The organism is Pseudomonas fluorescens (assembly GCF_902497895.1).
GTDB classification, from domain to species: Bacteria; Pseudomonadota; Gammaproteobacteria; order Pseudomonadales; family Pseudomonadaceae; genus Aquipseudomonas; species Aquipseudomonas fluorescens_BP.
This window is the reverse complement of record NZ_CABVHQ010000016.1, coordinates 1-53170: the sequence shown is the minus strand read 5'-3', so window position 1 is coordinate 53170 and position 53170 is coordinate 1. Positions and strand designations below refer to the sequence as shown.

The following is a 53170-nucleotide window of genomic DNA, read 5'->3' as shown; positions in this document are numbered from 1 at the left end:
AACATGTCCTGATCTTCACACTCGAGCAGCCGGGTGTAGCATTCGCGGTCTTTGGCATTCAGGTGCGGATAGACCTCTTTCACGAATGGCACCAGCAAGACGTCCAGCTCAAGCATGCCGCGGCGGCTGTGCCAGTAGAGGCGATTCAGTTCAACATCTTCGACCATGGAGCGCTCCTCAAATAGAGCGCAAGTATACAGCCCGAGGCGGCGACGAACACTCGGCTTTGGTCGGCCATCCGCTATCCTTTGGAAACTACCCATTTCAAGGGCACGCCCTTATGATGTCCTCCAGACTTTTTAACCTGCGATGACCCATGGCTGATTCTGCTTTTTTCTGCACCTTGTCTCACGAGGGCGTTCTCGCCGTTCGTGGCCCGGACGCCAGTAAGTTCCTTCAGGGGCAACTGACCTGCAACCTCAATTACCTGAGCGATACCCAGGCCAGCCTCGGTGCGCGCTGTACTCAGAAAGGTCGCATGCAATCGAGCTTTCGCATCCTGCCGCAAGGTGATGGCTACCTGTTGGCGATGGCCACCGAACTGCTGGAGCCGCAACTGGCGGACCTGAAAAAGTACGCGGTATTCTCCAAATCGAAACTGACGGACGAAAGCGCCGCCTGGGTTCGCTTCGGCCTCAGCCAGGCGGATGCCGCGCTGGCCGCGCTGGGTCTTGATCTGCCGCCAAAAACCGATGCGGTAGTACGCGCCAATGGCCTGATCGCGATTCGCGTGTCCCCTGACAGAGCCGAACTCTGGGCGGCAGCGGATCAGGCCAAAACCCTGCGCGATCAATTGTCCGCGGTATTGGTCGAGGGCGATCTGAATCAGTGGTTGCTAGGGCAGGTTCGCGCTGGCATTGGCCAGGTCATGCCAACTACCCGCGAACTGTTCATTCCGCAAATGCTCAATCTGCAAGCCGTCGGCGGCGTGAGCTTCAAGAAAGGCTGCTACACCGGCCAGGAAATCGTCGCGCGCATGCAGTATCTGGGCAAACTCAAGCGTCGCCTGTATCGACTGCAACTGGACGCCAGCGAACTGCCTGAACCCGGCGCGCAGTTGTTTTCCCCGACCCACAGCAGTTCCATCGGCGAAGTGGTGATTGCCGCCAAAGCCGGGCCAGGCATTGAATTGCTGGCCGTGCTGCAGGCCGAAGCGGCTGAAGGTGGCATCATCCATCTGGGCGCGCTCGAAGGCCCTGCCCTGCAACTGCTCGACTTGCCGTACCAACTGGACCGTGATCGCGAGATCCAGCGTTAATTGCGGGGCCTTTTGTAGCACCCTGGAGAACAGAAATGCAAAAAGCCGGGTATTGATCCCGATAACAAAGTGATGTGCAGCAATCTGGAACAGGCGCGGTCGATGTTTTATTGATCACGATTGCGATACGGGCCAATTGTGGCGAGGGGGCTTAAGTCGCAACGCTATCCGTAGCAGCTGGCGGAGCCTGCGTTCGGCCGCGAAGCGGTCGTAAAATCAGGCACTGCGGTGTTCCAGACAAACCGTGCAAGCAGGATTCACGACTGCTTCGCAGCCGAACGCAGCCTTCGGCAGCTGCTACGGGAGACAACGCTGAACCTGAAACTCCTTAGTGGCGAGGGGGCTTAAGTCGCAACGCTATCCGTAGCAGCTGGCGGAGCCTGCATTCGGCCGCGAAGCGGTCGTAAAATCAGGCACTGCGGTGTTCCAGACAAACCGTGCAAGCAGGATTCACGACTGCTTCGCAGCCGAACGCAGCCTTCGGCAGCTGCTACGGGAGACAACGCTGAACTTCCTTGACTGACTGGCATTGGGGCCAGCTCCCTCGCCACAGGCTTTGTGTTCCACTCGCAAGATCTCAGCCCTCCCTCGCAACAAAACTCACCCGAACCTTCAACCCCGCCTGCGCGCCATCGTGCAGGCTGATCTGCGCCAGATGGGCGCGGCAGATTTCACCGACAATCGCCAGGCCCAGTCCTGAACCCGCACCCTGCTGACTGCTTCGGTAAAACCGCTCGAACACCCGATCACGCTCCCCCTGGGGAATGCCCGGCCCGTCATCTTCGACCTCGAGCACCGCCGGGGCTGTCACCCGCAGGATCACATTGCCGCCCGGCGGGGTATGGGCCAATGCGTTATCCACCAGGTTGCTCAAGAGTTCATTGAGCAAAGTCGGCTCGCCCCGCAACCACACCGGCTCATCCGCCTCCAGCGCCAAGGCGACGCCCCGCGCGTGCGCCAGCGGCGCCATGGCCATGCCCAGCTCACGGGCCAACTGACTGAGATCGAGCAACTGCGCGCCACCTTCGGCAATTGCCCGGGCGCCGTTTTCGATACGGGCCAGCGAGAGCAATTGGTTGGCCAGGTGAGTCAGCCGGTCGGTGCCCTGAGCGGCGCTTTCCAGCGTGGTGCGCCAGATCTCGGGCTCCTTCGCGCGCAGCCCCAACTCCAGCCGCGCCTTGAGCGCCGCCAGTGGTGTGCGTAATTCATGGGCGGCATCGGCAATGAACTGCGCTTGACGCTCGAACTGCCCGCGCAAGCGCTCGGTAAAGTGGTTGAGCGCGCGCACCAGCGGCCACAACTCGTGTTGCACCTCCACCAGCGGCAAGGGCCGCAAGTCATCCGGCTGGCGCTCTTCCACCGCCGTGCGCAAGCGCTCCAGCGGCCGCAAGGCCGCGCTGACCGCAAACCACACCAGCATCAGCGCGCCCATCGCTAGCATGCCCAGACGCAGCAAGGTATCGGCCGCCAGACTGCGCGCCATACTGACCCGCGCCTCATCGGTTTCCGCCACGCGGATCTCTGCCATGCCGTTCATATTCGGCTCGCTGACGGCCTTGAGCAGGCTCACCACCCGCACGTTCTGCCCCTGGTATTGGGCGTTATAGAAGCGCGCCAGCGCCGGATAATCGTCTGTGCGCGGCGTACCGGGTGGCGGCCCGGGCAGGTTTTCGTAGCCGGAAATCAGCTTCTGGTTAATGTCGTTGACCTGGTAATAAATCCGCCCGGCGCTGTCGTAGGCGAACGTGTCGAGGGCGACATAGGGCACATCGGCACTGAGACTGCCGTCGCGCTGGGACAGCCCTGCGGCGATGGTCCGCGCCGAAGCCAGCAAGGTCCGGTCATAGGCGGTGTCGGCGGCTTCCCGGCCATTCCAGTAAGCACTCAGGCCACTGGCCAGCATCAACACCACCAGCAGCAGCGCGAGGTTCCACAGCAACCGCCAACGCAGACTGCTGGGCTTATGCATCACGGGTTTCCAGCAGGTAACCAAGCCCCCTGAAGGTGACGATTGCCACTGACTGGCCATCGAGTTTCTTGCGCAGACGGTGGACGTAGATTTCGATCGCGTCGGGACTGGCCTCTTCATCGAGGCCAAATACCTGGGAAGCCAGCTGCTCTTTGCTCATCACCCGCCCCGGCCTGGCGATCAAGGCTTCGAGCACCGCCTGTTCGCGAGAGGTCAGCGTGAGCAAGTCATCGCCGAGGGTGAAGCGTCGGGTATCCAGGTCATACACCAGGCCCCCGCAACGCTGCTGCCGCTCGCCGCCGAGCACGCTGCGACGCAGCAGGGCCTTGACCCGCGCTTCCAGCTCGGTGAGTTCAAAGGGTTTGGCCAGGTAATCGTCGGCACCCAGGTTGAGCCCATGAACCCGATCCTTGACATCGCTGCGGGCGGTCAACATCAATACCGGCAGATTTTTCCCGCGCCCGCGCAATCGCGCCAGCACCTCGAAACCATCCATGCGCGGCAGGCCGACGTCGAGGATCACCACCGCGTATTCCTCGCTGCTCAGGGCCAGGTCGGCGGCCACTCCATCGTGCAGCACATCGACGGTCAGGCCGGTGCTTTTCAGCGCCTGGGCGACACTTTCGGCCAACTGCAGATGGTCTTCGACGAGAAGAACACGCATGGATTTGTACCTCGTTCAGGGATAGGTCGACTCCATTCTTTGGCGCGGAGTTTACAGCCGCATCCGCCGCTGTGAAGCCTGGAAACATTGAAAGTCTGTTGAAAGGTTAGCGAAAGGTTGGCCGGTTAGAGTCCCGCTACGGACAGTTTCGACTGCCGTGACTGCTTGAAGGGTAGTGACCGAAAAACGCCTCGAAGCGTTTTCGCCAATAAGAACAATAACGGAGTACTTCACCATGCTGTCCACGCAGCCACAGGCTCGCCCGCCTGTTCGTTTTTTCAGCCGTTGCCAGACCGCCCTTGCCAGCGCCACCGCCCTCGCGAGCTTTTCGCCGTTCAGCCACGCCGCCGTCTTCGAAGACAGTAGCGCCACGCTGGAAACCCGCAACATGTATTTCAACCGCGACTTTCGCGATGGCACCCGTCCGTGCGCCTGCGCAATGCCACCTACCGTTCCAATTACTCGCCCCGCGACGCGGATGAAATGCGTTTGCTGGGGAGCTATAGCGTTGCCCTTTGGTAATTGATTCAACCGCCAAGGGCCAAAGATCGCAGCCTGCGGCAGCTCCTACACCCAAAACAATAATTTCTGTGGAGACAACAATGAATTTATCACTGCGTAAAGTTGCTCTAGCCGCCAGCTGCATGCTGTTTGCCGGCCAATTGCTCGCCGAGCCGAAACGCCCGGAATGCATCGCCCCGGCCTCACCGGGCGGTGGTTTCGACCTGACCTGCAAACTGGCGCAAAGCGCGCTGGTCAACGAAAAACTGCTGAGCAAACCGATGCGTGTGACCTACATGCCCGGCGGAGTCGGCGCGGTGGCCTACAACGCGGTGGTCGCTCAGCGTCCGGCCGATGCCGGTACCCTGGTGGCCTGGTCCAGTGGTTCGTTGCTGAACCTGGCCCAAGGCAAGTTCGGCCGCTTCGATGAAAGCGCCGTGCGCTGGCTGGCGGCGGTCGGCACCAGCTATGGCGCCATCGCCGTGAAAAACGATTCGCCCTACAAGAACCTCGACGATCTGGTCCAGGCGCTGAAGAAAGATCCGAGCAAAGTGGTGATCGGCTCCGGCGGCACCGTCGGCAGCCAGGACTGGATGCAGACGGCACTGATCGCCAAGGCCGCCGGGATCAACCCGCGCGACCTGCGTTATGTCGCCCTCGAAGGCGGCGGTGAAATCGCCACCGCCCTGCTCGGCGGCCACATCCAGGTCGGCAGTACCGACATCTCCGACTCCATGCCGCACATCCAGAGCGGTGACATGCGCCTGCTCGCGGTGTTCTCCGACAAGCGTCTGGACGAGCCGGAAATGAAAGACATTCCGACCGCCAAGGAACAGGGCTACGACATTGTCTGGCCAGTGGTGCGCGGTTTCTACCTCGGGCCAAAGGTCAGCGGCGAAGACTACGCCTGGTGGAAAGCCGCCTTCGACAAACTGCTGGCCTCGGAAGACTTCGCCAAGCTGCGCGATCAGCGCGAACTGTTCCCCTTCGCCATGACCGGCCCGGAGCTGGACACCTACGTGAAGAAACAGGTCGCCGACTACAAAGTACTGGCCAAAGAGTTCGGCCTGATCCAGTGATCGCCTCTGTCTAGCGGTTGCGCCCCGGCTCATCAGGGGCGTGACCCAGGAGTTCCCCATGCTCTTACAACGCATTTTCGCTTCGGTGCTGCTATTGGTCTGTATTGGCCTGGCACTGATGGCATGGCCGTACCAGGCCGCCTTTTCCTACGAACCGGTCGGGCCCCGGGCCTTTCCCCTGCTGATGCTCGGCCTGATGGGGATGGGTCTGCTTTACATGATCTTTCGCCCGGCCCCCATTGTGCACAGCGAAGACGATCCGCAACTGGACCGCGAAACTCTGATCAAGATCGGCATCTGTGTGGTGCTGTTGCTGGTGTTCGCCGGAACCTTCGAACCCCTCGGGTTCATTGTTTCCAGCATCCTGATCGGCATTCCGATGGCGCGTCTGTATGGCGGTCGCTGGTTGCCCAGCGTGGTGATCATCAGTCTGATGAGTATCGGTCTGTATCTGCTGTTCGACCGGGTAATGGACGTTCCACTGCCTTTGGGCCTGCTCGACGTTCTGGAGAATTGATATGGATACCCTGAATTATCTCGGCCAGGGCTTCGGCGTTGCATTGACACCTTACAACCTGGTAACGGCGCTGTGCGGCACCTTGATCGGCACCGTGGTAGGCCTGCTGCCGGGCTTGGGTCCGATCAACGGCGTGGCACTATTGATCCCGATTGCCTTCGCTCTCGGTCTGCCGCCGGAGTCGGCGCTGATTCTGTTGGCGGCGGTGTATCTGGGCTGCGAATACGGCGGCCGCATCAGCTCGATTCTGCTGAACATCCCGGGCGAAGCCTCCACCGTGATGACCACTCTGGACGGCTATCCAATGGCTCGCCAGGGTCTTGCCGGCGTTGCTCTGTCGCTGTCGGCCTGGAGCTCGTTCATCGGCGCCTTTATTGCCACCTGCGGCATGGTGTTGTTCGCGCCGATACTGGCGAAATGGGCGATCGCCTTCGGCCCGGCGGAATACTTCGTGCTGATGGTTTTCGCCATTGTCTGCCTTGGCGGCATGGCCGGTGATCGTCCGCTGAAGACGTTTATTGCGGCGCTGATCGGCCTGTTTCTGTCGAGCGTAGGGATCGATGCCAACAGCGGTGTGTACCGTTTCACCGGGGACAACATCCATCTCACCGACGGCATTCAGTTCGTGGTGCTGGTACTGGGCCTGTTCTCCATCAGCGAAATTCTTCTGCTGCTGGAAAAAACCCATCGCGGCCAGGAAGCGGTGAAAGCCACCGGGCGGATGATGTTCAACTTCAAGGAAGCAGCGTCGGTATTCACGGTGAATATCCGTTGCGGCTTGCTGGGTTTCATCATGGGCGTGTTGCCGGGTGCCGGTGCGACCCTGGCCAGTGCCGTGGCCTACATGACCGAGAAACGTATCGCCGGCGCCAGCGGCAAGTTCGGCCAGGGCGACAAGCGTGGCCTCGCGGCACCTGAAACCGCCATCGGCGGTGCTGCCTGCGGCGCATTGGTGCCCATGCTGACCCTCGGCGTTCCAGGCTCCGGCACCACTGCTGTGATGATCGGCGCGCTGTCGCTGTACAACATCACCCCGGGCCCGCTGCTGTTCCAACAGCAACCGGACATTGTCTGGGGTCTGATCGCTTCGTTGTTCGTCGCCAACGTCATGCTGGTGATCCTCAACATTCCGATGATCCGCATTTTCACCCGCATCCTCGCCGTGCCGAACTGGGCACTGGTGCCGGTGATCGCCATCATCACCGGGATCGGTGTCTACGCGGTGCATGCCACCACTTTCGATCTGTTCCTGATGATCGGCATCGGCATCTTCGGCTACATCCTGCGCAAGCTCGACTTCCCGCTGTCGCCAGTCCTGCTGGGCTTTATCCTCGGCGGTCTGATGGAGCAGAACCTGCGTCGGGCGCTGTCGATTTCCAATGGCGCGCTGGAGATCCTCTGGTCGAGTCCGATCACTTTCGGCGTCTGGGTGCTGACCGCAATCATGCTGCTGATGCCAATCCTGCGGATCTGGCGCAAGCGTTCCGCGCAGCGTCGTGCCTTGGCCAATGCTTGAGATCTCCTTTAAAAACTGGTGGGGAACTCCGCTGGTCGGTCTGCTGGGTGGTTACCTCGCCAGCCAGATCGACTGGCCGCTGCCCTGGATGGTCGGCTCGTTGCTGGCGATCATCCTGGTGCGCTGCCTGACGCCCTGGCAACTGGCGGAAATCCCTGGTGGGCGTAAATGCGGCCAGTGGATCGTCGGCATCGGCATCGGCCTGCACTTCACCCCAGTGGTGATCGAACAGGTCATGAGCCACTTCGGCCTGATCTTCTTCGGTGCGTTAGTCACCAGCCTGTCCGCTGTAGTCGGGGTCTGGTTGCTGCGGCGTACCGGGGAGGATCGCGCCACCGCGTTCTTTTCCAGCATGCCCGGCGGATCGGGGGAGATGGTCAACCTCGGCGCACGCAATGGCGCGGTGCTCAGCCGGGTTGCTGCGGGGCAGAGCTTGCGGGTGCTGGTGGTAGTGCTCTGTGTACCAGCAGCCTTCAAGTACTTGCTGGGCGACGGTGCGCCGGCTTTGCATCCGGCAGCCGTCGACTGGTGGTGGCTGGCTATGCTACTCCCTGCGGGTGCCCTGGCTGCCTGGCTCTGGGAACGTCTTCGGCAACCCAATCCCTGGCTATTCGGGCCGCTGCTGGTGAGTGCGGCGGTGAGCGTCGGCTGGGATTTGCATGTCGGGTTGCCCAATGGTGGCAGCCAGATCGGCCAATGGCTGATCGGCAGCGGGCTGGGTTGTCACTTCAATCGGGAATTTTTCCGCCGCGCACCATCGTTCATGGGCCGGACCTTGATCGGCACGGTATTGACCATGCTGATCGCTACCCTCGCGGCACTCGGCCTGAGTGCCCTGACTCAGCTGGATCTACGCTCGTTGACCCTGGGCATGATGCCCGGCGGCATCGCCGAAATGAGCCTGACCGCCGAAACCCTGCAACTGTCGGTGCCGCTGGTGACGGCGATGCAGGTGATGCGGTTGTTGTTTGTGCTGTTTCTGGCGGAGCCGTTGTTTCGGTACTGGGACAGATCGCCGGAGAAAGTCTGAGGCAAACTCCTGTGGCGAGGGGGCTTGCCCCCGCTGGGGCGCGCAGCGGCCCAAAAACCTGCAAAGGCGTTGTATCAGGCACACCGCATTCACCGATTTTACGACTGCTGCGCAGCCGAGCGGGGGCAAGCCCCCTCGCCACAGGGTTTGTGTTGCCACAGGGGTATTGCGCTTACATCAAACCGGCGGCAATCGCCACTCGATCGGCGTCTCGCCGTTCTGCTCGAGAAACTTGTTGGCCCGGCTGAAGTGCCCGCAGCCGAGGAAACCGCGATAAGCGGACAGCGGCGACGGATGCACCGAGGTCAGTACCAGGTGCTTGGTCGCGTCGATCAGTTTCTGCTTGCTCTGTGCGTGGGCGCCCCACAGCAGAAATACCAGGTGCGGCTGGCGTTCGCTGACGATCTCGATCACCCGATTGGTAAAGTGCTGCCAGCCCTTGCCCGCGTGGGCGTTGGCATTGGCCCGCTCCACCGTCATGGTGGTGTTGATCATCAGCACGCCCTGGTCGGCCCAGCTTTGCAGGCAACCATGGGCGGGGATGTCGATGTTCAGGTCGCGTTTCAACTCTTTATAGATGTTCACCAGCGACGGTGGCGCCGGCACGCCCGGCTGCACCGAGAAGCACAACCCGTGGGCCTGACCCGGGCCGTGGTACGGATCCTGGCCGAGAATGACCACCTTGACCTTGTCCAGCGGCGTGGAGTTGAGCGCGTTGAAAATCATCGGTCCCGGCGGATAGATCTCCTTACCCGCAGCGCGCTCCTGTTGCAGAAAAGTGCGCAACTCTGCCATGTAAGGCTGGTCGAATTCGCCGCGCAAGGCCTCCTTCCAGCTCGGTTCGAGTTTGATACGGTCGTCGGAAGTCATTACAAGGTCCAAAAAAACAATGGGCGCACCCTAAGAAAGCCCGCCACGCTTGTCAATTGATCTGACGCAGAACCGGCACTTTCCCACATTGCGATCATACTGAACGCTTAAATTCCAAATCGAGGTCACGATGAATCTGCACTTCGAAGAACTGACCGGTACCGACGGCGCGCGAATCGGCATCGCCAGCCTGGATGCCGAAAAGTCCCTGAACGCCCTTTCCTTGCCGATGATCCATGTCTTGAGCGAGCGTCTGAACGCCTGGGCAAAAGACCCGGAGATCGTTTGCGTACTGTTACGCGGCAATGGCGCCAAAGCGTTTTGCGCAGGCGGCGAGGTCCGCAGCCTGGTTGAAGCCTGCCGTGCTCATCCCGGTGAAGTCCCACCCTTGGCCGGACATTTTTTTGCGGCGGAATACCGCCTCGACTACAGCCTGCACACCTATCCCAAACCATTGATCTGCTGGGGGCATGGCTACGTGCTTGGCGGCGGCATGGGCTTGTTGCAGGGTGCCAGTATCCGCATTGTCACGCCGAGCAGCCGCCTGGCCATGCCAGAAATCAGCATAGGCCTGTACCCGGATGTTGGCGCCAGTTGGTTCCTTTCGCGTCTGCCGGGCAAGCTCGGATTGTTCCTCGGTCTGACCGGGGCCCATATGAATGGTCGGGATGCGATCGATCTGGATCTGGCCGACCGTTTTCTGCTGGATGAACAGCAGGAAGAACTGATCGAAGGCCTGCTGCAATTGAACTGGCAGGAACAGACCGCCATGCAACTCAACAGCCTGCTCAAGGCGCTGCAGCAGGAGGCCATCGGGCAGCTGCCCGAGCCGCAATGGTTGCCGCGGCGCCCGCAGATCGACGAGCTGCTGGATGTCAGTGATGTGCGCTGCGCCTGGCGCGCCATCAGCCTGCTGCGCGATCACAACGACCTGCTGTTCAGCCGGGCGGCCAAGACTCTGATCGGGGGTTGCCCGCTGACCGCGCATCTGGTCTGGGAGCAAATTATCCGCGCCCGACATTTGTCCCTGGCCGAAGTATTTCAGATGGAATACACCATGAGCCTGAATTGCTGCCGCCATCCGGAGTTCAGCGAAGGGGTGCGCGCCCGACTGATCGACAAGGATCAGAAGCCCCATTGGCATTGGCCGGATATCAATACGATCCCGGATGCGGTGATCGAGGCGCATTTCCACAAGGTGTGGGAAGGCCGGCATCCGCTGGCAGATTTGTCCGACTACTGAACATGAAAAAGCGGCGCGTGATGCGCCGCTTTTTCATGGGTAGGCTTAGCGGTTATGGCGTCCTGTCTGACCTCAGTTCGCGGCCGTCCCTATTAGTTGCAGCATCCGCAATAACCACCCCGTCACTCAACTTTCCTTCAATCAGAGGCTCGCCGCCAGCCCTATTTTTCAGCACATCCCGAATAACTTCGTTCGCGGCAAAATAAACCGACCAATAATGGTCATTATGACAATATGAGCGTACCACCAACATTAATATATCTGCGGTAATCTCGGAGACCCTGATATCAATACCCGGTTCAACCAACACATCAGGCACTGCACTTAACCGTCGCCTGAGCAAAGCAATAACAAGTTGATCATCCTGCTCGATAGGCAGCGCAACGTTCAATTCAACGCGACGAAAAGAATTGCTGGAAAAATTCTGAATGTTGTCGGAAAAAACTTTATTATTGCCGACCAACGTCACGACATTATCTGCCGTAATAATGGTGGTCGCGAAAAGTCCGATCTCAGCTACCGTACCAATGACGCCGCCCGCACTGATCTCGTCTCCCACCTTGAACGGGCGCAGCACAATAATGAAGCCGCCAGCCGCCAGATTCGCCAGCAAACCCGACCACGCCATCCCGATAGCCAAGCCAACTGCCGCCAGTATCGCCGCAAAGCTGGTGGTTTCAATGCCGCAATAACCCAGAATGGCAATGACTAAAATAATATTCAAAGTCACGGTCACAAAAGACCCGACATAGCGCAGGACCGTAGGGTCCAGTTTCTGCCGCGTCATGGACTGGCGCACAAACTCGACCACTAAATTTATTATCCACCGCCCCACAATCCAGAACACGACGGCGGAAATAATCTTGAGACCAAAAGCATATCCGTATTCGACCACCATGTTGGCAAAAGCGCCCATTTTATCGACACTGGCATTCGCTACATTACTGATCTCATCCATGGCGGCTGCTCCACACTCATTACATGCACTCGACTTTCGTTCGACCCACTACTTTCACACCATCCTCGCATGCAGATTCACGGAAAAATGACTGCTTGTCTACTGTCATATTTTACAGGTCACATGCCTTATCCGTTGAACATATTCTTGATAGATAATGCGGACTCGCACGATGATATCAGTGCAATTTCATCAATAAATACAACACAATCCTCTCGTTTTTGGTAACAGCCGCCCACCATTCTCTAGCGATTTCCTACTATTGAAAAAACCTTGTGCGCAATAGCTTTTATCCGACTATTAAACTTGCGGGCATAAAAAAGCGGCGCGTGATGCGCCGCTTTTCGTTGGAAGGCTTAGCGGTTATGGCTTCCCCTGTTACTTCTGTCGCCATGATCGCCGCGTCCGTTGCGCTCACCTCGATTGTGGCGATCGCCACGGCGGTTGTCGCTCTGGCGGTGATGGGAATCCCAGCCTCGGTTCGGATGAGACCGGTGTACCGAGCGTGGAGCCTGCTGGTAATGCCGTGGAGACTGATAGTGCCGTGAAGACTGGTAATGGCGTGGAGACGACTGGTAATACCTGGGAGAAGGCTGGTAATGCCGGGGCGCCGAGTAGTATCGCGCTGGCGGAGCATAATAGCGGCTCCGGTCCTGGTAGTAAGACCCGCCACCATTGTAATACGGAGACGGCGAGGTATAGACATCAGAACGGTAGTAGCTCGATCCTCCATCGTAGGGCGCACACGCCGAAAGAGACAAACCCAGTACAACAATCAGAAGAAGTCGTCGATACATGGCGGCCTCCTGGACCGCGAATGAGCACACACCAGCGACGCTGGGCGGCGACAGTCAACAATTAGCCGGCTGTCGAAACATCTGACAGCAGAATCGGGATCTGGTGCGCCTCCGCAATACGTTGATACAAGTGGCCCGAGACAGCTTCTCCGATGGCCGAATCCCGGGCATAAGAAACGGCGCGTCCTTCAAAGGGAGGCACCGCGTGATTCGAGCACCAGGAAGCTGGTCGGCGTCAGCCAATACAGTCCACGGATTTGAAGCGCCGACGGCCTGAATGCAAATCTTCTGACCCGTGGCGACACCCGTCACTCAAGAACCGAAAACACACAACCACCTTCTTCTTTGCTGGTGCATACGTACATGTGTAACCCGGTAGGTGACTTTCTTTTCTTCCAGTTCTCTCGATCCAGCAGACGCACCGAGAGCTGAAGATCTTCGTTGGCACGGAAATTCAGGTCGACTATTTCATTGGACGCTGTGCGGTACATGCATCGACGCAGTATTCCCCTCTCCATACCCTCGGTCGGGTTCGAAAAATAGACCGCCCTGATGAACCGCGTTGTGGCTGCAGGGGCATCCGAAGACAGCGCACCGATCCATTGTCCTTGGTGACTTACTGTTGGAGCGGTGTATATGCCCTGTTTATTTTTGATTCTTTCTGGTGTTGGACAGTGATCAATATCCAGCGCCCAACCACTTACCGGCAGCGCGAAAAACAACGGATAAAACACAAATCTGAGCATCAAGAGTTCCCTCTCATCAAAAAATCACGGCGAGGAAGAACTCGCCGCTCTTCCTCTGCTGGTGACTCTCTTTCGTCATCCTTCCACTTCAGAAAAAGCACAAACGCCTGGGGCCTTGTTCGTGCATTCATACAATACAAGACCCAACTCGGTCGTTATTTCTTTCCAGTTCTTGGCATTCCTGAGTTTAACCGCGACGTCCGGAGTTTCGCCCGGGCGATAACGCATATTCATTGATACACCGTCTTGGGTTTTATATTCACAATAGCCCACAGTTCCAACTTTCCCGCTCTGGTTGCCACTGGGATAAAATACACCGCTCTCGAACGAGCTGATGGCCGACGCGGGCCCGCGACTCATGACGCCAAGCCATTCGCCTTTGCCGCTGGCGGTCGGAGCCGTGTAAATGCCGTTAACCCCCTGGATATCGCGTGGGCCCGGGCAACTTTCGAAATTTACTGCCCATGAACTGGCAGAAAAAGCCAAAGGTAAAACAGCGGCGATAATTTTAAACATCATAAACAGCACCTCAAAATTATTTAATAAGTCCGCCTCACTGCTTGCCTCACAGACAACGTTAAAACGGGCACTTACTGAGGTTATCTGGTGGTGGATATTTCACAACATGAAAGCCTGTAGGCCTTATCTGATAAAAGCATCAGAAAATAACAAACCGCCTTTTCAGACCGTATTCCATTGCGGTGCAAGAACGCACTATCACTAGGCAAAAAAGACGGGCAAGTCGGATCGCCGTACCGCCGCTTCCACAAGGTTTTGCGCAAACCTTGTTGACGGAGAGGCTCAGGGCGTGAAGACGGCCTTGCGGTCAATAGAGATTCCGACCGGTATCCGTCCGAATACCCCTGCAAATGAAGCAGTTATTTCCGGCCCGTGCCATTAGAATGCCTGCACCCGGTCTCTGCCAACGGAATCGCTATGCTGCTTCGCTCCGCCCTGTATTCGCAACGCTCGCTGGTGCTCACGCTGATCGCGTTGCTGGGCTGTGGCTTCCTCGCCACCTCCTTGCTCAGCTACTACGCCTCGAGGGCATCGATTCGCGACAGCATCGTCAATACCGAGCTACCGCTGACTTCCGACACGGTCTACTCGGAGATCCAGAAAGACCTGGTCCGACCGATCCTGATTTCCTCGATGATGGCCCGCGACACCTTCATGCGCGATTGGGTCGTAGCCGGCGAACGCGACCCCGAGCAAATGACCCGTTACCTCAACGAGGTCATGACCCACTACAACGCCTACACCGCATTCTTCGTCTCCAACAGCAGCCTGACCTACTACCACGCCAAGGGTGTGCTGAAGAAAGTCAGCGCCGACGAACCCCGTGACATCTGGTACTTCCGCGTGCGCGACATGACCGAGCCATATGAGATCAACGTCGATCCGGACCTGGCCAACCACGACAGCCTGACCTTCTTCATCAACTATAAAGTCTACGACTACAAGGACCAGTTCATCGGCACCGCCGGTGTCGGCCTGACCGTCGACGCGGTGATCAAACTGATTGACAAGTACCAGCAGCGTTACCAGCGCAGCGTGTACTTCGTCGACACTGTCGGGCGCATCGTCCTCACCGGTGCCGAGAGTGGACCGCAAGGCGCGCGGGTCGGCCAGTCCCTCAGCGAACTCGACAGCATGAAAGACCTGCTGAGCAAATTGCCCAAACCCCACAGCGGCAGCTATGAGTATTCGGCCCAGGGCCAGGGACACTTTCTCAACGTGCGATTCATCCCCGAGCTGAACTGGTACCTGTTTGTCGACAAACGCGAAGACAGTGCGCTGAGCGAGATTCGCCAGTCGCTGTACCTCAACCTGCTGATCTGTCTGGTCGTCACGCTGGCCGTACTGGCCCTGCTCAACCGCGTGGTCAATCGCTACCAGCGCAAACTGGAAGCTTATGCCACCCTCGACAGCCTCACCGACCTGCCGAACCGCCGCGGCTTCGACCTGCTGGCGATCCAGGCCATGCACGAAGCCCAGCGCGAACCGAAACCACTGACCGCGTTGCTGCTGGACCTGGACCATTTCAAGCGCTTGAACGACACCTACGGCCACCTTGCCGGTGATCTGGTGCTGACCGGTTTCGCCCGCGACCTGGAAAGCTGCCTGCGCCAGTCCGATATCGTCTGCCGCTGGGGCGGAGAAGAATTCATCGTGCTGCTCAAGGACACCGACAGCAGCAAAGGCCTGATGATTGCCGAGAAGATCCGTCGACAGATCGAGCAACAGCGTTATACCTACGAGGGGCAATCGCTGCAGGTCACCGTCAGCATCGGCCTCACCACCCTGCAAGCCGATGACACCCTGCACAACCTGCTATCGCGTGCCGACCAGGCAATGTACCGTGCAAAACAATCTGGCCGTAACCGAACCTGCGTGGAAACGCCCCACTTCATTTATGAACAAACCTGACCTTTGCCCAGCCTGCGGCGCCCGCAACGACTGCAGCCTGGCCGATCCGCGAACCGCCGACCAGGCCTGCTGGTGCTACGCCGTCAGCATCGACCCGGCGGTGCTCCAGGCGCTGCCCGCCGAACTGCGCGACAAGTCCTGCCTATGCCCGGGCTGCGCCCAGGTCGAGGTGCAGTTGCAAGCAGGCGCCTGGTCAATCGCGTAAGATGCACGGCCCTTTTCCGATCTGCCGATAGTCATGCGCGTTGACCGTTTCCTCAGCAACCTGCCCCGCTTCAACCGCAAACAAGTGCGCTTGCTGCTGGTGGAACGGCGGATCAAGGTCGACGGCCAGGTCGTCAGCGACCCGCACTTCGAGGTGCGCGAGTTCAGCCGCGTGGAGTATGACGATGAAGTGCTGCAGGCCGGCAAGCCGCCGCGCTACTTCATGCTGCACAAGCCACCGGGCTGCGTCAGCGCCACCCGCGATCCGCAACACCCGACCGTGCTCGACCTGATGGATGAACCCGACAAGCACGACCTGCACATCGCCGGGCGGCTGGACTTCAATACTACCGGCCTGATGCTGATCACCAACGACGGCAGCTGGTCGCGGCGCCTGACCCAGCCGCAGACCAAACTGGCAAAGATCTACTACGTCGAAACCGAACAGCAGATCGGTCCCGAATACGCGCAAACTTTCGCCCAAGGCCTGTACTTTGCATTCGAAGACCTCACCACCCAGCCGGCCGAGCTGCTCGTACTGGGGGCAAAATCCGCGCGCCTGAGCATCGTCGAGGGCCGCTATCATCAGGTGAAACGGATGTTCGGCCACTTCAACAATAAGGTCCTGCGCCTGCATCGCGAACGCATGGGGCCGCTGGTGCTCGACGCCGCCCTCGCCCCCGGCGAATACCGCCCGCTGACGGCCGAAGAAATCCAGCACATCTAAAACCCGCTGCCAGGTCACTACCATTCAGCAGAAAGTTGCCGATCAACTCACCAACGGCACTTGCAGGATGAGTTGCACCCTGCTTGAATCAAGCCGTCGGCCGAATTGTGACCGATGAGTCACCCACATACTTGCAAGAAACTTTTTGTCGGCAGAGAGTTCCCAAGGCTCCACCCACCGACAGACTGCCCGCCAATAACAATACCCGTCGACCAGGCTGTAACGGATCGACATGGGCCTCTAAATTCCAGGCGTATGCCTACCTGTCATAAAGCTCGTGCAATCTCATTGCGCGCATACCCGCTTGCCAGGAGTCTTACGACATGAGGCCAGAAATCGCTGTGCTGGATATACAGGGTCAGTACCGGGTTTACACGGAGTTCTATCGCGCAGACGCCGCAGAAAAGACCATCATTCTGGTCAACGGCTCAATGGCCACTACTGCATCGTTTGCCCAGACCGTGAAGAACCTGCACCCGCAGTTCAACGTCGTGCTTTACGATCAGCCCTACGCGGGCAAGTCCAAAGCCCACAACCTGCATGAGAAAATGCTTACCAAGGAAGTCGAAGGGCAGATCCTCCTGGAGCTGATCGACCACTTCGCCGCCGAACATGTGCTGTCGTTCTCCTGGGGTGGCGCCGCGACCCTGGTCGCCCTGGCGCACCGGCCACGGCGCATCGAAAAAGCCGTGATCAGTTCGTTCTCCCCAGTGATCAATGAACCGATGCGCGACTACCTCGAACGCGGTGTCGACTACCTCGGCAGCCGGGATGGCCACCGGGTCGGCAACCTGGTGAACAGCACCATCGGCAAACACCTGCCGTCGTTGTTCAAGCGCTTCAACTATCGCCACGTCAGCACCCTGGCCGAGCACGAGTATGGGCAGATGCACTTCCACATCAGCAACGTGCTCAACAGCGATCGCCTGTGCTATATCAACGCGGCGAAGAAAATCGACATCCCGGTGCTGTTCATGAACGGTGAATGGGACGAATACACCGCCGCCGCCGACGCGCGAATCTTTGGCAACCACTTGCGGCACAGCACCTTCAGCACCCTCCAGGCCACCGGACACTTTCTCGACATGGAACACAAATCCGCCTGCCGAGACAGCCGCAACGCCTTGCTGGGATTTTTGAAGCCGGCCCAACATGAAAACCGACCGCGTTATCAGTACGTCAAGGACCACCATGCTTTGGCCATTTGAAACAGCGTCATCGCGGGTCAGCCAGCGCCCCTAAGGATCACGCAATACCTGTGGAAGCGTGGCTTGCCCGCGAAAGACCGCAACCCGGTCGCTCATTTCACCTGCGCCCCAATCGTCAGCGCTGACCCCAGCCGCCGTCGACGACTGAAGGCCGCACGCCGTCATCCGCAAAAAAACCGCGCAAAACACAGATTCCTCAAAGAAAAACTTCAAATCCCCGCCCACATCTGGTACAAAGTCAGCCGCTCTGAGCGGGTGTCGTATAATGGTATTACTCCAGCTTCCCAAGCTGATAACGAGGGTTCGATTCCCTTCACCCGCTCCACTATTTTCAAGGCCTGTAGCTGTGTTCAGCCTTTACCGCATCCCACTGGGGGCCGTATTGGGGGACGTTTGATGAAATCAGTCGCAAACAGCCGCAAAGCCTGACCCCACCCCCCGCATAGGTGCCAATCCTAAAATCCGTGGGGGTTCGAAAAAAAAGTAATATTAGTAATATCCCCTCCGAAAATCAGCTACAGCCCGCGTAGATCAAGGCGTTCAGCCGTTTTATGAAAAGGCGATATTTGAGCGATAGGAAGGCGATATTATTACCTTTCTATAAAGCTATATTTCCATTCTTTAAAACCCAATGAATCCGGGGGTTTGGCGGAAATATTACCTTTCATATCGCTTCGTATTACCTTCCCTTGTAATACCGGAATCCCAGTAAAACCGGGGCCTCCAGCCCCATTACCGACCCCGTATCGCTGATATCGCTCTTTTTGAAACGTCCTCCCTATCCTTAAGAATGAATCTCAATTAAAAAGAGTTTTTCATGAGGCACCCTGTCGGGCGAAGGAATCAACCCCGTCGTGGATGGCCGACTATCGCCAAACGTACAGTCATCTGCGTTACGTGTAGACAACTGATACACGCCGTGGGATGATCTGTTTCGGGGAAAAGCTCCCCCTACCCAGAAAGCAAAAATACGCAAAACACTAAAAGAACTCCCACCGCCAGAGGTAAGCACCATGAATCTTCAAATCAGCCGAGCGACAACGACATGAAGCTAAGGAGGTAAGCCACCAACCACCACGAAGACCAAGGAAAAGACCATGACTAGTTATCTATTGCGTGCGGAGTCCGCTGCAACAGAAAAAACCAAATCCGTCCCGCTCAACATGCGGGTCGATTTTAAGAAACGAGACTTGATCGATGTGGCCGCAGCTATTTCGGGGAGTGATCGAACCAGCTTCATCCTGGATGCTGCTTGTAAAAAAGCAGAGGAAGTCATTCTGGATCAACGCCTGTTCGTCCTTGCTGACGATGCCTTCGACGCTTTCGAGCAAGCCTTACAGAATAATCCCGTAAGGAGTAACACATGCGTCCGGAAGCTGCTGAACAGACCCTCTCGCTGGAGCTGAGTGCACCGGTAAAGCTGAATGAGACCCACAATCTGGATCCCTTCGATTGTGGTGAGGAGTCGATCAACGAGTACTTGAAGAAAAAGGCTATCAAAGCCCAGGCGTCTAAGACCGCCACCGTGCTTGTCACTTGCATCAAAGGCACTAATACCGTCGTCGGCTATTACACATTGTCGAACGGGACGATAATGCGGGCAGATGTCGTACCTAAGAAAGCGCAGCGCAACTCGCCCCAACAGCACCCGATCACGGTCCTGGGTCGCATGGGGGTGTGTAAGACGCTCCAGGGTACCGGACTGTCGCTAGATCTGATCCAGGATGCCGTTCTTCGTGCGCTTGCCGCCGCTGAAGAAGTTGCATCAACAGCACTCGTAGTCCATCCGCTTAACGATCGGTTGGTGGGGCTTTACGAGAAGGCCGGATTTCTTCGCTGCCCGCAAATTTCCCCGATCACGATGATGCTTCCTTTCACCTGATTGGTACCGCACAGCCACTGGCCGCACTCAACTGCGGCCGGTGAAATGCTCTTCCACATCCTCATTTTCATCTCCTGTGGCATCAATACAACGGGCGAGCCACGTAGTGCAGAGTGTTTGGCTAGGTTGTGAAAACGACTGAAATCACGGAGAAGCCCTGCTGCCATGGCTTGCAACTGCTTGAAGCGCTCTATCGTTGAGCCGAAAATCTCAACTGTTGTGACCCATTCAAAATCTGAAAACAGCCCAAACCCCGCGCTTTCGCGTTTTTCACTCAATGAAATCAGGGGCTCCAGCGCCGCCCCTTCCGTGACCGCCCCGCTTGCCACTGTGCAACCACGCTGCATTTCCTTTCAAAACTTTGCACTCTGTGAAATGGCCGATCGCCTGCAGAGCCCCACGGCCCGCCTAGGCTGCAGGTTCGTTTGCACTACATCCTGAATTGCACAAAAAACGGATGCAAAGCCCGTCGGCGGGAGGGGGATAAGTGCGTTTTCATAAGTTTTTTTGTTGTCGCGGCAGTTTTTTCCGTCGCTGGGGTTCGGGGCGGCGCGGCCAGCATTTCGTCGTCAAGCCGCCGGGCCATGATTTTCTGTCGCTATACTGTATGCGTATACAGTTATCAGCAGCCAAAAAGAGGATGCGAGCTATGAACAACGAGAACGACGAACAGGCCAACCGCAAGGCGCAGGCTCTGGCGCAGTGGCAAGCGTTGCTGGACGACGAGGCCTCTCTGCTTGAGCAACCCGACGCGCACCATGCCGCGCTGCTCGAGCAGGCCAACGAGCTGCACCGGCTGCAGCTGATCGATCGCCATGATTTGAGCGACCTGTTGGAGCAGGCCGACGCGGCTTATGAATACGCAGTGGAAGCGCTGTCGCAGAACCCGTTGAACCACGGTTGATCGGAGCAACTTTATGCTTGTACTGGTCACCCCAATGCGCCGGTTCGGCGTCGCCCTGGACAAGCAGGAGCGGCGGCGTTTTCAGTCGATCAGGGGTGACGTCCTGGTGGCGGCGGAAGTAAGCACCGAACTCGGGCGCAGCTCCAATGTTGCGCGTGTGGCTCCGAGCATGCCTCTGGCACCAGAAGCCCTGCCCCGGCTGCTGGATGCAACGCTGGCGGGCATGGCTCCGACTGGTTTTGTGTTGAGTGGGATTGAATACATAGATGGTTGCGCTTACGCGCAGTCTTGGTGGTGCCGCTTGGAGTAGCTCTCTATAAGCCACGAAAAAGTGAGGGCATGCACACCTTAGGACTCCGGGTTATCATGCTTCCCTGCCAGTCGGAAGAGAACATAAAACAATCAAGGAATGCATTATGAATGAGAAGAACTCACAACCAGATTCAGAACTAGAGGAAATTGATTACATGGCAGAAGAAGCACCTGAGATTTTCTCGTTTGAGCAAGAGAAGAGGATTCAGGAAATATTCAAAGAAATGATTAGCGAAAAAAAACCGCAGCAATAGCGGTTTTTATTTAATTCGAGCCCCGAGTACAACTAACACTCTGGATTTTCGAAGACTGCCTACGCAATTATTCCCTTCCGAGCGACGTACGTCCGTAGGTTTTCAACCGTTGCTGAAATTTCTGCTTCTGACAGTGCCACATTGTGGAACTGTATTGCCGCAATATTCGTCTTACCCAGGAAGTTGTCATATGTTGTTCGGCCAATTCTAAACTTTGCCGATCCTCGCAGGCGGGAGAGTGGAGTGGTACCCGCTGATTTTGTACCGTTCGTTGCATCCCGAAGATCAAGTGTTGTCGGAGTCACTACATGCACATAGATGGCCCACTTCTCAGGATTTGCCACAGCGAGAGTTTTCATGATGTTAATTGGATTGCCTGATGCATCTATCCAACAAGCATTGCACTTGACGCCTGCGTCTTGCCACAGGGATAAACCGTTGGAAATTTTAGCCGGGTCAGCAACCGAGGGCGAAGAATAGTTCCCATAGACACATCCTCGCGTAGCTGCATCCGCACCAGTATCTGGAAAACGGGCAACCGAGATCACCGTCATCGAATCAGACTCAGATAGATTCGTCTGGACATATGCACTACCGCTAGTGAGCGCGTCCATATTCGTTACAATCGGGGCTCCAACCACACTTCCGGAAACTCCTCCAGGAGCATAGTTGTGGGCCAGCTTGGAAAGACTGGTATTCATAAAGCTCACACCAATCAGCCCGCGGCGAACGGGTGGGCTATATTCAACGGCAAAATCTTCAGCATTCACATCTGAAGCGACAATCTGAACAGCCATGGTATTTCCTCTACAAAATTAGAAGCCGTAACGGCGTGAGAACTCGAACATTACGCAAGCGTTGTGCAGCGCGAATGTGTTGTTTAGTGGGGAAGTAGCAGTATCATAAAGACCGTGTGTATCACGTAGATTACCTCGAGCCCCTTCGACTGGGCCAGAAGCAACAGGATCATCATTTCGGCCGCGCCCATAACTTAAGACCGAATCTGCTGCCGCTGGTCGAGTCAGACTAACCCTAACAGTATCCCAAGAAGTCACTGTTACGCTCTGAATAATATCAGCTAATACTGATGCTTCCCTCACATCAAAACCTTTATTTGCGGTGATTGCACAAAGCGCGTCATCCAAAACAAGTTCTCCGCAAGGAACGTGGAACTTGATATCGATGTATGCAGGTTTCCAATCAACTGCCATTGGCTCTAATGGTCGCCATTTACCTGCACGGCGAATCATTGTGTGGTACATCGCTCGACTGCGGTACTCCCCCATCAACCAACTGCCTTCGTTGGTCAGGTGTAGCTTGTCGGAGGCCACAGGAAAAATGTAGACCGGGGTTGCCATTACTACATCTGGTCGATGACGACTTGCACGCCATTGGGCCAGTGCGATGTCCATGTGATCCACTGAGTACTTTCTATGGCCACCCACTTGATAGGTGAACAGGTAGGGCCGAAACTTCTGCCCGGTAATCAACTGGACTTCTCGAGACAACTTATCGAACACCTCCAATTGCAATTGCATATATCGATTTGAGGAGTGAGTCCAGTTGCCAATGTAGTTGGTCTCGCCCTGGGCCCAGGTGAAGGCCCAAACCGAATGGCTTTTCCCTTGCGAACTACAAAGAGCATTACAGTCCTTTATGTTTTGGACCATGCGCTCAAAATCGCCTTCACCACCAGGAGACAAACTTTCGACCGATTTACCGCTCCGACCTGGTGCAGAGCCAAGGAAAACCCAGTCCGTGGCATGCTCTCCATCGGCCACAGCTCGGCGAACAACGCCGTTACACAGCCCTGCTACTGGGGATTCACCCTCAGAGCCCGAGGTCGATTCGACCAGGGGAACAAATCCGCTGGCATCGTAACCCGCCTCACCTGAACGGATTTTGACGCCACTGGCGATCATCAGATTGAAATAGGGTTGGGTGGTGGAAATAGCCGGTAGGGATTGAACCCCTCGTTCAAGGGATTGCCCGTAGCAAAGTACTTGCTTGACGTCGGTATTTTGCTGTTGATCAAGTTCTAGAGACTCAGCCAACTCTTCGTTCGCAGCAGCCGCCTTAGTCATGATAGAAGTGGCGTCGAACCTGGCAAGAATAAAACCATGTTGGTCTTGAATTTCTACGCCCGGGTTCAGACTTGGCCTCATTCGTAGACCCGAAATCATCGATTCATCTGCTCCGATGCGAGCCACGGTGAATCCCTGCTTGTCGTTGATCTCCATACCATCGCCGCGACCAAACGTACCCAGGCCTCGCGCATTGAAATCGCCGTTGCTCATCAGCTTGGCAATCACAAACCCCAGTTGGTCGACAAACGAGTGCGCAGCCCCATCACTATTCAACGCAACGACGTCGATAAGCTTCCGAATATCTGAAACAGCTTTAGTCGATGGGAAACGCTTGATCTCGATCTCGCCGCCAGCAACGTTTTGGTAAAGGATCAGGTATTCATTGGACTCTGCCGAGGGCACGCTGAAGTAATGGTTTAACGCCGTCGCTGCTAAGCCCGCAGCAATCGTCGGGAACACCCCTGCCGACATCTCTGCTACATCCCGTGCCGTTTCAGCGCGATTTGCCGAGGCCTCAGCTGCGGCCACCGACTCAGTCACATCGTTGAATTGCACCGGCAACCGATAGTCGCGCATCCCCAAAACAACGCGCAGATCGTACAGGCCGTTGGGCGCCGCAAGCTGAATCAGGCCATCACCGTCCGCTGTGAATGGGTTCGCCAGAACGATGCCATTGGCTTTGACTATGCCACTGGCAAGGGTCTCTGTTCCGCGTGCATAGAGGAAACAGGTAGCTCCTGGGAGCGCATTACCTTGTTCATCCTGTGCAACAAAATTCTTGAGTTCCAAATTACGCTCCGGTGATGGGCTTGAGCTGCCCAGTAAGCTGTAGGCCGGTACCGGCGTTGGTGGTGAAGTTCGCGGCGGTGGTAGGGACGGGGCCGGACCCGTGGATATGGCTGGCGATCTGGACGTTCATCTCGGTGACCAGGTCGATCAGGTCGCACAGCACCTGCAGCACGTTCACCGACTCGGAACCCAGCCAGGTCTGGGTGGCGATGCTGCGGCGGACGCCTTCGATTCGCTCGAGCAGCTCGCCACCCACTGTCAGGTTCAATTTCTGGCCTATGACCTGGTTGAGGTCTCGGCCGCTGGCCAGGTGCAGGTCATCCACTGCGGCCAAGCTTGCGGATCCGCCCGACAGCAGCTTGAGCGCGCCGAGCGCCTCGATCGTCTTGGTGCCACCGACCGACTCACTCGAATGGTCGTCCACCTCCACCGTGCTGCTCTGGTGACGTTCGGAGTTGGTCAGGCTCTCAACCTCCCGCTCGATCGACTGGTCGCGGATCCGGCCATCGGTCTTGCGCAACCAGTTACCGCCCGCCTCGACCCGCTGCTGGGTGGTCTCGCTGTGCTGCCACACCTGGTCCCCCTTGGGCACCTTGGGTAGACTCAAGCCATGCGGCAGGATCGTCTGGATGTAGGGCTTGTTCGGCAGGCCGTAGGCAAAGCACACAACAACCTGGGTGCCTTCCTCCGGGAAGGCGAAAAACCCCATCTCGTCGCCGCCCATGGGCATGGGCAGCGGCACGCCGGCCAGCACCGGCAACTCCGGATCTGGCTCGCCATCTGGGCCCAGCAGTTCGATATCCACCGCAAAGCGCGGCCGGAAGTCGTCGCAGATCCCGGCGCCGGCCGGGGCATCAGCCACACCCACGACGCGGGCAAAGCGCGGCAGGTGGTAGCCGCCGGTGAGTTCGGGAAATTGCCGCTCTACGCTGCGGCGGATTGCGTCTTCCATCGGATCGCCATTTGGTTGCCGGTGAGCGTCACGTTGGTGATCCGCTCGCCTTGGTTGATGGATGCACCTGGTCGCAGCCCGGGAAGGGCCGCGATCATTGCGCTCTGGTTGCCTTGGTAGTCGTTGAACAGTTCGGTCGGCAGCTGCAGCGGCGATCGGGTACCGAAAAAGCTGTCGGCCCAACTGCCGACGAACAGCTCGCCATCACCCTGCTGTTGCCACATGAAGTCGGCGATGCCAAACACCCGGGCCAAGCTGTCCATGGCCTGGTATCCAGCGGCCAGGTTGTAGAAGAACGGGGCTTTTACCTTGGCGTAGGCCTTGTCAGGTACTCGAAAGCTCAGCCCGGTTTTCTGGTTGATTTCACCCAGTACCGTGCTCAGATCCGCATGGCGCAGGTTGAGCGGCAAAGGGTTGGCCAGGATTGCGGCGAGCTCACGACATAACAGCACCTGCTCGATCGCGTTGGACGAAGTACAGCGCTCGACATAGCCAATGAAGTGGCGCTGCAGCGGGCTGTCGTTGTAACCAATATCTAGCGTCACCAAGCCCTTCACCGGCGCCGCTGCCTTAATCGTCAGCGTCGCCCGGCCGGGGGTTCGCATTTCGAGGCGAACGTCATCGCTGACCAGGGGGTACACCACACCGCCGATGGTCAGCACCTTGTGTAGTTTCATGCTCATGAGCCACCGCCCAGGTAGTTATCCAGCTTTTTCAGGGTGGCTTCGAAGCCGGTCAGCTCCTGACCTGCCGCGCCGGCTTCACCTGCACCTGCACCTGGTGCAGTCACAGGCTGCCCAGGGGCGCCTTGCTGCGTCACACCCTTGCCCGCTCGGCGCGTCTCGACCCGCTCGGGATTGGAGAGCTTTTCCGACAGGGTGAATTGAACGAGCCAGGCCCTGAGCGAATCGTCTTCCCGGGCGCTGACGCCATCGGAGAACTGCACCTGACGCACGCCGAACGCTGACGCGGTGTCGTTGACGACGCGGTAGGTCTTGAGTTGGCCACCGGTGCCGGTCGCTTCGGCCAGGCGCATAAGGTTGCGCAAATGCGTGTCATCGACGAACGGGATCTGCAAGGTGACCGCCAGTGTCTTGGGCTTGAACCCTTTGTGGGCCGAATCGGTGTTGCTGGTCTGTCCGGAAAGGTCATCGCTTTCGATGCGGAGGTTGGCCGTGACCTTTAGGTTCTTGCCGCGCACCTGTTCGCCATCGAGGAGTAAGGTCATAGGCCCACCAGTTCCCGAACAAAACCCAACCCGTTCAGGGAGCCGACCAGGAGCAATCCAGCGGACAGCCCCCATTCGTGACCGGGTGCTTCGCCCTGGAGCAGCTGGTGGCGCAACTCGGCGGCATTACCAGGACCAATCAGACGCGCGCGCATGGTGTCGTCGGCAGTACCACCAACGAATTGCGACTTGAGGACCGCCAGTTTCTGGGCCTGTCCCTGCGCCTGGCTGGCTTTGCGCGCAGCCATCCGACCCAGATCTGCCATAGGCGAACTGTCCGCGTAGCTCTCCAATGCCGACAGCTGACTGTTCAGGGCCTGAGTCGCGGCCTTGGTCACCGTGCAGCGCTCCAGGGGCAATGCCCCCCAGCGCGGCAGCGTGCCGGCGGTGGGCAATTCCCACTTTTCGGCGTCCAGCGCGAACAGGTTTTTCGCACGGCGCTCAGCCCGCTGCAGGTCCGGCATTGGCAGCACGGCGTTGAATCGGGACAAGGTCGCGGCGAACTTGTCGTAGCGGGTACCCAGGAACATCACCACCAGTGCGTATTGCGAGCCCGCTGGACGACGGTCATCGCCGGTATCCACCAGCTTCTCCCCCAGCTGCTGCAGCAAGTTGGGCGCGGACAGGTAACGCTGATAGCCGCGGCCCTGCCCCACACCACTTTGGAACGGCGTCACCACCAGGCACGCCGGCACTTCGCCCAGGGCGTCGGTAAGTGCTGCACGGCCAGCGGCTACAGCGGCTTGGGCGGCAGCACCGACCGGACCTGGTGAGGTAGTGGCCAGGCCAGCCAGACCTTCCAGGCGTTGCCCGGTGCTGGCCAGCTCGCTGCTGGCCAACGCCTTGGCGACATCGAGGTCGCCGAGCCACTGGGTGGACTGCTCCGGCCAGCGCATGGTGATGGGTGCCCAAGTCATACCGGCGCGGACTCCCATGCCACTGCGTTGAGCGCGTTCAAGTCCGACGCCAATCGCGCCGCTGCCAGGGCTTGCTTGAGGTCGTTGGCCTTACGCAGGCGCTGCAGCTTGAAGTCGCTGAATTCGTCGCCAATCTGTCGAAGCTGATCGCTGGAGTGATCCAGGAAGGCTTTCACCCCGGATTCGTCGTGGCAGGCGAAGACGCCGTCGAGGCCTCGCAGAATCATTCCGGTGAGGTTCAGCTGGTCCTCGAGCTGGGTTTCGTAAAAAAAGCGATCGCCCAACGCTACCGACCAAAATCCGCCAGTGATCTCCTGCAGACAGGCCATGTTTACCGCCGAAAGCTGGGCGCTGTAGCGCAGCTCGATCACGGCCGGGATGTCATCGACCCAGTGGCCATTGCCCCAGATCTGGCCTGGGCCTGGCACTTCCAACGTGTAACCAGTCGGCAGCGAGCCCGCACGCTCGATCACCAGCGCAGCGCGTGTCTCGATGTTGTAGGCCGTCAGCCCCTGATAGGAGTCAACCAGCTGCCAGCGGCGACCATTCCAAAACGCGGCCTTATTTTTCGGTACCGCCGGTGGCGCGATTTCCACACACCCGCCTGGGATCAACCACACACCCGGTTCCAGTGGCGAAGGATCAGCCACGGTTTCTCCGGTGAATATGCCCAGATGATCGGTTTGATAGACGATTTTGGTATCCATGGCGGGTCTCAGTACTTAATGCAGGCAAGGAAAGCGATGTTTTGCGGGCGCGTTTCGGCGCCGCCGGTGTAACCAACGGTGATGGCGTGGCTGTGATCAGGAGCGGCTGCGACGGTCACCCCTACTGCGACGGAGATGTTGTGGGCATGGGCGCCGGCAGCGTTGGTGGTGAAGCTCGATCCGTCAGTCGTGTTGCCGATCTCGCCGGCAAACCCGCTGTTCGGGGAGTTCGTGGTGCTACCGCTTACGGTGTGGGTGTGCTCGCCCTGATCATCAGAACTGGCGGTGGCGGTGGCGGTGGCCGTGTGGACATGGGCGCCGCCGTTGGCCGCACTGCCGCTGTGGTTGTGACTGCGGATTTCGTCCGCTTGCAGGCTGCCCAGGACCCGCCCGACATCGATGCCGCGACCGTCATCCAGAACACGAATGAACTTGCCGCGTGGGTCGGGCAGATTGAAGGTGCTCACGCCGTCGCCGGCGCCGTAGGTGGTGCCGATCTTGGCGAACAACGCCGAGTAAACCGTGCGCGAGACCGCTGCACCGTTGGCCCGGAACCATCCGGCCGGCGGCGTGGCCATCGCAAACGTGCCGATCCGGCCAACCTCTGAGTCCTCAATGACCTTGCGCAGCGCGTTGAGCGCCTTGGTGGTCGCCAGGACTAGGCTGCTGTCCGTACCCGGGTCGTCGCTTTTGGCGTTAGGCAGTTCGCCCAGACCAACGTCTTCCTTGGTGGTGGACCGGGCGCGTAGGCTCTCGTAGTCCCCAATTTTCAAAGCAAAATTCGTCTCCAGCTCCTCATCCACCGCTTCCCTGAGGTTCTGCACTGCCTTATGCAGTGCCTTAGTCGTTGCCAGAACCTCGCTGCTGTCGCTCGCTGGATCGTCGCTTTTCGCATTGGGCAGTTGGCCCAGGCCGACGTCTTCCTTGGTGGTGGCTCGAGCGCGCAGGTTCTCGTAGTCCCCATTGCGCAATGCAAATTGGTTCACCAGGGCGCCGGTGATCGCTTCGCTCACACGTAAATCGGTGATGTCCCCCGACGTGGCCACGCTGGCCAGCTCCACCACGTAATGGACGGTCCCGTTGCTGTCGGTGTAGTCAGCCTTCGCCGCGCCGAATACCACTTTCCAGGTGGCGACGGCATCACTGGAAGCTCGGTCCAATGCAACGTCGAGCCAGGCTTTGGCCGGCAACGCCGGCAATTGCACCTGGACAGGTTCAGCCAGCTCGATGCGGATCCCCTCAACGTAGGCAATGCCCGCTTTGACCTGGTAAAGCCCAAAGCTGCGTTCCATCTGCAGGCTGTCGGCCAGAAAGCAGACACGGCCGAACACGTCCCGATTGCTCATGCGTTCGCGCTGATCGATGCCGTTCAAGCGCACCGTGAAGTCGTGCTGCCAGGTGCTGGCATCGACCGTAATCCCGGTCAATGCCTGGGCGCCGGTGAACTCCACCAGGAAGTTGCGGGTGACGTTATTGCCGATCTGCAGGGGCGGAATGTTCTTGCGCTTTTGCTGCACCGGCACGGTTGCAACTGCCAGCAGCACACCGCCGGCGGCTTCCAAACCGATCCAGTTGAAATCCCAATCCCCCACGCCGGAGTTGATCATCAGGCTGTAGATCACCTGATTAGGATTCACGTAGCCCTTACGGTCGTATGCTTTGGAGTAGACGATCTGATTCGCCGGCGGCATTCCAGCTGCGCGGTCGATCGGGGTATTCGGATCGAGACCAGGTACGAGGGCCAGAATGAAGCGAGCAACCTCAAGCTTCTCCTGAGCGCCTTGCTTCTGGGCAATAAGACTCTCGCCGGCGAGGGTAATGCTAGCTCCCATGGGTGCTCCTAAATGGGTCGGTCAAAAGGGTGAGCAGTGCCAGCTCGTTGATCACGACTAGGCGGCTTGCGCTGTCGTCCAGCGTGGCAATCAGGGTCTGTTGGTCGTCGTTGAAGTCGGCCACACCGATGTTCAGTTTCACGGGGGTGATCGTGACGAAGTCATACCGCCGGCAGGTGCGGCCGTATTGCTGCATCAAGACGCGCAGCAACACCGGGTTTTCGCTGAGCTGCGTGTCGGACAGGTGCAGCAGGATCACGTCCCAATCGAGATCCGGCAGCCGCTCCTGGATCTCCACATAGCCCACGCCCAGGCGTTCAAAAATGCGGGCCATGCCGGCAGTGCTGCCGGCGTCCACAGCATTGATGAAGGCGTATTTCACCCGCAGGCGGTACAGCCTTTCGGGCTCGCCGTGGAAGCGCTGGATGTCGCGCTGCCAGGCCAGTAGATCGAGCACGTTCAGGTGGCAGGTCTCGGCATCCATCTGCAGCAACGGCCAGTGCAGCCAGTTTTCGACCTTGCCCCACCAGGCTTGCGCGGCCGCTTTGAGCTTGGCCAGCTCCGGCCCATCGAGCCAAAAAGGCAGACTGAGCTTAAGCATTCAGCCCCACCTCAACCCCGGACAGGCGCGGGATGGTCAGCTCGGAAATGATGTCCGCGTTGTTGAAGTGCAGCGAATCGATCCCCGGGAACTGCTGGTGCAGCTCCTCGCCCAAGCGGCTGAAGGAAAAACGAGACTGTGGGTATGTCAGCGTCGGCTGGTAGTCACTGTCCGTGCTCTCGCGGAACGCGGCACGGATGTACAGCTCGATATCGGCCTTCAACGCCGGATGGCGCTCAGCACCGACTTCGGCCTTGGGCCAGACCGTCAAGCTGATGGCATGAAACGTCGCGGGCATTTCCAGCACCAACAGGTCATCCCCGTGGCCATGGTTGCCCTGGTCACGGATGTAGCTGTTGATTTCAGCCAGGAAGGTGTCCGCCGGCGAATTGGCTTCGAACAAAATGAAGGCGTTGGCACTGCCGGGGCCCCGGGGCGCGTTGTGTTCGAAGTAGACGCCATCGGGCTGGACACCAGGGAATGCGGCGATCATGGCGCGATATACCGAGTCGGTGTGCCACTGGTTGACCGCTGAGAACTGGTTACGCACACGCAAACGCAGCTCGTCGTCGGGTTCGGTATCGGCGCCTGGCTGGGTCAACCAGCTGTCAGCGTTCACGACCTGGACCACCCCGGGCACGGGCTCCGGCAGAATGGAAAAATAACCAGGTGCCAGATTGAATCCGCTGCCCGCCTGCTTTGCCCGGGCCAACACCCTGATCTGGGATTCCCCATCGACAAAGCTGGCCGCCGCCACCGTCACCAGCTCGTAGACGTTGCCGTTGATCGCAATCGACTGCACGCGGGTACCGGCCGGTACTTCCAGCAGGCCGGCCAGTGCGCTCCTGGTGAACAGCAAATAGCCCTCGGCCTTGGTCGCAGGCTTGCGGGTGACGTCGACCGCCCAGGCCAGCATGTCCAGCCAGGCACCGGTGGCGGTCTTCACAAAGAAGTTCGGCAGGACAGTGCCGGCGACAAACTCGATCAGCCATAAAACCGGCTTGGTCACCAACGCGGTGATCACCCGCCAGAACGGTGACCAGGCGTTGGTGTTGCTGAGCTTGCTGCCCTGGGCGATTACTTCAAGTTCCCAGGCAGCGCGCAGCTTTGCCTCGGTGGTCGGAATGCCGGCGTCACTCAACGCCTGCTTGAAATCTACGTCACTCACAGCACTACCTCGACAGATCCGAATTCAACGGTTTTGGCCGTGACCAGGTACTTTCCCTTGCCCTCTTCGAAGATCCGGGCGGTGCCCGGTACCAGGCGCACGTCAGCCTCCACCAACAGTTCCAGTTGTTGGATGCAGTCGGCTTGACGGTAGCGATCGCGCTCGGCCACCAGCGTCACCAGCAGCCCGCTTTCGCGGATCATGTGACCGATGTCCTGGGCGATGCTGGCCCGATCCTCCACCAACAGAGGCTGGTTCGACGGGTCCAGGGTCAGGTCGTTATTGGTGATCATCAGATCGATATAGAGGCTCATCCGCCCACCGCCATGGACATCATGTTTTCCAGCTCCAGAGGACTCATTGGCTTGGCGGTATGGATGTTCACGTTTTCAACGTGCGTGCCCTTGTTCTGGCTACTGGTGTTCTGGATGCTGGTCAGCAACCCACCCGGGGGCACTGCCGAAGGCCGGGAAGGCGAAAGGCTGGGGATTGCCGAATTGATGGTCTGCTGGGCTTTCTGCGCTGCGCTGGCGGTGTCCGCCGCATTAATGGCGGCCTCGGTACCAGGGATCTGCGGCAGGTCACCGAAACGGGTTTCGATGTTCACGCCGGGGATCTTGTTCATCATTTCGATCAGGCCGTTGATGGCCGCATGAAAGATCCTGACGATGCCATCCCACGCGCTTTTAGCCATCGCGGACCAGCCGCCCATGGAGTTGAACCAGTCCGACAGCGCAGTGAGTTGGTCACTGACCCACCTGAACGCGTCACTGTTGAGCAGCGCAGAGGTCCATTCGTCCCAGTAATAGACGGCAGCCACCACCGCGGCGACCAAAGCCACAATCCCGATGATGATCCAGGTGATCGGGTTGGCCAGTAGCGCACCGTTCACCAGCCAGATGGCGGCTTGCCAGGTCAGCATTCCGCCCGTCACCAAGCCCATCCAGCTGCCCAGTAGGATCAGGCCGTTGGTGGCCTCATGAAAGATCCTGACGATGCCGTCCCACGCGTCTTTAGCCATAGTGGACCAGCCGCCCATGGAGCTAAACCAATCCGACAGCGCGGTGAGCTGGTCACTGACCCACTTGAACGCGTCACTATTGAGCAGCGCAGAGGTCCATTCGTCCCAGTAGTACACGGCGGCAATAACGGCCGCGACCAACGCGAGCACGCCCACCACAATTAGCACTACCGGATTGGCCAGCAATGCCGCGTTGACCAGCCAGATCGCGCCCTGCCACATCAGCATGGCGCCGCGAACGAGTGCCAGGCCAGCGCTCAGCAGCGTGATTACGGAGATATAGGCCAGCATGGCGAGTTTCTGCAACACGAAGACCGCAAGGGTGCGCAAGTTCACCAGTTGCACCACCTTCCAGACCGTCACCAACCCCAGCCAGGTCATTTTGCTTATGCCGATCACGAGGGTCAGTAACGACATAGCGGCGATGATCCCGAAGATGGTCAGCACCGTGATGCCGATCACGCGGGCGATGTTCGGAAACAACTGCGTCCAGCGGCTCAGCGTGCCCCCGATCGCCACCAGTTTGTCCATCAGCGGTGCCAGGATCGGGATCAGCACTTGGCCGAAGGTAATGCGCAGCGCTTCGACTGCAGCAGCGAACTGCTGCCACGGGTCGACCATGGCCTTGGCCATATTCTCCGCATTCTCCAGCCCCCGGACTTTGCCCAACTGATCCATCCCGTTGCGCAGGCGTTCGGTGTCCTTAGTCAGCGCGGTAATTACGCGGGCGCCCTCCCCGCCGAACGCTTCGATCAGCTTGGCGCCCGTAGATGCGCTGTTCAGATCGCCAAACTTGCCTTCCAACTTGCCGAGGATGTCCAGCATCGGCAGCAACTTGCCGTTCTGGTCAACGAACTTCAGGCCCAGCTTTTCCGACGCGCCGCCGATGTTCTCGAAAAACGCTTTGTAGATCCCGCCGGCGTCGCCGCCTTCCATGGTGCTGCTGAGAGAGCCGATCACGGCGAACTGTTCGGCCAGGTCGACACCTGCCATGTTCGCGATCGAGCCGACTTCCTTGAAGGCATCCTTCAACTGGGCGCCGTCAGTGCGGAACAGCTGCACCGCCAACGCGGTCTGGCCGCCGAGTTTTTCAACCCACTCGCCTTTGCCCATGGCATCAGCCTGGTCCTTGAACAGGTTGTACATGGTGCCCACGTAGGCGGTCATCGTGTCTGCGTCGGACTTGGTCGCCTTGGCCAGCAAGTTGCTGGTGTTGGTGAACGTGGCCAACTGGTCGCCGGTCAGTCCTTTGATTGCGCCATCAATGGCGTACGCGGACGCAACAAAATCCCGGGCGTTTTCACCGTAGGCTACGGAGAACTCCAGGGACTTGCGATTCAGCGCGTTCAACGCATCCTCGGCCACGCCCAGCGATTTGACCTCGCCCAGGGCGCGGTTCATCTCGAGGGCAGGCGCCAAAGATTCGGTAATGGCTACGCCGGCGCCGATCATGCCGCCCAGGCCCAGGCCCATCGTCTTGATGTTTTTCTCGCTCTGTTCGGCAAGGTCGGAAAAACCCATTTTCACCTTCCCCAGGGGCGCGGTGACCTTGTCGGTCAGACTCAAGATGAAGGCCAGGCGGGCAGCGCGGTCAGCCATGTGTGTTTATCCGTTCAGAGCATGTGCGATGCCGTTAGCCACGGCGATTTCCATGCGTTTCCAGTGTTCGTCCTCCAGCCACTTGGCCGTGCCCATCACCTCGGGTGTGGGCTCTGCACCAGGTAGCCAGCGACCGGCCAAGGCCATCAGTTGGCCTAGTCCGTCATCACTCAGGCGCTCAGCGTGCTCGAGTGCTTTTTTACGATGATTTCAACGTCCGGCGCGTAATCCTCGAGCAGCGCACCGGCGACCTGCATGGTCATCACCGGGTTTTCCAGCAGCTTGCGTAGATCGTCACGCTGAGCAGGCAACACGGTGTTGACCAGGAGGTTGTGCGACGGCGACACCTTGTTGTTCGCGGTCATGGCGTTGAAGTACTTGGTCACGTCCTGGGGGGCCAGGGTGAACGTGAATTCTTTGTCGCCGATTTCCAGGGTGATATCGCGTTTCTGGCTCATGTTCTTTTCCGTTGTGGTGGTTGGTTAAAAAGGTGCTGCAGGCGCTGTTCCAGCCGGTCTTCCAGCTTTTCCATGGCCTTATCAATGTGTTCGGCGCGCACGTAGCGCTCGGCGACCTCGATGCGGAACTCGAGGTGTTCGCGGCGTGCGGCGCTGACCTGCTTGAAGAGGTACACCTGGAAGCCGACCACGCCGGTCAGAACCAGCTCGGTCAGCATCAGCAGTACGCTCACGGACATCGCTGAAAGCTCCATTAGCGCCTCCAGTTGCCACGGCCGCCGATACGCACGGCCGCATACATCAGCCAGGCCAGAGGCTTGGGCATGCCCTCCTCGAGGAGGGCTTCATAAAAGACCTGGTCAGCCTCGGCCTTGGTAAAGGCCACGGTGCCGTGGGTGTAGATGTAGTCATGCACCACGGACGGTCGTCGGGCGAACTCATCGTCACGCGGGATCAGCCACCAGACCGGCCGGGGCACACTGGCCAAGTCGGTGCAGTAGCACTTCGGCACCGTCACCAACTTGTTGCTGGCCGTCAGGTAGAACAGCGGTCTGATCAACTGCCATTGCTTGGTGCCCTTCACGGCCTTGACGACCAGGGAGCTTCTAAAAGCCATTCAGTAGCTCCAGATCGCAGGGCTGGGGAATCGGCCGCCGACTGGCGCCATGCCCAGGTGCAGAAAGCGAGCGTTGCCCCGTTGACTGATCCCGAACCGGGTGAATTTCAGATTCAGGGCCAGGCGCAGAATCTCCACGGCCTCCTCGCCACGGCAGCGCACGTCAACGGCCAAGCCGGTGCAGTGCTCACCTGATGCGGGCTTGTTCACTTCCACCGGGTGCTTGGGGCAGCGATAGGCGCTGCTCAACGCCATCGGGCGGCCGAATCGCTGACGCAGGATCACCAGCTCGGCCATGAATCCCGGGTCCATCTCGGCGCCGGTGCTGTTGCACTTGCCACATTTGCAGCGCAGTTCAGCCGCCGCGAAGTTCGGCCAGGTAGTGCTAGTCATCGGCGTGGTCCTTGTTCGAAAAGGGATTCACAGGGCGTGCAGCGGATGATTCCACCTAGGGCTTGGCGCGCTACTGGGATCTCACCGTCACACTCCTTGCAGTGGGTTAGGCTCGGTCCGGTTGGTCGCGGGCGAGCGAGTTGAGCGGCGATGACGAATTCACGCTCGCGCTGCTCGAGCGCCTGAGCCCGATCGAACCAATCCACCATCAGCGCAGCCCCTCAATTTCGCTGGCGTCCAGGTACGGCACGCCGTTGATACGGACGAAGTCGGGGCTGGTGACGTCAAACGGCACCTTGTGCTTGGACGTTTCACCGCCCTTCTGATCGATCCCAAGCAGGCTGGAAACCTTCAATTTGCAGGCGAAGGCCTCAACACGCAGCTCCTCATCGCCGGCCTTGGCGAAGAACACGATGTCGAAAGGCTCGAGCTTGCGAAAGCTGCCGGCGGTGCGTGCGGCTTCGATCAGCAAGTTGAAGTTGCTGGTGTCGAACTCAAACTCGCCGCTGGCCGAGACGTCGCCATCGACGTGCCCGTTGGGTACGCCCTTGCTCTGTGCCACGGCGGTGTTGTCCGTGATGTCGAGGGTGCAGTTTTGGACGTGAACCAGCAGATCGCCCAGGTTCACGTCGAAGTTCTTGCCGCCAATACGTGACATAGGGGCTTACTCCGAATCGTCGTTGGAAAGGTCGAGGGCAATGTTGGCCGTCAGGTCTTTCGGGCAGTTGAGCGGCCGGATCTTGATGTAGAGCTCGACCTTGGTTTTGCTGAACCACTCCAGGACGATGTCGCCATCCTTGGGCGCCTCGATCTCACCAGGGAACACCTGGCCAGCGAACGAAACGGACTTGGCCATCTGACGCAGCGGCTTCATGAATGCACTGATCGCGGCAGCCATGCTGTTGGGGGTGTTGTTGAGCCGGCGATCGCCAACACGACGAATCAGCAGCGGCCGCACCTGGCGGGCTGCTTTGTCAGCCAGGCGCAAGTACTCCACCATCTGGAAGTCGCTGGCTGGGGCATCGAGCATGTTGCCGTCACCCCAGTACACGCCCGGGTAATCCGGATAGGTCTGTGAAACCGAGAATCGCGCCATATCCAGCTCGGCACGGATCGCGGACGGCAGCGGCACACCGTCAATGTCGACGGGAATGGGGCCCAGGCCTAACAAGGCGCCAGAAGCCACGCGCATGGGGCTGTCGGCAATGCTCACAGCGGCGTTCGCCAGACGGCCGGCCAATACGCCCTGGTCATTACCGTGCAACTGAGGCACGACCAGAACGCGAGGCGCTGCTAGGCCGGTGGTGATAGCCCGCTGCTCGAGCAGGTATTGATTCCAGGCCTGCAGCACGGTGATGCCGGCACTCGCCGCCATCACGAAAGCCCGGCGGCCGTAGACGTTGTTCAGCTCGATGGCTGCGTCATGCATGGCCGACAGCTGTTGGCCAGTCGTCACCGGTTTGGTGATGACCACCGCCTCGACCGAAAAGCCTTGCTGCTGGGCCATTTCGAGCGCTTCGGACCAATCGCCATCTGCAGCGATCGGAGCGGCAAGGCAGGACCAGCGATCGCCGCCGTTCAGACGCGCTGCAGTGACTTGGGTTTTCAGGTCACTGGCGGGAATACCCAGTGCGCTGTCGAGGTCGCTGTCGGTGTTCAAAGGGATCAGCTGGCCGATGCTCTTTGCGCCGGGGCCGATGAAAAGGAAATAGCGTTCGATCTCAGTCACGGCACCCTGGCCCAGATTGAGATTGTTTACGCTGACTTTGCCGAGTGCCATGCAGTGCCTCGCTAGCGGGGAGAATTAAGGATTTGTTGGAGCACCTGGTTCAGCAGCAAGCCGGTGTCGCGCTCGGTGCTGACGCCGATGAACTGGCGCTTGGGCAGGGTGATTTCCCAGCTCTGGGCGCCGGTGCTCTCGGCTTTTTCATCGCTCAGGATGCGGATCAGCAGACCGGCCTTGGCGTAGTTCACATGCTCTTGAATCCACGCCACTGATGGGCGCGTGAGACTCTTTTTGCCTTGTTGACGGACCTTGAAGCCGAGACGACGCAGACGTTTGGCCTGCTTCTCAGTCGCGGCCAGGACCACAGGAACGGTGTTCCACTTGCGCATCTGGGCGGCAGTGCGACGTTCGGAGACACCGTTGTGTTGTTGCGAAGCGACCCAGCTGGTCAGGGCGTTACGCCAGCCCAGCTCGGCTTCGTCAGCGCTCACGCGGGTGACGATCATCAGCTTGGCCAGACCGGCTTCCATCTTCTTCTTGCCCTTGGCCGGCCCCTTGCGCGCCTCGAAAGGCGAGCCGTCCAGGTTCTGCTGATCACGGGCCCGCTTGCGACTCATTGTCCGCACGCGCTTGGTGACGTTGTTGAGCAGCCGCCGGCGCAGTTGCGGCGGAAGGCTGAGCAACGCCAGCTGCTCACGTATGCCCAGGTAACCGCGGGCATCGAGCTCGAAGGTGCTACGCCCCATGGCTGCCCACCTCGCCGTGCTCGGCAATCCAAAGATCGAACGGCACAAACGCCCAGGTCTTGCCGAAGGCCACGATCTCGCCGGTGGGATCCTCAGCCAGGTACTGCGGCTCGTTGAACTCCAGGGTGATGTCCACGTCGGCCAGGTCGTTGTCGAGCATCGTGATATCGAACTTGGGCATTGGCAGCTCGTCGCGGTCGCGGCCCTGGTCATTGCCCTCGAGCCAACTGCCAACCAACGCCATCAGGCGCCCGGGGTGATCGGCGAAACGCTCGAGCGCGATCGTTGCGCTGTAACGCATGTCACCCATGCGCATGCCGTCGACGTCAGGTTTCCAGATCAGCTCCAGGTTCACCTGGTCGGTCCAGCTGTCGAGCTGTTCCGGCAGCACCAGGCGGCGCGTGAGCAGGTAGGTAGTCAAGGCGCGGAGTTTGATCACAGCAGCACCGCCGTGATGCGGCCACGGCCCTGCAGCGACCGGACGGCCTGCTGACTGAACTCAAGGAAGGTTTCGCCACGCTCTGGCAGTTCCTTGCCGATGTTTTCCGCACTTTCGCGGCGGGTCACCGTGGCGAACTGGGTCAACAGGAAGGCTTTGGCGCGGCAGTACACGGCGCGCTTGTACGTCGCTGCTTGAAATGTGCGCTCCGGCAGCACCATAGGGTCAGCAGATTCAACGCTGGAGACACCTGCGGCCTGCCATTTGGCTTTGAGTTTGGCCAGATCCCTGTTGACCTCGATCATCGCCGTGGTCAAACCATCGGCCAGCGTCTCGACCAGGTATTCCCCTGGAAGGCGATACGCCTCCTGGAACTGAGCCAGCGAAAAGTCCGGCCAAAAGCCGTCGTTCTCTATCTGCCGTTCCACAAACTTGGTGGGGTTACCTGAAAAGCTCATCGCTGGCCGCTCGAATAGGGCGGGAAACTGTTTGCAGTGAGTCGACGGCCATAAATGGCTGACTCACTTCGACAGTTTCCCGCTGGGGGGGTAGTCGGTTACTCGGGGGCTTTCTCAGCCAGTTCTTTTGCCAGTGCCTTGCGAGCCCCTTCCAGACGCGTGCCCACACCGATGCCTTCGTACAGTGCTTCCGCTCGTTCGAAGTGGGTGATGGCTTTCGCAAAGTCGCGCTGATCCAGGGCCAGAATCCCCAGCTGCTTGTGATAGCGAGCAGGAATGCGCTCAAAGAGCTTCCATTCGCCGTCCACCAAAGGCAGCAAGTCGGAGAGGTAAGGTTCGGGGCTGCGCTTGGCCTTGTACTCAGCCTCAGCCCAGTCGATCACCTCATCAGCCACGAAGGTCTGCACGTTGCGCTTGAAGCGCTCCGGCATTTCCTGACCTTGGGTCATGGCGAAATCAGCCAGCTCCAGGCCCGCTTCGAACTGGGCGGTATCGAACAGCCAGACCAGAACCTGCATCACCACCGAGTTCGGGAAATTCAATCCGGAATCGCGGTAGCGCTGCACATAGTCCAGGTACTTGGGCAGCAGCTCGTCACGCTTGAGCTGCTGACGCAACTCGCGGCTGTCGATCGCACTGATGCGCTCCAGATCCTGAGCCAGTGCGTCTTCCATTAGCTTCAAGTGCTTCTTGCCATTGGCAGGGCTGGACAGCGCGGTAGCGGAGGAATACGCCACCGTTTGGGCACTGGCGCTGGCAACCGCTGGACCTTGGGCCTGAACCCGGCGTTTATGCGCCAATGCCAGGCTCATCAGACCAATTCCACTTTTTCAGCCGCGGCGAATTTTTCCAGCTGCTCGATCACGTAGCCTTCGTTACGGGCGTTGTAATCCTCAACGCGGGAGCGCTTCGGGTTCTCGAGCAAGTGACGACGCCAGCTGCTGTCCTGGAAATAGATCGACAGGTTGTCCCAGCTGGTGACGACGACGGTGTCGACCGGGAAGTGCGGCACGGTGAAGGTCGGCAGACCGCCATAGGTCGCAATGACTTGGGCGCTTTCGATGCGTTCTTTCTCGGTTGGTTTACCGGCCTGGCTGGAATACAGCTTGGCCTTGTCGCTAGCCAGCAGATCGCTGCCGACGATGGCAATCAGGTCGCCGCCATCACGGAACTCGGAGCTGATCATCTGCTTGACATCGTGCACCAGGGCATCGAGGTTTTCGTAGTCGCCGCCAGCCCCCAGGGTGATTTTCCCTGCGGTCGCGCCTTCCTCGATAACCTGCTCAGGAATCTGCTCACGAGCGATCTGCAGCCAGCCCTTGTTCACGTCCTGCAGCATCGGGTTGGTGGCCAGATTGGTTTGGAGGGCGGCGGTCACGCCGTGCCAACCGATCATGATGCGGTCCAGGGCGATTTGCTTTTGCACCGCCGCCGAGTAGCGATCGGCAAAGTCCGGGAACTTGGACCAGCTGTCGATCTTGGCGAACGGCAAGCCCACATCGGATTGTGTGTCGAAAAGCTCGTAGCCCAACCCGTTGAGGTCCGACACGTCCTTGGCTTCGCGGTCGGTGGTCTTGGTGTTGATGCGACCGGTCAGGGGACCATTCACTCCGAACATGACCTTTTCGCCCTTGATCTCGGTCACCGGTACAACGTTGATGCGCTCGAGAAAGTCCGCACGCTCGGTGATCTTGTCGTTCAGTTCCTGGGCGATGCTCGGCTCGACGTTGAACTGACGCGTCACGTCGACGCTGTAGGTGTCGGCGATCGCTTCGCGAAGGGCGGTGTACTGTTTCAGAGCACGATTGCTCAATCCTTGCTGGCTCATGTCACAGCACCCGCTTTTTAGTGTCAGTGGAACCGGTGGTTTTCGGCAGTGGCTGACCGGTGGTGGTGTTGAAGGCCTTTTCCAGCAGGGCCTCGATGCGATCGAGACGCTTGCTGTCGCTGCCCTTACGAGCGAATTCGCGATCGGCTTCGGCCTCGGCAACGATGGTGTCGACGGCGGTCGCAACGTCATCGACTTCGGTAACAACCGGCTCGACGACGTCAGCAGTCACGGGTTCGATCACAGCGGCGAGGCCGGTGACGACAAGGCCGAGTTGTTCGATCAAGGCCTTTAAAGCCTTGGCTGTAGCTTCATCCATTGGGGGTTTGCTCTCGGTGGGGGTGGTCTGGGTCGTTTCGGTGGTGGATTCTTCAACAGCGAAGCGCTTGAACAGGCGGGTCAGCAGGCTGTTCAACTTGCCGATTTCGCCCTTTGGCTCCTCATCACCAAACACGCCGAGAGGGACAGAAGCGGCGTAATGCACGGGCTCGCCGGTTTTGCGGGAAAAGTAGAGTTCCTGGGTGCCCAGGCTGGCCGGCGAATCGGTCACGGCGAGGCCGGACAGGTAGGCTTTGCCGCTGCTTGCGAAGTTCGGGGTGATTTCAATGCTGGTGAAAAGCTTCTCGCCCTGGTCGTTGAGGCAGAGCAGTTTGTCGTTAGGCTTGAGCTGGGCTTCCAATGCGACTTGACCTGGCTCCAGGCCTTCAACGTCTTCAACCAGACGCACCGCAAAGACGGTCCCGTGGGAGCCGAACCAACGATCGTGCTCGCACCAGATCACGGCCGTGTATTTGGCCGGGTTGTAGGTCTCAGCGATATCGCGCAGTTCCTGGGGAAGGATTTCGCGACCATCAGCGGTGGTGCCGCTGGTGGCGACACGTTTCCAGAACGAAACAAGGGAACGGGGCATGGGCGATAACTGCGCTCAATCGGTGATTTGAGCCGCCACGATAGGGTTCAGTAGAAGCCCGAACAAACGGTTTACTTTTGCTTTGGTCCTATTTTCACGTTATAGGATGAACGCGGATTTTAACCCCGCGTTTACTGCGTTTTCGCCGCATAGACTGCGGCCTATGCCCTACGCCCCCGAACTTAAAGAAGCCGCAAAACGCCTTTATTTACGCCGCTGCAAGCCGCGTGAAATTCAGGCGCAACTGTCCCTGCCCAACATCCGGATCATTTACTACTGGATCGGAAAAGGCGGCTGGGACGACATGCTGTCGGATGAAGAACCGCTGACAGCGGCAAGCCGGCGAATCACCCTGCTGCTGGAGAAACAGACCACCCTGACCAAGGGCGAGCTGGACGAGCTGGACCGCCTGACCACCATTCGCGAGCGCTTGGCCAAGCAGTGCATAAAGCCAGCGCCGGCACCGACCAGTGACGCACCTGGTGACGGTGGCCAGCGCCGTGACGATCAACGCAGTGAGCGTCGAGACCGGGGCGATCGAGGGGACAAAGGCGGCAAGAAGCGCGAGAAAAAGGCAAAGAACGACGTCAGTGAGCTGACCGAGGTGGACTTCCTCGACAAGTTCATCAGCAAAATGTACGGCTACCAGAAAGAGCTGTTCGCCGCCAAACAGAACCCGCTGACGTGCCGAATCCGCGACATCCTCAAAAGCCGCCAAGTGGGCTTGACCTACTACTTCGCTGGCGAGGCGTTCATGGACGCCGTGCTCACCGGCGACAACCAGATTTTCCTGTCGGCCAGTCGCGCCCAGTCGGAGATTTTCCGTAGCTACATCGTGTCGTTCGCCCAAGAGTGGTTTGGCCTGGAGCTGACCGGCAACCCGATCGTGCTCAGCAAAGACGGCAAGCCGTGGGCCGAGCTGCGTTTTCTCAGCACCAACAGCAGCACGGCGCAGGGTCACCATGGCCACGTTTACGTGGATGAGTACTTCTGGATCCGCGACTTCGAAAAACTGAACACCGTGGCCAGCGCCATGGCCACCCACAAAAAGTGGCGCAAGACCTACTTTTCGACACCCAGCGCCGTGTCGCACCAGGCCTACCCGTTCTGGACCGGTGAGAAATTCCGCAACAGCAAGCGCAAAAACGCCAAGGATCCGTGGCCCAGTGAGAAACAGATCGCCGCCGGCGCTCTCTGTCCGGACGGGCAATGGCGCAAGGTGATCACCATCCTCGACGCGATCGCCGGCGGCTGTGATCTGTTCGACCTCGAGCAGCTGCAGCTGGAGTACGACGAAGACAAGTTCGAGCAGCTGTTCATGTGCAAATTCATCGACAGCACGCAGAGCGCTTTTTCCCTGGCCGACCTGGAGCGCTGCTACTCGGACCTCTCGCTGTGGACTGACTACGACCCCGACGACCCGCGCCCTTTCGGCAACAGCCCGGTCTGGATCGGATACGACCCCAGCCGAACCCGCGACGATGCCACCTGTGTGGTCATCGCGCCGCCTCTGGAACCCGGCGGCAAGTTTCGCATCCTGGAAAAGCACAGCTGGCGTGGTCAGTCGTTCAGCTACCAGGCCGCCCAGGTCAATAAGCTCACCGAGCGCTTCAACGTGCAGCACATTGGCATCGACACCACCGGCATCGGCTACGGCGTGTTCGACCTGGTGCGCGACTTCTACCCGCGTGCGACCTCGATCCATTACAGCCTGGAGACCAAGAACACCCTGGTGCTCAAGGCGCAGGACACGATCCAGGGCAGCCGCATCGAATGGGACGCCGGCTGGAACGACGTCGCCCAGGCCTTCCTGACGATCAAGCGCGGCACTACCACCAGCGGACAGGTGACCTACAGCGCGTCGCGCACAGACGCCACCGGCCATGCAGACGTGGCATGGGCAATCATGCATGCCCTGGCCCATGAACCCCTCAATACCAACAAGCAGCGGCGAAGCCGCTACGCACTCAGCGGATCAGGTACCAATGGCTCAGCGAAAAAATTTACATCAGGAAAAACCAGCACCAGGGCCCACGCGGGCGTTTTCGTTCGGTGCTCCGGAACAAGTGCTGACCGAGAACATCGGGCATTACCTGGGCGTCTTCGCCAGCAACGACGGACGAATCTACACGCCACCGGTGTCGCGCCAAGGCCTGGCCAAGCTGCTACGCGCCAACGCTCACCACGGCGCCATTCCAGGGTTCAAGCGCAACCTGTTGCTGCGTGAGTTCATCTCGTCCAGGGGCTGCTCGATCAAAACCATGAGCTGCGCGGCGCTGGATTTCATGGTGTTCGGCGAGGCTTACTTCCGGCGCAACCCCAATGCCTTGGGCCAGGTTCTGGAGATGGACCACCTGCCGGCAATCAACATGCGGGTCAAAGTCGGCGGCGGGTTCGTGATGCTGCTGCCAGATGGCAAGAAAATGGAGTTCGACCAGGAAGAGGTTGAGCACGTCATGAATTACGACGTGGAACAGAACATCTATGGCGTGCCTGAGTACCTGGGCGGCATGCAGGCGCTGTTGCTCAACGAAGCCGCCACCCTTTTCCGCCGGCGCTACTACAGCAACGGCGCGCACGCGGGCTACATCTTCTACACCAACGACCCGAACCTGTCCGAGGAGGACGAAGAGAATCTCCGTGACCAGATCAGCGCGAGCAAGGGCGTGGGCAACTTCCGCTCGATGTTCGTGAACATCCCGGGCGGCGCGGAGAAGGCTATCCAGATCATCCCCGTGGGGGATTTCCAAGCCAAGGACGAGCTGGAGAAGGTCAAGAACATCACTCGTAACGATGTGATCGCCGCGTGGCGGATGAACCCCGCGCTGGCCGGGATCATTCCCGAAAACAGCGCCGGCTTTGGCGATATCGAAAAGATCGATCGGGTCTACACCAGCAATGAAATTCGACCGATCTGTCAACTTTTCAACCAGATGAACGATACCTTGAGGGAAGACAGAAGAATTGCCTGGAGAGAGCCGTCTACGGCAGTGGATACCACTACATCAAGTGCGTAGCTAAGAGAATGCCACTACATATTGTGGCAATATAGTGGCTATTGGCTGCCCTGGGGAGGGACACAATGCGAGTTGTATGCAAATGCGGGCACAAGGGACGGATCGCTTCGAGAGAGGAATTTTCCGTGGATTTCGCGAAGCTGTACTGCCAGTGCCTGGACGCAAAGTGTGGGCACACATGGGTCGCGAACCTGACGTTTTCACACACGCTGAGCCCATCTGCCCAGTCATTCGAAAGGATGTTGTTTGACAGTTTGAAGGACATGCCCAGGGCAAAACAGCGGGAGTTGTTTGACCGACTCGGCTCGCAGGCGGTGGCGTGAGGCGCAAACCGCCGACTCAAATTTGTCGGCGATCGGATACATCGAAGGGGATATCAGCTGCCGACCGATTCTTCCGGATTGGTGGCTAGGACCTCGGACAGTCGGCGGAGCTGAACTTGTTCCTGTTCACTCAACAGACGGTAGAGGCGAATAAGGCGACGTTCAATTTTGGTCAGGCCAAGCCATTCGAACTCTGTGATTCCGACAGTGGTGAATTCGTTTTTCGTGCGATCCAACATGCTTACTACTCCATAAATGCATTGCTGAATCGACGTTATCGGGGCGGAAACTCGCTTTAGTAAGGGGGTGCGACGAATGACCTACATGGTTTGTTACAGGCTAATTCCGATCTCGGGCAGCGTCATCAGCCATGGCTTTCAGAAAGCGACGCACAGCTTTTTGGTCATCTGGAGTGATGCTGTGATATCGCTTCAACAACTGCTCATCGTCCTCACTCAGATCAACAATGGGCACTGGAGTCCGGGTACCTGTAACGACGTAAAGAACGTCGACTCCCAGTCCTGCCACAGCGGCAAGGTACGCGGTATCTGGATTCCGGGTGCCCCGCTCGTAGCTGCCTTGCGTGTTGCGATTTTTACCGCCGACGAGAGCCAAATCCTCTTGTTTCAAATCGAGCCGGGTCCGTTCTTCGCGAAGACGATCACCTACGCTGCTCGTTACTTCTTCCATAGAAGAACAATTTTTCAAGCTTGCACCCTTTACAAGACCAAATAAACGATCATAATCGCCGCTAATGAACACGAAACAACACGAGCGAACACTATGCCCGCCACCCTTACACCCGAGCAAGCCCGCACGGAACTGGATCGCAGAGGGATCAGCATTGCGGAATTCAGTCGCATTCATGCACTGAACAAGAATTTGGTCAGCGACCTTTTGAACGGACGTAAAAAAGGTCGCCGAGGGGAGGCACATCGCGCCGCGGTGCTGCTCGGTATCAAAGACGGCGTGATCGAACAGTAATGGCACTGGGCCACAGGGAAAAGCAGAAGATGAAAAGCTCAGTTCTAAATACCCGTCGACAAGTAGTCAGCGCGATTATCTGCAGCTATCCAGGTGGGCGTGAATGCGCAGCGGCCCGGATTGGTTTGCCGCTTAAGAAGTTCGACAACCATGCGTATGAGAACAACAACAGCCGACCGTTGACCGATGCTCAGATCTATCAGCTCGAGCAGGAAACAGGCACAAACCACTTACCGGAATATGTCGCAGCCATGTACGGCGGCATGTTCGTACCGGTCGCTGAGCCTGACTCTCTGGACAATGTTGAGCTGTACACCAGGTGCGTACAGACAGCAGCCAAACGCGGGACGGTAGACCAGATCATTGCCAAAGCTCTTGAAGACGGCGTGATCAACCAAGCGGAAGCCGATGCCATCCTCAGAGCTGACAACCTGCATATGGCTGCCAGACATGCGGAAGTACTTGCAGTCATCCAGTTGCACGCATCGAAATCAGAGGTTACCCAGTGAACTCATTGCCTGCTGTAAAGGAATACCAGGACATGCTCAAAGCCGCCGCCCTCTCCTTCCTTGAGCGCCACCAGTGCGAACACCTGGGCGACGATCAGCAACTGTTCGACCGCGCAGTGCATCACCTGGTAACCGATTACGACGTACTCACTCAGGTCGCTGAAAAGATGGTTCATCTGGCCAACAGCGAGGTGAGCGCTATCCGCGATCGGCAGCGTTTGAACATCCAGAGCAGCACACCGACCCACACAGTAATTGTTGATCCTGTCACCGGTGCCCAATGGGCCGTACCTGTCAGCCTCATTTACGAACGCATCATCAACGCACCGGACATCGGTCGTTTTCGCGTAACAGCTCCGTAACAACCACCCGATAAATCGCCTGCCCCACCCCCGTGGGTTTGGGTGAGCTGCGCCCGAAATTGAGGTTTGACGATGGAAAACGCCATGAACATCAACGCAAAACTGACACCAGGTCAGGCCCAAGCGCTCTTGGCCAACCTACGCGAGCAATACCGTCTCAGCCTCAATGACCTTTGGTACGCAGACCAATATCGACTGATTCCTGATGGCCTGCGCCACGGATCAATTCTCGCCAATAGCCCTGTGATGGCCGCACAAAAGCACTTGATCGGCGCCCTCACCCAAAGCCTTGGCCTTAGCCTCAAAGCAGTGAAGTAACCATGAGAGACGATCTGCGTCACGACGTTCTGCAGCGCATCGAGTCCGACTTCGGCCTTAAACACCGTGTTCCCACCAACTACATGCGAGGTGGTATTTGCCCCAAGTGCAACAAAAAAGAGCTGTACACCCGTTTCGACAGTCCGTGGCAGCTCATCTGCGGACGTCAGGAAAAGTGCGGCCACACGGTGCATGTGAAGGAGATCTACGACGACCTCTTTGAAGACTGGAGCAAGCGCGTTCCAGCTACAGAGAACGCCCCGACAGCGACGGCGCGCGCATACCTTGAGTTTGCCCGCGGCTTCGATATTTCATTGATCGGCGGTTGGTTCACACAGGAAACGTACTACTCCACCCAGCACGACGCTGGCAGTGCGACGGTGCGCTTCGCCCTAGAGAAAGGCGGCTATTGGGAACGCCTGATCGACAAGCCGTCGCGCTTCGGCAAGATGAAAGCCCGCTTCAAGCCAGGTGAATCCTACAAAGGCTTTTGGTGGTGTCCGCCGTGCGTCGACGTGCTCGAGGCGAAAGAGATCTGGATTGTCGAGGGCATCTTCGATGCGCTTGCCTTGGTACACCACAACATCGCCGCCGTGTCGGCAATGTCCTCAAACGCCTTCCCGGCCGACTCTTTGAACGCGCTGGTAGCGGCTCGCCCAGGCAACCTGCCAAAGCTGGTTTGGGCACTGGATAACGAACCTGGTGCACACGCTTACACCAAACGTTGGGTCCGTATGGCCCGTGAACTGGGATTCACCTGCGAAGCAGCCCAGATCCCACAGCGGGATAACAGAAAGGCCGACTGGAACGATCTTCACCAGCGTTGGCAATTCCTGGACGAAGGCGAGAAGCGTGATGCTCAGGTCGACAAAGACATCACCACCGCCCGGCACCACGGTGCCCTGCTGATCGCTGAGAACGCCACCGAGAAAGCCCTGGTGATGTTCGATTGGAAGCGTCGCAGCGAATTCCACTTGGAGTTCGGCAACCGCCTGTACTGGTTCAAGCTCGACCTGGAGAAATACAACAAGGCAATCCAGGAGCTCGAGGACAGCGACCACCACGATGACCAGCAGTTGAACAACAAGCAGATGCGGTCCAAGGCCATGCAGCAGTGCGGCGCGCTGCAGCGCATCGCCACCTGTAACCCGAAGGCCCTGTACTACCAGGAAAACAAACTCACCGACGAGTCCTGGTACTACTTCCGGATCACGTTCGCCCACGACGCTGCACCGATTAAGAACACCTTCACCAGCTCGCAGATCGCCTCGTCTGCAGAGTTCAAGAAGCGCCTTCTCGGCATTGCCCCGGGCGGGATGTTCACTGGTACCACCCAGCAGCTGGACGCCTTCATTGAGGAGCAAACCGACGCCCTCAAGACCGTTCAGACCATTGACTTCACCGGCTACACCCGTGAGCACAGCGCGTACGTCTACGGCGACGTGGCGGTGCGCGATGGGAAAGTGTTCAAGCTGAACGAGGAGGATTTCTTCGACATGGACCGGCTGAGCATCAAGACCCTCAGCCAGTCGGTGATCCTCAACCTGAACACGGACCTGGAGAAGTTCGACACCGAGTGGCTGGACATCATCTGGCAATGCTTCGGTGCCAAGGGCCTGGTCGCGCTCGCATTCTGGTTCGGCTCGCTATTCGCCGAGCAGATCCGGCAGCACCAGAAAAGCTACCCCTTCATGGAAATCATCGGTGAGCCAGGCGCCGGTAAGTCCACGCTGATCGAGTTCCTATGGAAGCTCTGCGGTCGTATCGACTACGAGGGTTTCGACCCAACCAAGGGCACTCCAGTTGCTCGAGCACGTAACTTCGCCCAGGTCGGCAATCTGCCGGTGGTGCTGATCGAATCGGAGCGGGAAAAGACCGATGGCAGCCAAACCAAACAGTACGACTGGGACGAACTGAAAACCGCCTACAACGGGCGCAGCGTCCGCTCCACCGGTGTGAAGAACAACGGCAACGACACCCGCGAGCCTCCTTTCCGTGGCGCTGTGGTCATCGGCCAGAACCACGCGGTGAACGCTTCCGAACCCATTCTGCAACGCCTGGTGCACATCGCCATGACAAAGGACGGGCAGACGCCGCAAACCAAATTGCTGGTGGAAAAGCTTGAGCGTATGCCGGTCGACCGCGTCAGCGGCTTCCTGGTCAAGGCCACCATGATGGAAAGCAAGGTGATGGAGACCGTCCGCGAAAAGGGGCCCAAATACGAACAGCAGCTGCTGGCCCTGCCCGAGATCCGCACCGTCCGGATCGCGAAGAATCACGCCCAGCTGCACGCGCTAGTCGATGCCCTGGTTCACGTTGTCCCACTGAAAAAGCACCAGGTGGACGCGGCCCACGCTGAGATCCAGAGCATGGCCAAGGAACGCCAGCTGGCGATCAACGCTGATCACCCGATCGTCGTCGAGTTCTGGGAGTTGTACGAGTACTTGAACAGCGCTGCAGGTGGGCTCAACCACTCCCGCAATGACGGCCTGATTGCGGTGAACCTCAACGACTTCGCCAAGGAAGCCGCAGAGAAACGCCAGAAAGTCCCTGACTTGACCGAGCTCAAGCGCCACCTGAAAACAAGCAAGTGCCCCAAGTTTGTTGAGACCAACAGAAACGTCTGCTCGGCATGGGATACCGATGCCGCCGACAAACCGAAAACCGTGCGGTGCTGGATTTTCCAGGCTGCCTGAAACCACAAAGGAGGAAGTGCAGATGCAAGTTCAAGTGTTCATAGGCAACGCCGGCGACGGCAAGACCAGCAAGCTGCAGGAGATCCAAGACCGGCTGATCGCGGCGGGAAAGAACACCCCGATCATACAAGCCGGAGCGTATGGCGAAGACGGGCTACTGCAGATTTTGGAAGTTCGAGCAGCAGGTGGCCAGCGAGAGATCCTGGTGGACGACTGCAGCCGGTTGCAAATTCTGAAGGTTTTGGAGTGGCGGTCATGCGCTGAGGGCGACCCGAATTTTGACGACTTGGTTATTCACCTGGCACGCCAGGACTAACCGAAATTGAAGAGCGGTGTCGAGGAGTTCGCACCTCCCCGACACCAACCACCACTGAGGGCAACACCATGCAAGCACAGCACCAAAGCAGCAGCGACCCAAAGGCTACCACATTGGCAGCAGAGAGCATGCAAGCGGCACGGCACCTGATGGCAATCCGCATCGTCGGTACCGCGCTATTCGATTACAAGGTACAGAAGACGCCCGACGCTCGGATCCGCCTCGAGTCGCTGGTCACCATGGCTCAAGCCCAAGGCGACCTGACCGACGTTGAAGCGCTTGTCGTCGCCCAAGCGCTCGCTATTCCCACCAAATCTATCCAGCAGCTGCAGGGCCGAAATCATGTCTGAGCAAACTAATATCAAACGCTTCAAAGTGAGTGAATCCTGGAAAGACTACGAGGTGCTGCTCGAGGTCAATCTCGACGTGTTGACGCCTGAACGGGCAGCCATGATCAACAACTATCTTTCCGACGATCAAACCAGGCTGATGGATGAAGGTGGCGATGTCATACGCGTCGCGATCCGACTGGCCGGCTCTACCATGATCAGGATCATGCTCGAGCAAGGCGGAGCAGGTTTTACCCCGACCTTTAAGAATATGTTCGGTGACAACCCCGGCGCCAGTTGGACCCATGACCTGCACAGCACCGAGGGTTTTTGGGGCTGCGAGGCGGACGAGAAACCGTATGGCTGGTGCGGTATGCGGATCATCGGCGCCGATGTCGACGTACCCGGATTCTTTGAAGTCGAACTGACTGAATTACCAGCCGCGAAGGAAGACTGACCATGTCGGCAACAAGAAGAATCCGGTCCAGACGTTTTTGGACCACCCACGAAGTCGCACTACTCGAGCGCCTTTATCCAGATCTCGCCACCGTCGACGTCGCGGCTCGCCTTGATCGGCCCCTGAGTGCTGTACATGGCAAAGCAAAGGCTCTTGGGTTGAAGAAAAATCAGGTGTTTTGGGCTAGCCCACTCTCAGGCCGATTCGATGGTGTGCGAGGCCAAGCCACACGGTTTCAGAAGCAAAGGGGGGAAAGGTGTGAGTAAGTTGGATCGTTTCATGCGGGAAAGGGATGTGCTCGAGGTCACTTCCCTTTCCAGAACTACCCTCTGGCGCGTTATCAAACAGGGGAAATTCCCAAGGGCGGTGGCCATCTCACCAGGGCGGGTCGGTTGGCGTGAATCCTCAATCGCCAGCTGGCAGCAAGATCCGCAGAAATGGACATCTTCTGACCCCGTCGAAGCCGCGTGAGCGGCTTCACTCATTTCAGCTCGGCGTTGACCACGTTCTTGTGCAGCCACACTGACCAACGCAGCAGTCCCTGCTGCTTTTCCTTGAAGTAATCGTGACGGTCATAGTGCTTCGACGAGACATCGCTGAATGCATGGCCCTGAATTCGATCGCGAACCTCCTTACTCAACCCAGCAACACCCATCAGGGTTTTGCAGGTTCGCCGTATATCACGCAAAGTGAACGGTCCATTGAATTTGTCGGTATGGCGGCCGTACAACTTAGTGACAGCTCGGGATAACGACTGCGTGTGTAGGGCCTTCCCTTCCACTTTGCCTTCAAACGGGTAGATGCTGGTTTCGGAGATCTCGTCCATCACCTTCAAACTGCGGCGCATCAGCGTGTTGTATGGCACGGCATGCAGCGACCGCTCCCCCTCCCTTCCCTTCTTGTTCCGAATGACCAGGTGGTCTTTGAAGTAGTGCCGACGCTCACTCGCGAGCAGCTGCTCCGGACGCTGTCCCCCTGAGGCAATCAGAAACTTAAGCAACTCAGATGTAACCAACGTTAAGTGTTCCGGCAGCATTTGCCAGAGCCTGGCCAACTCGTCGGTGGATAGTGCCCGATCACCAGGACGTTCCCAGTCGGCCTGAACCGGCACGCTGGTCACCGGGTTGCTGTTCAGGCCGAACTTCAACGCTGTCTTCTGGTAGCTGCGGGGGTTGAACTCTTGCTCAAGTCCAACCTGGAACGCGGCGTGCAGCTGTGATCGGACCCTATTGCAGTAGGTGGTAACACCGGCATTGATCATCTTGGCCAGGATGTCGCGGATCTCACCAGGCCCGATCAAGGCAGCAGGGCGTGAAGCCAGATTGGGAAACGGGTCAGCGACGTAATGCTTCAACGACCACTTCACGTCTGAGGCAGAGGCAGCACCTTCGCCCTCAAGCTTGTTCGTGTAAGCATCCAGCAAGTTCTGAAAGGTCCCGGCGGCAATCACCACCTCTTTTTCCACTCGGCATAGATCTCGTGCGCCAGTCAGGCTCATCGCTGGCCACGTACCGAGTTTGGTTTTGATCTTCTTTCCATCCAGTCGACGCTGGAAATAAAACTCCTTGGTGCCGGTTGGTCGCACTCGCAGCATCAAGACGCCTTCGCCTCGCGCACTGCGTCCATCCGAAACCGTGTATTCCCGTTCCTCAGGCTTCATTGCCCTGATCTGTTTGTCCGTAAGCATTTGGGGGCCGTATCTGGGGGCCGTTAGGCCGGAATATGGGGGCGACCGGTGGAACAGCATGAAACTGACCACGTTGCGCAAAGCCTTGATCCTGCTGACTTAAACGCACACAAGCATACCTTACGTGTCTCCCTGATACTCCACCCACCATAGTTTCCCAAGCTGATAACGAGGGTTCGATTCCCTTCACCCGCTCCACTTTATTGAGTCCAACGTCGTGATGTTTTGACGGGGGATGCAGAGACAACAAAAAACCGGTCCAAGTGGCCGGTTTTTTTGTGGGTGCCGTTCAAGTGCTGCTGTTACCGCGTCGCCACAATAAACATCCGTGGAAATGGCAGCAGCACCTCGCCATCAGCCAACACCGGATACGCCTGTTCGATCGCCGCGGTATAGCGCCTCAGGTACTCCTCCCGCTCAGCCTCGTCGAGCGGATCAAGAAAGGGCCGCAGGCCACTGCCCTTGAACCACTCCACCACCGCAGCGGCGCCTGGAAGGGGGTGATGGTAGGTGGTGTGCCACACATCCACCCGGGCACAGCTTGAACGCAACAATCCGTAGTAGCTGTTTGCGTCGGCCATCGCCGGGCGCTGGCCAGCGGCGCCGGCGAGTTTGTCGGCCCACGGGC

Annotated in this window: 64 protein-coding genes, 1 tRNA gene and 2 pseudogenes (1 of these 67 cut by a window edge); 29 read left to right on the top strand and 38 right to left on the bottom strand. The window is 58.6% G+C overall.

The genetic code is table 11. The features are described from left to right. A protein-coding gene (locus tag F8N21_RS10635; RefSeq protein WP_150642083.1) for a succinate dehydrogenase assembly factor 2 crosses the window boundary here: on the bottom strand, positions 1–167 show its 5' portion. It extends 88 nt beyond the left edge of the window; only the first 167 of its 255 coding nucleotides appear in the window; its start codon is at positions 165–167; the stop codon falls past the left edge of the window. 149 nt (positions 168–316) lie between these two features. Here F8N21_RS10635 and F8N21_RS10630 point away from each other — a divergent pair, with 149 nt between their 5' ends. Further along, positions 317–1258 carry a YgfZ/GcvT domain-containing protein gene (locus tag F8N21_RS10630; RefSeq protein ID WP_150642082.1) on the top strand — a complete coding sequence of 314 codons (942 nt, stop codon included), beginning with the start codon at positions 317–319 and terminating at the stop codon, positions 1256–1258. Positions 1259–1835: 577 nt separating this feature from the next. Here F8N21_RS10630 and F8N21_RS10625 read toward each other — a convergent pair. Both F8N21_RS10625 and F8N21_RS10620 read right to left on the bottom strand, forming a co-directional pair. Then, positions 1836–3227, bottom strand: coding sequence for a sensor histidine kinase (locus F8N21_RS10625; protein ID WP_150642081.1), 1392 nt, complete (start codon positions 3225–3227; stop codon positions 1836–1838). Continuing rightward, positions 3220–3891: a response regulator gene (locus F8N21_RS10620; protein WP_150642080.1), complete on the bottom strand. Its 672-nt coding sequence runs from the start codon at positions 3889–3891 to the stop codon at positions 3220–3222. The genes F8N21_RS10625 and F8N21_RS10620 overlap by 8 nt, the downstream gene beginning before the upstream one ends. A 235-nt stretch (positions 3892–4126) precedes the next feature. On the opposite strand from F8N21_RS10620, the pseudogene F8N21_RS10615 reads away from it, so the two are divergent. The 5 genes and pseudogenes from F8N21_RS10615 to F8N21_RS10595 form a co-directional block, all read left to right on the top strand. Continuing rightward, positions 4127–4312, top strand: a pseudogene (locus F8N21_RS10615) (outer membrane porin, OprD family); the annotation flags it as partial. Between the two features lie 181 nt (positions 4313–4493). Next, a complete protein-coding gene (locus tag F8N21_RS10610) occupies positions 4494–5471 on the top strand; it encodes a Bug family tripartite tricarboxylate transporter substrate binding protein (RefSeq protein ID WP_150642079.1) in 978 nt (325 codons plus the stop codon). A 58-nt stretch (positions 5472–5529) separates the two neighbouring features. Continuing rightward, positions 5530–5988: a tripartite tricarboxylate transporter TctB family protein gene (locus tag F8N21_RS10605; RefSeq protein ID WP_150642078.1), complete on the top strand. Its 459-nt coding sequence runs from the start codon at positions 5530–5532 to the stop codon at positions 5986–5988. A gap of 1 nt (position 5989) precedes the next feature. After that, on the top strand, positions 5990–7504 hold the full coding sequence (locus F8N21_RS10600; RefSeq protein ID WP_150642077.1) for a tripartite tricarboxylate transporter permease: 1515 nt from the start codon (positions 5990–5992) through the stop codon (positions 7502–7504). After that, the gene (locus F8N21_RS10595; RefSeq protein WP_150642076.1) at positions 7497–8534 is read left to right on the top strand and encodes an AbrB family transcriptional regulator; all 1038 of its coding nucleotides are present in this window, start codon (positions 7497–7499) and stop codon (positions 8532–8534) included. Before F8N21_RS10600 ends, F8N21_RS10595 begins: the two co-directional genes overlap by 8 nt. 177 nt (positions 8535–8711) lie before the next feature. On the opposite strand, the gene ung is transcribed toward F8N21_RS10595, so the two are convergent. Continuing rightward, positions 8712–9404 carry a uracil-DNA glycosylase gene (ung, locus tag F8N21_RS10585; protein ID WP_150642074.1) on the bottom strand — a complete coding sequence of 231 codons (693 nt, stop codon included), beginning with the start codon at positions 9402–9404 and terminating at the stop codon, positions 8712–8714. Positions 9405–9534: 130 nt separating this feature from the next. On the opposite strand from ung, the gene F8N21_RS10580 reads away from it, so the two are divergent. Beyond that, positions 9535–10647 (top strand): enoyl-CoA hydratase/isomerase family protein, encoded by a 1113-nt coding sequence (locus F8N21_RS10580; protein ID WP_150642073.1) that lies wholly within the window; start codon positions 9535–9537, stop codon positions 10645–10647. Positions 10648–10699: 52 nt separating this feature from the next. Here F8N21_RS10580 and F8N21_RS10575 read toward each other — a convergent pair whose 3' ends face one another. The 3 genes from F8N21_RS10575 to F8N21_RS10560 form a co-directional block, all read right to left on the bottom strand. After that, positions 10700–11605 carry a mechanosensitive ion channel family protein gene (locus tag F8N21_RS10575; protein WP_150642072.1) on the bottom strand — a complete coding sequence of 302 codons (906 nt, stop codon included), beginning with the start codon at positions 11603–11605 and terminating at the stop codon, positions 10700–10702. Positions 11606–12710: 1105 nt separating this feature from the next. Beyond that, positions 12711–13148 (bottom strand): DUF3757 domain-containing protein, encoded by a 438-nt coding sequence (locus tag F8N21_RS10565; RefSeq protein WP_150642070.1) that lies wholly within the window; start codon positions 13146–13148, stop codon positions 12711–12713. Between the two features lie 75 nt (positions 13149–13223). Continuing rightward, a complete protein-coding gene (locus F8N21_RS10560) occupies positions 13224–13667 on the bottom strand; it encodes a DUF3757 domain-containing protein (RefSeq protein WP_150642069.1) in 444 nt (147 codons plus the stop codon). Positions 13668–14084: 417 nt separating this feature from the next. On the opposite strand from F8N21_RS10560, the gene F8N21_RS10555 reads away from it, so the two are divergent. From F8N21_RS10555 to F8N21_RS10525, 7 genes are all read left to right on the top strand, one after another. Beyond that, on the top strand, positions 14085–15578 hold the full coding sequence (locus F8N21_RS10555; RefSeq protein WP_150642068.1) for a sensor domain-containing diguanylate cyclase: 1494 nt from the start codon (positions 14085–14087) through the stop codon (positions 15576–15578). Then, positions 15565–15783: a cysteine-rich CWC family protein gene (locus F8N21_RS10550; protein ID WP_150642067.1), complete on the top strand. Its 219-nt coding sequence runs from the start codon at positions 15565–15567 to the stop codon at positions 15781–15783. Before F8N21_RS10555 ends, F8N21_RS10550 begins: the two co-directional genes overlap by 14 nt. Before the next feature lie 33 nt (positions 15784–15816). Then, entirely contained in the window at positions 15817–16509 is a 693-nt protein-coding gene (locus F8N21_RS10545; protein ID WP_150642066.1) for a pseudouridine synthase, read from the top strand. Between the two features lie 323 nt (positions 16510–16832). Then, a complete protein-coding gene (locus tag F8N21_RS10540; protein WP_150642065.1) occupies positions 16833–17717 on the top strand; it encodes an alpha/beta fold hydrolase in 885 nt (294 codons plus the stop codon). Positions 17718–17968: 251 nt separating this feature from the next. Beyond that, a tRNA-Gly gene (locus tag F8N21_RS10535) sits at positions 17969–18042 on the top strand. Between the two features lie 772 nt (positions 18043–18814). Next, positions 18815–19123, top strand: coding sequence for a DUF1778 domain-containing protein (locus tag F8N21_RS10530; protein ID WP_150642064.1), 309 nt, complete (start codon positions 18815–18817; stop codon positions 19121–19123). Beyond that, complete coding sequence (locus F8N21_RS10525) at positions 19081–19599, top strand: GNAT family N-acetyltransferase (RefSeq protein WP_150642063.1); 519 nt, start codon at positions 19081–19083, stop codon at positions 19597–19599. The genes F8N21_RS10530 and F8N21_RS10525 overlap by 43 nt, the downstream gene beginning before the upstream one ends. On the opposite strand, the gene F8N21_RS10520 is transcribed toward F8N21_RS10525, so the two are convergent. Then, a complete protein-coding gene (locus F8N21_RS10520) occupies positions 19530–19946 on the bottom strand; it encodes a hypothetical protein (protein WP_150642062.1) in 417 nt (138 codons plus the stop codon). The genes F8N21_RS10525 and F8N21_RS10520 overlap by 70 nt on opposite strands. Before the next feature lie 302 nt (positions 19947–20248). On the opposite strand from F8N21_RS10520, the gene F8N21_RS10515 reads away from it, so the two are divergent. The 3 genes from F8N21_RS10515 (at position 20249) to F8N21_RS30435 (ending at position 21069) form a co-directional block, all read left to right on the top strand. Beyond that, positions 20249–20503 carry a hypothetical protein gene (locus F8N21_RS10515; RefSeq protein ID WP_150642061.1) on the top strand — a complete coding sequence of 85 codons (255 nt, stop codon included), beginning with the start codon at positions 20249–20251 and terminating at the stop codon, positions 20501–20503. Positions 20504–20516: 13 nt separating this feature from the next. Further along, positions 20517–20813 carry a hypothetical protein gene (locus F8N21_RS10510; protein ID WP_150642060.1) on the top strand — a complete coding sequence of 99 codons (297 nt, stop codon included), beginning with the start codon at positions 20517–20519 and terminating at the stop codon, positions 20811–20813. Positions 20814–20919: 106 nt separating this feature from the next. Beyond that, positions 20920–21069 carry a hypothetical protein gene (locus F8N21_RS30435; RefSeq protein WP_191624284.1) on the top strand — a complete coding sequence of 50 codons (150 nt, stop codon included), beginning with the start codon at positions 20920–20922 and terminating at the stop codon, positions 21067–21069. A gap of 59 nt (positions 21070–21128) precedes the next feature. Here F8N21_RS30435 and F8N21_RS10505 read toward each other — a convergent pair whose 3' ends face one another. The 26 genes from F8N21_RS10505 to F8N21_RS10385 form a co-directional block, all read right to left on the bottom strand. Next, on the bottom strand, positions 21129–21866 hold the full coding sequence (locus tag F8N21_RS10505; RefSeq protein ID WP_150642059.1) for a hypothetical protein: 738 nt from the start codon (positions 21864–21866) through the stop codon (positions 21129–21131). Positions 21867–21884: 18 nt separating this feature from the next. Next, positions 21885–23945, bottom strand: coding sequence for a hypothetical protein (locus F8N21_RS10500; protein WP_150642058.1), 2061 nt, complete (start codon positions 23943–23945; stop codon positions 21885–21887). A gap of 1 nt (position 23946) precedes the next feature. Then, a complete protein-coding gene (locus F8N21_RS10495) occupies positions 23947–24897 on the bottom strand; it encodes a phage baseplate assembly protein V (RefSeq protein WP_150642057.1) in 951 nt (316 codons plus the stop codon). After that, positions 24870–25580 (bottom strand): hypothetical protein, encoded by a 711-nt coding sequence (locus F8N21_RS10490; protein WP_150642056.1) that lies wholly within the window; start codon positions 25578–25580, stop codon positions 24870–24872. The genes F8N21_RS10495 and F8N21_RS10490 overlap by 28 nt, the downstream gene beginning before the upstream one ends. Further along, positions 25577–26125 (bottom strand): DNA-binding protein, encoded by a 549-nt coding sequence (locus F8N21_RS10485; RefSeq protein ID WP_150642055.1) that lies wholly within the window; start codon positions 26123–26125, stop codon positions 25577–25579. Before F8N21_RS10485 ends, F8N21_RS10490 begins: the two co-directional genes overlap by 4 nt. Further along, complete coding sequence (locus F8N21_RS10480) at positions 26122–27042, bottom strand: hypothetical protein (protein ID WP_150642054.1); 921 nt, start codon at positions 27040–27042, stop codon at positions 26122–26124. Before F8N21_RS10480 ends, F8N21_RS10485 begins: the two co-directional genes overlap by 4 nt. Then, positions 27039–27749 (bottom strand): phage tail protein, encoded by a 711-nt coding sequence (locus F8N21_RS10475; protein WP_150642053.1) that lies wholly within the window; start codon positions 27747–27749, stop codon positions 27039–27041. The genes F8N21_RS10480 and F8N21_RS10475 overlap by 4 nt, the downstream gene beginning before the upstream one ends. An 8-nt stretch (positions 27750–27757) precedes the next feature. After that, positions 27758–29581: a phage tail protein gene (locus tag F8N21_RS10470; RefSeq protein ID WP_150642052.1), complete on the bottom strand. Its 1824-nt coding sequence runs from the start codon at positions 29579–29581 to the stop codon at positions 27758–27760. Further along, the gene (locus tag F8N21_RS10465; protein WP_150642051.1) at positions 29571–30182 is read right to left on the bottom strand and encodes a phage tail protein; all 612 of its coding nucleotides are present in this window, start codon (positions 30180–30182) and stop codon (positions 29571–29573) included. Before F8N21_RS10465 ends, F8N21_RS10470 begins: the two co-directional genes overlap by 11 nt. Next, positions 30175–31350, bottom strand: coding sequence for a baseplate J/gp47 family protein (locus F8N21_RS10460; protein ID WP_150642050.1), 1176 nt, complete (start codon positions 31348–31350; stop codon positions 30175–30177). The genes F8N21_RS10465 and F8N21_RS10460 overlap by 8 nt, the downstream gene beginning before the upstream one ends. Then, positions 31347–31664 carry a DUF2590 family protein gene (locus F8N21_RS10455; RefSeq protein ID WP_150642049.1) on the bottom strand — a complete coding sequence of 106 codons (318 nt, stop codon included), beginning with the start codon at positions 31662–31664 and terminating at the stop codon, positions 31347–31349. The genes F8N21_RS10460 and F8N21_RS10455 overlap by 4 nt, the downstream gene beginning before the upstream one ends. Beyond that, a complete protein-coding gene (locus tag F8N21_RS10450; RefSeq protein WP_224788201.1) occupies positions 31661–33970 on the bottom strand; it encodes a phage tail tape measure protein in 2310 nt (769 codons plus the stop codon). Before F8N21_RS10450 ends, F8N21_RS10455 begins: the two co-directional genes overlap by 4 nt. Positions 33971–33976: 6 nt before the next feature. After that, the gene (locus F8N21_RS31455; protein ID WP_412071631.1) at positions 33977–34117 is read right to left on the bottom strand and encodes a DUF6890 family protein; all 141 of its coding nucleotides are present in this window, start codon (positions 34115–34117) and stop codon (positions 33977–33979) included. 23 nt (positions 34118–34140) lie between these two features. Further along, entirely contained in the window at positions 34141–34428 is a 288-nt protein-coding gene (locus F8N21_RS10445) for a putative phage tail assembly chaperone (RefSeq protein ID WP_150642048.1), read from the bottom strand. Continuing rightward, on the bottom strand, positions 34425–34682 hold the full coding sequence (locus F8N21_RS10440; protein ID WP_150642047.1) for a hypothetical protein: 258 nt from the start codon (positions 34680–34682) through the stop codon (positions 34425–34427). The genes F8N21_RS10445 and F8N21_RS10440 overlap by 4 nt, the downstream gene beginning before the upstream one ends. Next, positions 34682–35044 (bottom strand): DUF1353 domain-containing protein, encoded by a 363-nt coding sequence (locus F8N21_RS10435; protein ID WP_150642046.1) that lies wholly within the window; start codon positions 35042–35044, stop codon positions 34682–34684. The genes F8N21_RS10440 and F8N21_RS10435 overlap by 1 nt, the downstream gene beginning before the upstream one ends. Continuing rightward, entirely contained in the window at positions 35045–35437 is a 393-nt protein-coding gene (locus tag F8N21_RS10430) for a D-Ala-D-Ala carboxypeptidase family metallohydrolase (RefSeq protein ID WP_150642045.1), read from the bottom strand. Beyond that, positions 35434–35646: a TraR/DksA family transcriptional regulator gene (locus F8N21_RS30835; protein WP_150642044.1), complete on the bottom strand. Its 213-nt coding sequence runs from the start codon at positions 35644–35646 to the stop codon at positions 35434–35436. Before F8N21_RS30835 ends, F8N21_RS10430 begins: the two co-directional genes overlap by 4 nt. Then, complete coding sequence (locus tag F8N21_RS10420; protein ID WP_150642043.1) at positions 35646–36095, bottom strand: phage protein; 450 nt, start codon at positions 36093–36095, stop codon at positions 35646–35648. The genes F8N21_RS30835 and F8N21_RS10420 overlap by 1 nt, the downstream gene beginning before the upstream one ends. A gap of 6 nt (positions 36096–36101) precedes the next feature. Next, a complete protein-coding gene (locus F8N21_RS10415; RefSeq protein ID WP_150642042.1) occupies positions 36102–37217 on the bottom strand; it encodes a DUF2586 domain-containing protein in 1116 nt (371 codons plus the stop codon). An 11-nt stretch (positions 37218–37228) separates the two neighbouring features. Then, positions 37229–37909 carry a virion morphogenesis protein gene (locus F8N21_RS10410; RefSeq protein WP_150642041.1) on the bottom strand — a complete coding sequence of 227 codons (681 nt, stop codon included), beginning with the start codon at positions 37907–37909 and terminating at the stop codon, positions 37229–37231. Then, a complete protein-coding gene (locus F8N21_RS10405) occupies positions 37899–38348 on the bottom strand; it encodes a phage tail protein (protein WP_150642040.1) in 450 nt (149 codons plus the stop codon). The genes F8N21_RS10410 and F8N21_RS10405 overlap by 11 nt, the downstream gene beginning before the upstream one ends. After that, the gene (locus F8N21_RS10400) at positions 38345–38806 is read right to left on the bottom strand and encodes a head completion/stabilization protein (RefSeq protein WP_150642039.1); all 462 of its coding nucleotides are present in this window, start codon (positions 38804–38806) and stop codon (positions 38345–38347) included. Before F8N21_RS10400 ends, F8N21_RS10405 begins: the two co-directional genes overlap by 4 nt. A gap of 98 nt (positions 38807–38904) precedes the next feature. Next, positions 38905–39618 carry a phage terminase small subunit gene (gene gpM, locus F8N21_RS10395; RefSeq protein WP_150642038.1) on the bottom strand — a complete coding sequence of 238 codons (714 nt, stop codon included), beginning with the start codon at positions 39616–39618 and terminating at the stop codon, positions 38905–38907. Continuing rightward, positions 39618–40634 (bottom strand): phage major capsid protein, P2 family, encoded by a 1017-nt coding sequence (locus F8N21_RS10390; RefSeq protein ID WP_150642037.1) that lies wholly within the window; start codon positions 40632–40634, stop codon positions 39618–39620. The genes gpM and F8N21_RS10390 overlap by 1 nt, the downstream gene beginning before the upstream one ends. A gap of 1 nt (position 40635) precedes the next feature. Beyond that, a complete protein-coding gene (locus F8N21_RS10385) occupies positions 40636–41544 on the bottom strand; it encodes a GPO family capsid scaffolding protein (protein WP_150642036.1) in 909 nt (302 codons plus the stop codon). A 163-nt stretch (positions 41545–41707) separates the two neighbouring features. On the opposite strand from F8N21_RS10385, the gene F8N21_RS10380 reads away from it, so the two are divergent. From F8N21_RS10380 to F8N21_RS10370, 3 genes are all read left to right on the top strand, one after another. After that, a complete protein-coding gene (locus tag F8N21_RS10380) occupies positions 41708–43771 on the top strand; it encodes a terminase large subunit domain-containing protein (protein ID WP_150642035.1) in 2064 nt (687 codons plus the stop codon). Beyond that, positions 43683–44561, top strand: a complete 879-nt coding sequence (locus tag F8N21_RS30830; RefSeq protein WP_224788202.1) for a phage portal protein — start codon at positions 43683–43685, stop codon at positions 44559–44561. Before F8N21_RS10380 ends, F8N21_RS30830 begins: the two co-directional genes overlap by 89 nt. Before the next feature lie 65 nt (positions 44562–44626). Then, a complete protein-coding gene (locus tag F8N21_RS10370) occupies positions 44627–44884 on the top strand; it encodes an ogr/Delta-like zinc finger family protein (protein WP_150642033.1) in 258 nt (85 codons plus the stop codon). A 53-nt stretch (positions 44885–44937) separates the two neighbouring features. Here the strand turns inward: F8N21_RS10370 and F8N21_RS10365 are convergent, their stop codons facing one another. Both F8N21_RS10365 and F8N21_RS10360 read right to left on the bottom strand, forming a co-directional pair. Beyond that, a complete protein-coding gene (locus F8N21_RS10365; RefSeq protein WP_150642032.1) occupies positions 44938–45123 on the bottom strand; it encodes a hypothetical protein in 186 nt (61 codons plus the stop codon). A 100-nt stretch (positions 45124–45223) separates the two neighbouring features. Further along, a complete protein-coding gene (locus tag F8N21_RS10360; RefSeq protein WP_150642136.1) occupies positions 45224–45574 on the bottom strand; it encodes a helix-turn-helix domain-containing protein in 351 nt (116 codons plus the stop codon). Positions 45575–45667: 93 nt separating this feature from the next. Here F8N21_RS10360 and F8N21_RS10355 point away from each other — a divergent pair, with 93 nt between their 5' ends. From F8N21_RS10355 to F8N21_RS10315, 9 genes are all read left to right on the top strand, one after another. Then, positions 45668–45868 carry a DNA-binding protein gene (locus F8N21_RS10355; RefSeq protein WP_150642031.1) on the top strand — a complete coding sequence of 67 codons (201 nt, stop codon included), beginning with the start codon at positions 45668–45670 and terminating at the stop codon, positions 45866–45868. 29 nt (positions 45869–45897) lie between these two features. Beyond that, positions 45898–46377 carry a YmfL family putative regulatory protein gene (locus F8N21_RS10350; protein WP_318184138.1) on the top strand — a complete coding sequence of 160 codons (480 nt, stop codon included), beginning with the start codon at positions 45898–45900 and terminating at the stop codon, positions 46375–46377. Further along, positions 46374–46739: a hypothetical protein gene (locus F8N21_RS10345; RefSeq protein ID WP_150642029.1), complete on the top strand. Its 366-nt coding sequence runs from the start codon at positions 46374–46376 to the stop codon at positions 46737–46739. The genes F8N21_RS10350 and F8N21_RS10345 overlap by 4 nt, the downstream gene beginning before the upstream one ends. Positions 46740–46811: 72 nt before the next feature. Beyond that, entirely contained in the window at positions 46812–47057 is a 246-nt protein-coding gene (locus tag F8N21_RS10340) for a hypothetical protein (RefSeq protein WP_150642028.1), read from the top strand. Between the two features lie 2 nt (positions 47058–47059). Continuing rightward, on the top strand, positions 47060–49753 hold the full coding sequence (locus F8N21_RS10335) for a toprim domain-containing protein (protein WP_150642027.1): 2694 nt from the start codon (positions 47060–47062) through the stop codon (positions 49751–49753). Positions 49754–49775: 22 nt separating this feature from the next. After that, positions 49776–50069: a hypothetical protein gene (locus F8N21_RS10330; protein WP_150642026.1), complete on the top strand. Its 294-nt coding sequence runs from the start codon at positions 49776–49778 to the stop codon at positions 50067–50069. Positions 50070–50137: 68 nt separating this feature from the next. After that, a complete protein-coding gene (locus tag F8N21_RS10325; RefSeq protein WP_150642025.1) occupies positions 50138–50419 on the top strand; it encodes a hypothetical protein in 282 nt (93 codons plus the stop codon). After that, positions 50412–50855: a DUF2528 family protein gene (locus F8N21_RS10320; RefSeq protein WP_150642024.1), complete on the top strand. Its 444-nt coding sequence runs from the start codon at positions 50412–50414 to the stop codon at positions 50853–50855. The genes F8N21_RS10325 and F8N21_RS10320 overlap by 8 nt, the downstream gene beginning before the upstream one ends. A 207-nt stretch (positions 50856–51062) precedes the next feature. Continuing rightward, positions 51063–51326 carry a helix-turn-helix transcriptional regulator gene (locus tag F8N21_RS10315; protein ID WP_224788200.1) on the top strand — a complete coding sequence of 88 codons (264 nt, stop codon included), beginning with the start codon at positions 51063–51065 and terminating at the stop codon, positions 51324–51326. A gap of 10 nt (positions 51327–51336) precedes the next feature. On the opposite strand, the gene F8N21_RS10310 is transcribed toward F8N21_RS10315, so the two are convergent. Together F8N21_RS10310 and F8N21_RS10305 are read right to left on the bottom strand one after the other, a co-directional pair. Then, entirely contained in the window at positions 51337–52515 is a 1179-nt protein-coding gene (locus F8N21_RS10310; RefSeq protein ID WP_412071630.1) for a tyrosine-type recombinase/integrase, read from the bottom strand. A 329-nt stretch (positions 52516–52844) separates the two neighbouring features. Further along, positions 52845–53170, bottom strand: a pseudogene (locus F8N21_RS10305) (trans-aconitate 2-methyltransferase); the annotation flags it as partial.

What these genes read in the sequence shown, in the direction of transcription:
- F8N21_RS10625 (WP_150642081.1), bottom strand. Translation starts at nt 3,227, where the DNA reads ATGCATAAGCCCAGCAGTCTGCGTTGGCGGTTGCTGTGGAACCTCGCG.
- F8N21_RS10325 (WP_150642025.1), top strand. Translation starts at nt 50,138, where the DNA reads ATGCAAGCACAGCACCAAAGCAGCAGCGACCCAAAGGCTACCACATTG.
- F8N21_RS10410 (WP_150642041.1), bottom strand. Translation starts at nt 37,909, where the DNA reads ATGGGGCGTAGCACCTTCGAGCTCGATGCCCGCGGTTACCTGGGCATA.
- F8N21_RS10360 (WP_150642136.1), bottom strand. Translation starts at nt 45,574, where the DNA reads ATGGAAGAAGTAACGAGCAGCGTAGGTGATCGTCTTCGCGAAGAACGG.
- F8N21_RS10310 (WP_412071630.1), bottom strand. Translation starts at nt 52,515, where the DNA reads ATGAAGCCTGAGGAACGGGAATACACGGTTTCGGATGGACGCAGTGCG.
- F8N21_RS10340 (WP_150642028.1), top strand. Translation starts at nt 46,812, where the DNA reads ATGGAAAACGCCATGAACATCAACGCAAAACTGACACCAGGTCAGGCC.
- F8N21_RS10580 (WP_150642073.1), top strand. Translation starts at nt 9,535, where the DNA reads ATGAATCTGCACTTCGAAGAACTGACCGGTACCGACGGCGCGCGAATC.
- F8N21_RS10320 (WP_150642024.1), top strand. Translation starts at nt 50,412, where the DNA reads ATGTCTGAGCAAACTAATATCAAACGCTTCAAAGTGAGTGAATCCTGG.
- F8N21_RS10420 (WP_150642043.1), bottom strand. Translation starts at nt 36,095, where the DNA reads ATGTCACGTATTGGCGGCAAGAACTTCGACGTGAACCTGGGCGATCTG.
- F8N21_RS10455 (WP_150642049.1), bottom strand. Translation starts at nt 31,664, where the DNA reads ATGAGCCTCTATATCGATCTGATGATCACCAATAACGACCTGACCCTG.
- F8N21_RS10525 (WP_150642063.1), top strand. Translation starts at nt 19,081, where the DNA reads ATGCGTCCGGAAGCTGCTGAACAGACCCTCTCGCTGGAGCTGAGTGCA.
- F8N21_RS10550 (WP_150642067.1), top strand. Translation starts at nt 15,565, where the DNA reads ATGAACAAACCTGACCTTTGCCCAGCCTGCGGCGCCCGCAACGACTGC.
- F8N21_RS10490 (WP_150642056.1), bottom strand. Translation starts at nt 25,580, where the DNA reads ATGAGCATGAAACTACACAAGGTGCTGACCATCGGCGGTGTGGTGTAC.
- F8N21_RS10380 (WP_150642035.1), top strand. Translation starts at nt 41,708, where the DNA reads ATGCCCTACGCCCCCGAACTTAAAGAAGCCGCAAAACGCCTTTATTTA.
- F8N21_RS10520 (WP_150642062.1), bottom strand. Translation starts at nt 19,946, where the DNA reads ATGCAGCGTGGTTGCACAGTGGCAAGCGGGGCGGTCACGGAAGGGGCG.
- F8N21_RS10530 (WP_150642064.1), top strand. Translation starts at nt 18,815, where the DNA reads ATGACTAGTTATCTATTGCGTGCGGAGTCCGCTGCAACAGAAAAAACC.
- F8N21_RS10560 (WP_150642069.1), bottom strand. Translation starts at nt 13,667, where the DNA reads ATGATGTTTAAAATTATCGCCGCTGTTTTACCTTTGGCTTTTTCTGCC.
- F8N21_RS10495 (WP_150642057.1), bottom strand. Translation starts at nt 24,897, where the DNA reads ATGGAAGACGCAATCCGCCGCAGCGTAGAGCGGCAATTTCCCGAACTC.
- F8N21_RS10595 (WP_150642076.1), top strand. Translation starts at nt 7,497, where the DNA reads ATGCTTGAGATCTCCTTTAAAAACTGGTGGGGAACTCCGCTGGTCGGT.
- F8N21_RS10620 (WP_150642080.1), bottom strand. Translation starts at nt 3,891, where the DNA reads ATGCGTGTTCTTCTCGTCGAAGACCATCTGCAGTTGGCCGAAAGTGTC.
- F8N21_RS10515 (WP_150642061.1), top strand. Translation starts at nt 20,249, where the DNA reads ATGAACAACGAGAACGACGAACAGGCCAACCGCAAGGCGCAGGCTCTG.
- F8N21_RS10485 (WP_150642055.1), bottom strand. Translation starts at nt 26,125, where the DNA reads ATGACCTTACTCCTCGATGGCGAACAGGTGCGCGGCAAGAACCTAAAG.
- F8N21_RS10545 (WP_150642066.1), top strand. Translation starts at nt 15,817, where the DNA reads ATGCGCGTTGACCGTTTCCTCAGCAACCTGCCCCGCTTCAACCGCAAA.
- F8N21_RS10385 (WP_150642036.1), bottom strand. Translation starts at nt 41,544, where the DNA reads ATGCCCCGTTCCCTTGTTTCGTTCTGGAAACGTGTCGCCACCAGCGGC.
- F8N21_RS10465 (WP_150642051.1), bottom strand. Translation starts at nt 30,182, where the DNA reads ATGCTTAAGCTCAGTCTGCCTTTTTGGCTCGATGGGCCGGAGCTGGCC.
- ung (WP_150642074.1), bottom strand. Translation starts at nt 9,404, where the DNA reads ATGACTTCCGACGACCGTATCAAACTCGAACCGAGCTGGAAGGAGGCC.
- F8N21_RS10630 (WP_150642082.1), top strand. Translation starts at nt 317, where the DNA reads ATGGCTGATTCTGCTTTTTTCTGCACCTTGTCTCACGAGGGCGTTCTC.
- F8N21_RS10330 (WP_150642026.1), top strand. Translation starts at nt 49,776, where the DNA reads ATGCAAGTTCAAGTGTTCATAGGCAACGCCGGCGACGGCAAGACCAGC.
- F8N21_RS10450 (WP_224788201.1), bottom strand. Translation starts at nt 33,970, where the DNA reads ATGGCTGACCGCGCTGCCCGCCTGGCCTTCATCTTGAGTCTGACCGAC.
- gpM (WP_150642038.1), bottom strand. Translation starts at nt 39,618, where the DNA reads ATGAGCCTGGCATTGGCGCATAAACGCCGGGTTCAGGCCCAAGGTCCA.
- F8N21_RS10335 (WP_150642027.1), top strand. Translation starts at nt 47,060, where the DNA reads ATGAGAGACGATCTGCGTCACGACGTTCTGCAGCGCATCGAGTCCGAC.
- F8N21_RS10440 (WP_150642047.1), bottom strand. Translation starts at nt 34,682, where the DNA reads ATGGAGCTTTCAGCGATGTCCGTGAGCGTACTGCTGATGCTGACCGAG.
- F8N21_RS10445 (WP_150642048.1), bottom strand. Translation starts at nt 34,428, where the DNA reads ATGAGCCAGAAACGCGATATCACCCTGGAAATCGGCGACAAAGAATTC.
- F8N21_RS10555 (WP_150642068.1), top strand. Translation starts at nt 14,085, where the DNA reads ATGCTGCTTCGCTCCGCCCTGTATTCGCAACGCTCGCTGGTGCTCACG.
- F8N21_RS10400 (WP_150642039.1), bottom strand. Translation starts at nt 38,806, where the DNA reads ATGAGCTTTTCAGGTAACCCCACCAAGTTTGTGGAACGGCAGATAGAG.
- F8N21_RS10480 (WP_150642054.1), bottom strand. Translation starts at nt 27,042, where the DNA reads ATGACTTGGGCACCCATCACCATGCGCTGGCCGGAGCAGTCCACCCAG.
- F8N21_RS30435 (WP_191624284.1), top strand. Translation starts at nt 20,920, where the DNA reads ATGAATGAGAAGAACTCACAACCAGATTCAGAACTAGAGGAAATTGAT.
- F8N21_RS10575 (WP_150642072.1), bottom strand. Translation starts at nt 11,605, where the DNA reads ATGGATGAGATCAGTAATGTAGCGAATGCCAGTGTCGATAAAATGGGC.
- F8N21_RS10605 (WP_150642078.1), top strand. Translation starts at nt 5,530, where the DNA reads ATGCTCTTACAACGCATTTTCGCTTCGGTGCTGCTATTGGTCTGTATT.
- F8N21_RS30835 (WP_150642044.1), bottom strand. Translation starts at nt 35,646, where the DNA reads ATGGTGGATTGGTTCGATCGGGCTCAGGCGCTCGAGCAGCGCGAGCGT.
- F8N21_RS10315 (WP_224788200.1), top strand. Translation starts at nt 51,063, where the DNA reads ATGGTGTGCGAGGCCAAGCCACACGGTTTCAGAAGCAAAGGGGGGAAA.
- F8N21_RS10540 (WP_150642065.1), top strand. Translation starts at nt 16,833, where the DNA reads ATGAGGCCAGAAATCGCTGTGCTGGATATACAGGGTCAGTACCGGGTT.
- F8N21_RS10475 (WP_150642053.1), bottom strand. Translation starts at nt 27,749, where the DNA reads ATGGATACCAAAATCGTCTATCAAACCGATCATCTGGGCATATTCACC.
- F8N21_RS10435 (WP_150642046.1), bottom strand. Translation starts at nt 35,044, where the DNA reads ATGGCTTTTAGAAGCTCCCTGGTCGTCAAGGCCGTGAAGGGCACCAAG.
- F8N21_RS10470 (WP_150642052.1), bottom strand. Translation starts at nt 29,581, where the DNA reads ATGGGAGCTAGCATTACCCTCGCCGGCGAGAGTCTTATTGCCCAGAAG.
- F8N21_RS10390 (WP_150642037.1), bottom strand. Translation starts at nt 40,634, where the DNA reads ATGAGCCAGCAAGGATTGAGCAATCGTGCTCTGAAACAGTACACCGCC.
- F8N21_RS10505 (WP_150642059.1), bottom strand. Translation starts at nt 21,866, where the DNA reads ATGGCTGTTCAGATTGTCGCTTCAGATGTGAATGCTGAAGATTTTGCC.
- F8N21_RS31455 (WP_412071631.1), bottom strand. Translation starts at nt 34,117, where the DNA reads ATGGCCTTGGCCGGTCGCTGGCTACCTGGTGCAGAGCCCACACCCGAG.
- F8N21_RS10430 (WP_150642045.1), bottom strand. Translation starts at nt 35,437, where the DNA reads ATGACTAGCACTACCTGGCCGAACTTCGCGGCGGCTGAACTGCGCTGC.
- F8N21_RS10365 (WP_150642032.1), bottom strand. Translation starts at nt 45,123, where the DNA reads ATGTTGGATCGCACGAAAAACGAATTCACCACTGTCGGAATCACAGAG.
- F8N21_RS10350 (WP_318184138.1), top strand. Translation starts at nt 45,898, where the DNA reads ATGAAAAGCTCAGTTCTAAATACCCGTCGACAAGTAGTCAGCGCGATT.
- F8N21_RS10510 (WP_150642060.1), top strand. Translation starts at nt 20,517, where the DNA reads ATGCTTGTACTGGTCACCCCAATGCGCCGGTTCGGCGTCGCCCTGGAC.
- F8N21_RS10415 (WP_150642042.1), bottom strand. Translation starts at nt 37,217, where the DNA reads ATGGCACTCGGCAAAGTCAGCGTAAACAATCTCAATCTGGGCCAGGGT.
- F8N21_RS10370 (WP_150642033.1), top strand. Translation starts at nt 44,627, where the DNA reads ATGCGAGTTGTATGCAAATGCGGGCACAAGGGACGGATCGCTTCGAGA.
- F8N21_RS10610 (WP_150642079.1), top strand. Translation starts at nt 4,494, where the DNA reads ATGAATTTATCACTGCGTAAAGTTGCTCTAGCCGCCAGCTGCATGCTG.
- F8N21_RS10600 (WP_150642077.1), top strand. Translation starts at nt 5,990, where the DNA reads ATGGATACCCTGAATTATCTCGGCCAGGGCTTCGGCGTTGCATTGACA.
- F8N21_RS10355 (WP_150642031.1), top strand. Translation starts at nt 45,668, where the DNA reads ATGCCCGCCACCCTTACACCCGAGCAAGCCCGCACGGAACTGGATCGC.
- F8N21_RS10565 (WP_150642070.1), bottom strand. Translation starts at nt 13,148, where the DNA reads ATGCTCAGATTTGTGTTTTATCCGTTGTTTTTCGCGCTGCCGGTAAGT.